Annotated in this window: 51 protein-coding genes and 1 pseudogene (2 of these 52 running past the window's edge); 28 read left to right on the forward strand and 24 right to left on the reverse strand. The window is 64.9% G+C overall.

Annotated elements, in window-relative coordinates; all coding sequences use genetic code 11:
• Positions 1 to 53: the final stretch of a DUF3579 domain-containing protein gene (locus HW466_RS10085; RefSeq protein ID WP_006762342.1), read on the forward strand. Its footprint begins 268 nt before the window's first position; 53 of the gene's 321 nt are visible here — the last part of the coding sequence; the start codon falls outside the window, past its left edge; it ends in the stop codon at positions 51 to 53.
• Between the two features lie 146 nt (positions 54 to 199).
• Here the strand turns inward: HW466_RS10085 and rpsT are convergent, their stop codons facing one another.
• Complete coding sequence (gene rpsT / locus HW466_RS10090; protein ID WP_006482211.1) at positions 200 to 472, reverse strand: 30S ribosomal protein S20; 273 nt, start codon at positions 470 to 472, stop codon at positions 200 to 202.
• 304 nt (positions 473 to 776) lie between these two features.
• Here rpsT and murJ point away from each other — a divergent pair, with 304 nt between their 5' ends.
• Both murJ and HW466_RS10100 read left to right on the forward strand, forming a co-directional pair.
• Positions 777 to 2,327, forward strand: coding sequence for a murein biosynthesis integral membrane protein MurJ (murJ, locus tag HW466_RS10095; RefSeq protein WP_059450048.1), 1,551 nt, complete (start codon positions 777 to 779; stop codon positions 2,325 to 2,327).
• A gap of 8 nt (positions 2,328 to 2,335) precedes the next feature.
• Entirely contained in the window at positions 2,336 to 3,178 is an 843-nt protein-coding gene (locus tag HW466_RS10100; RefSeq protein ID WP_059450137.1) for a SirB1 family protein, read from the forward strand.
• Positions 3,179 to 3,256: 78 nt separating this feature from the next.
• Here HW466_RS10100 and HW466_RS10105 read toward each other — a convergent pair whose 3' ends face one another.
• The 5 genes from HW466_RS10105 to lpxK form a co-directional block, all read right to left on the reverse strand.
• A complete protein-coding gene (locus tag HW466_RS10105; RefSeq protein ID WP_059792158.1) occupies positions 3,257 to 4,015 on the reverse strand; it encodes an SDR family NAD(P)-dependent oxidoreductase in 759 nt (252 codons plus the stop codon).
• Positions 4,016 to 4,235: 220 nt separating this feature from the next.
• Positions 4,236 to 4,898: an adenylate kinase gene (gene adk / locus HW466_RS10110; RefSeq protein WP_059450046.1), complete on the reverse strand. Its 663-nt coding sequence runs from the start codon at positions 4,896 to 4,898 to the stop codon at positions 4,236 to 4,238.
• 209 nt (positions 4,899 to 5,107) lie between these two features.
• Positions 5,108 to 5,899: a 3-deoxy-manno-octulosonate cytidylyltransferase gene (kdsB, locus tag HW466_RS10115; RefSeq protein ID WP_151006871.1), complete on the reverse strand. Its 792-nt coding sequence runs from the start codon at positions 5,897 to 5,899 to the stop codon at positions 5,108 to 5,110.
• 121 nt (positions 5,900 to 6,020) lie between these two features.
• The gene (locus HW466_RS10120) at positions 6,021 to 6,224 is read right to left on the reverse strand and encodes a Trm112 family protein (RefSeq protein ID WP_006750935.1); all 204 of its coding nucleotides are present in this window, start codon (positions 6,222 to 6,224) and stop codon (positions 6,021 to 6,023) included.
• Complete coding sequence (gene lpxK, locus HW466_RS10125) at positions 6,205 to 7,233, reverse strand: tetraacyldisaccharide 4'-kinase (protein ID WP_059450044.1); 1,029 nt, start codon at positions 7,231 to 7,233, stop codon at positions 6,205 to 6,207. Before lpxK ends, HW466_RS10120 begins: the two co-directional genes overlap by 20 nt.
• A gap of 451 nt (positions 7,234 to 7,684) precedes the next feature.
• On the opposite strand from lpxK, the gene xseA reads away from it, so the two are divergent.
• The 7 genes from xseA to HW466_RS10160 all read left to right on the forward strand — a co-directional run bounded on the left by xseA (position 7,685) and on the right by HW466_RS10160 (position 18,907).
• Entirely contained in the window at positions 7,685 to 9,067 is a 1,383-nt protein-coding gene (gene xseA / locus HW466_RS10130; RefSeq protein ID WP_174905675.1) for an exodeoxyribonuclease VII large subunit, read from the forward strand.
• 251 nt (positions 9,068 to 9,318) lie between these two features.
• The gene (gene sodB / locus HW466_RS10135; protein WP_014723511.1) at positions 9,319 to 9,897 is read left to right on the forward strand and encodes a superoxide dismutase [Fe]; all 579 of its coding nucleotides are present in this window, start codon (positions 9,319 to 9,321) and stop codon (positions 9,895 to 9,897) included.
• A 515-nt stretch (positions 9,898 to 10,412) separates the two neighbouring features.
• Positions 10,413 to 11,663, forward strand: a complete 1,251-nt coding sequence (locus HW466_RS10140) for an IS256 family transposase (protein WP_151004247.1) — start codon at positions 10,413 to 10,415, stop codon at positions 11,661 to 11,663.
• 1,166 nt (positions 11,664 to 12,829) lie between these two features.
• A complete protein-coding gene (locus HW466_RS10145) occupies positions 12,830 to 15,610 on the forward strand; it encodes a type VI secretion system Vgr family protein (protein WP_151004249.1) in 2,781 nt (926 codons plus the stop codon).
• 82 nt (positions 15,611 to 15,692) lie between these two features.
• Complete coding sequence (locus HW466_RS10150; RefSeq protein WP_239005965.1) at positions 15,693 to 17,546, forward strand: lipase family alpha/beta hydrolase; 1,854 nt, start codon at positions 15,693 to 15,695, stop codon at positions 17,544 to 17,546.
• Between the two features lie 98 nt (positions 17,547 to 17,644).
• Entirely contained in the window at positions 17,645 to 18,604 is a 960-nt protein-coding gene (locus tag HW466_RS10155; RefSeq protein ID WP_151004251.1) for a T6SS immunity protein Tli4 family protein, read from the forward strand.
• A gap of 15 nt (positions 18,605 to 18,619) precedes the next feature.
• Positions 18,620 to 18,907, forward strand: a complete 288-nt coding sequence (locus HW466_RS10160; protein ID WP_111016273.1) for a PAAR domain-containing protein — start codon at positions 18,620 to 18,622, stop codon at positions 18,905 to 18,907.
• Here the strand turns inward: HW466_RS10160 and HW466_RS10165 are convergent.
• Positions 18,907 to 19,062, reverse strand: a pseudogene (locus tag HW466_RS10165) (IS3-like element ISBvi3 family transposase); the annotation flags it as partial. The gene HW466_RS10160 and the pseudogene HW466_RS10165 overlap by 1 nt on opposite strands.
• 297 nt (positions 19,063 to 19,359) lie before the next feature.
• Between HW466_RS10165 and HW466_RS10170 the strand changes: the two are divergent.
• From HW466_RS10170 to HW466_RS10190, 5 genes are all read left to right on the forward strand, one after another.
• Positions 19,360 to 20,199, forward strand: a complete 840-nt coding sequence (locus tag HW466_RS10170; protein ID WP_170296651.1) for a patatin-like phospholipase family protein — start codon at positions 19,360 to 19,362, stop codon at positions 20,197 to 20,199.
• Positions 20,163 to 20,888 (forward strand): hypothetical protein, encoded by a 726-nt coding sequence (locus tag HW466_RS10175; protein ID WP_174905674.1) that lies wholly within the window; start codon positions 20,163 to 20,165, stop codon positions 20,886 to 20,888. The genes HW466_RS10170 and HW466_RS10175 overlap by 37 nt, the downstream gene beginning before the upstream one ends.
• A 136-nt stretch (positions 20,889 to 21,024) precedes the next feature.
• Positions 21,025 to 21,276 (forward strand): helix-turn-helix domain-containing protein, encoded by a 252-nt coding sequence (locus tag HW466_RS10180; RefSeq protein WP_151004258.1) that lies wholly within the window; start codon positions 21,025 to 21,027, stop codon positions 21,274 to 21,276.
• Between the two features lie 97 nt (positions 21,277 to 21,373).
• On the forward strand, positions 21,374 to 23,101 hold the full coding sequence (locus tag HW466_RS10185; RefSeq protein ID WP_151004260.1) for an ATP-dependent nuclease: 1,728 nt from the start codon (positions 21,374 to 21,376) through the stop codon (positions 23,099 to 23,101).
• A 10-nt stretch (positions 23,102 to 23,111) separates the two neighbouring features.
• Positions 23,112 to 24,488, forward strand: a complete 1,377-nt coding sequence (locus HW466_RS10190; RefSeq protein ID WP_196483825.1) for a UvrD-helicase domain-containing protein — start codon at positions 23,112 to 23,114, stop codon at positions 24,486 to 24,488.
• Positions 24,489 to 24,997: 509 nt separating this feature from the next.
• On the opposite strand, the gene chrA is transcribed toward HW466_RS10190, so the two are convergent.
• Together chrA and HW466_RS10200 are read right to left on the reverse strand one after the other, a co-directional pair.
• Entirely contained in the window at positions 24,998 to 26,209 is a 1,212-nt protein-coding gene (gene chrA / locus HW466_RS10195) for a chromate efflux transporter (protein WP_151004262.1), read from the reverse strand.
• A gap of 86 nt (positions 26,210 to 26,295) precedes the next feature.
• On the reverse strand, positions 26,296 to 27,003 hold the full coding sequence (locus HW466_RS10200; RefSeq protein ID WP_059450042.1) for a Crp/Fnr family transcriptional regulator: 708 nt from the start codon (positions 27,001 to 27,003) through the stop codon (positions 26,296 to 26,298).
• An 81-nt stretch (positions 27,004 to 27,084) separates the two neighbouring features.
• Here HW466_RS10200 and HW466_RS10205 point away from each other — a divergent pair, with 81 nt between their 5' ends.
• Complete coding sequence (locus HW466_RS10205) at positions 27,085 to 27,609, forward strand: Mpo1 family 2-hydroxy fatty acid dioxygenase (RefSeq protein ID WP_059769621.1); 525 nt, start codon at positions 27,085 to 27,087, stop codon at positions 27,607 to 27,609.
• A 222-nt stretch (positions 27,610 to 27,831) separates the two neighbouring features.
• Entirely contained in the window at positions 27,832 to 28,446 is a 615-nt protein-coding gene (locus HW466_RS10210; protein WP_059540635.1) for a methyltransferase domain-containing protein, read from the forward strand.
• A gap of 15 nt (positions 28,447 to 28,461) precedes the next feature.
• Here the strand turns inward: HW466_RS10210 and HW466_RS10215 are convergent, their stop codons facing one another.
• Positions 28,462 to 29,736 (reverse strand): EAL domain-containing protein, encoded by a 1,275-nt coding sequence (locus HW466_RS10215; RefSeq protein WP_059506494.1) that lies wholly within the window; start codon positions 29,734 to 29,736, stop codon positions 28,462 to 28,464.
• A 180-nt stretch (positions 29,737 to 29,916) separates the two neighbouring features.
• On the reverse strand, positions 29,917 to 31,356 hold the full coding sequence (gene mdtD, locus HW466_RS10220; protein WP_059450038.1) for a multidrug transporter subunit MdtD: 1,440 nt from the start codon (positions 31,354 to 31,356) through the stop codon (positions 29,917 to 29,919).
• A gap of 199 nt (positions 31,357 to 31,555) precedes the next feature.
• Between mdtD and HW466_RS10225 the strand changes: the two genes are divergently transcribed.
• On the forward strand, positions 31,556 to 31,879 hold the full coding sequence (locus HW466_RS10225) for a DUF2917 domain-containing protein (RefSeq protein ID WP_151006324.1): 324 nt from the start codon (positions 31,556 to 31,558) through the stop codon (positions 31,877 to 31,879).
• On the opposite strand, the gene HW466_RS10230 is transcribed toward HW466_RS10225, so the two are convergent.
• Positions 31,852 to 33,084, reverse strand: coding sequence for a citrate/2-methylcitrate synthase (locus HW466_RS10230; RefSeq protein WP_060346670.1), 1,233 nt, complete (start codon positions 33,082 to 33,084; stop codon positions 31,852 to 31,854). The genes HW466_RS10225 and HW466_RS10230 overlap by 28 nt on opposite strands.
• Positions 33,085 to 33,221: 137 nt before the next feature.
• On the opposite strand from HW466_RS10230, the gene HW466_RS10235 reads away from it, so the two are divergent.
• Positions 33,222 to 34,613, forward strand: a complete 1,392-nt coding sequence (locus HW466_RS10235) for a CoA transferase (protein ID WP_174905673.1) — start codon at positions 33,222 to 33,224, stop codon at positions 34,611 to 34,613.
• Between the two features lie 21 nt (positions 34,614 to 34,634).
• Here the strand turns inward: HW466_RS10235 and HW466_RS10240 are convergent, their stop codons facing one another.
• Positions 34,635 to 35,381, reverse strand: coding sequence for a GntR family transcriptional regulator (locus tag HW466_RS10240; protein ID WP_059450135.1), 747 nt, complete (start codon positions 35,379 to 35,381; stop codon positions 34,635 to 34,637).
• Positions 35,382 to 35,549: 168 nt separating this feature from the next.
• Between HW466_RS10240 and HW466_RS10245 the strand changes: the two genes are divergently transcribed.
• The gene (locus tag HW466_RS10245; protein ID WP_059798906.1) at positions 35,550 to 36,395 is read left to right on the forward strand and encodes an aldo/keto reductase; all 846 of its coding nucleotides are present in this window, start codon (positions 35,550 to 35,552) and stop codon (positions 36,393 to 36,395) included.
• 25 nt (positions 36,396 to 36,420) lie between these two features.
• On the opposite strand, the gene HW466_RS10250 is transcribed toward HW466_RS10245, so the two are convergent.
• Entirely contained in the window at positions 36,421 to 37,593 is a 1,173-nt protein-coding gene (locus HW466_RS10250; protein WP_481968798.1) for a hypothetical protein, read from the reverse strand.
• A 520-nt stretch (positions 37,594 to 38,113) separates the two neighbouring features.
• Positions 38,114 to 39,124 carry a HoxN/HupN/NixA family nickel/cobalt transporter gene (locus tag HW466_RS10255; RefSeq protein ID WP_239005966.1) on the reverse strand — a complete coding sequence of 337 codons (1,011 nt, stop codon included), beginning with the start codon at positions 39,122 to 39,124 and terminating at the stop codon, positions 38,114 to 38,116.
• Between HW466_RS10255 and HW466_RS10260 the strand changes: the two genes are divergently transcribed.
• The gene (locus HW466_RS10260) at positions 39,114 to 39,320 is read left to right on the forward strand and encodes a hypothetical protein (RefSeq protein WP_170296674.1); all 207 of its coding nucleotides are present in this window, start codon (positions 39,114 to 39,116) and stop codon (positions 39,318 to 39,320) included. The two genes, HW466_RS10255 and HW466_RS10260, sit on opposite strands and share 11 nt — an antisense overlap.
• On the opposite strand, the gene fusA is transcribed toward HW466_RS10260, so the two are convergent.
• From fusA to HW466_RS10280, 4 genes are all read right to left on the reverse strand, one after another.
• The gene (gene fusA, locus HW466_RS10265) at positions 39,301 to 41,412 is read right to left on the reverse strand and encodes an elongation factor G (protein ID WP_059508155.1); all 2,112 of its coding nucleotides are present in this window, start codon (positions 41,410 to 41,412) and stop codon (positions 39,301 to 39,303) included. The genes HW466_RS10260 and fusA overlap by 20 nt on opposite strands.
• Before the next feature lie 229 nt (positions 41,413 to 41,641).
• Positions 41,642 to 42,142 (reverse strand): DUF192 domain-containing protein, encoded by a 501-nt coding sequence (locus HW466_RS10270; protein WP_059465624.1) that lies wholly within the window; start codon positions 42,140 to 42,142, stop codon positions 41,642 to 41,644.
• Positions 42,143 to 42,302: 160 nt separating this feature from the next.
• Positions 42,303 to 42,515 carry a hypothetical protein gene (locus tag HW466_RS10275; RefSeq protein WP_006398520.1) on the reverse strand — a complete coding sequence of 71 codons (213 nt, stop codon included), beginning with the start codon at positions 42,513 to 42,515 and terminating at the stop codon, positions 42,303 to 42,305.
• Positions 42,516 to 42,796: 281 nt separating this feature from the next.
• Positions 42,797 to 43,375, reverse strand: a complete 579-nt coding sequence (locus tag HW466_RS10280) for a pseudouridine synthase (protein WP_170296675.1) — start codon at positions 43,373 to 43,375, stop codon at positions 42,797 to 42,799.
• 275 nt (positions 43,376 to 43,650) lie between these two features.
• On the opposite strand from HW466_RS10280, the gene icd reads away from it, so the two are divergent.
• The gene (gene icd / locus HW466_RS10285; RefSeq protein ID WP_044845581.1) at positions 43,651 to 44,907 is read left to right on the forward strand and encodes an NADP-dependent isocitrate dehydrogenase; all 1,257 of its coding nucleotides are present in this window, start codon (positions 43,651 to 43,653) and stop codon (positions 44,905 to 44,907) included.
• Positions 44,908 to 45,187: 280 nt separating this feature from the next.
• The gene (locus HW466_RS10290) at positions 45,188 to 47,416 is read left to right on the forward strand and encodes an NADP-dependent isocitrate dehydrogenase (protein WP_151004917.1); all 2,229 of its coding nucleotides are present in this window, start codon (positions 45,188 to 45,190) and stop codon (positions 47,414 to 47,416) included.
• A 129-nt stretch (positions 47,417 to 47,545) separates the two neighbouring features.
• Here HW466_RS10290 and HW466_RS10295 read toward each other — a convergent pair whose 3' ends face one another.
• Complete coding sequence (locus HW466_RS10295) at positions 47,546 to 47,770, reverse strand: hypothetical protein (protein WP_059450923.1); 225 nt, start codon at positions 47,768 to 47,770, stop codon at positions 47,546 to 47,548.
• A 723-nt stretch (positions 47,771 to 48,493) separates the two neighbouring features.
• Here HW466_RS10295 and HW466_RS10300 point away from each other — a divergent pair.
• The gene (locus HW466_RS10300) at positions 48,494 to 50,092 is read left to right on the forward strand and encodes a multicopper oxidase family protein (RefSeq protein WP_174905835.1); all 1,599 of its coding nucleotides are present in this window, start codon (positions 48,494 to 48,496) and stop codon (positions 50,090 to 50,092) included.
• A gap of 177 nt (positions 50,093 to 50,269) precedes the next feature.
• On the opposite strand, the gene HW466_RS10305 is transcribed toward HW466_RS10300, so the two are convergent.
• Complete coding sequence (locus tag HW466_RS10305) at positions 50,270 to 50,473, reverse strand: cold-shock protein (protein ID WP_004196460.1); 204 nt, start codon at positions 50,471 to 50,473, stop codon at positions 50,270 to 50,272.
• Positions 50,474 to 50,530: 57 nt separating this feature from the next.
• Complete coding sequence (locus HW466_RS10310; RefSeq protein ID WP_155639296.1) at positions 50,531 to 50,731, reverse strand: hypothetical protein; 201 nt, start codon at positions 50,729 to 50,731, stop codon at positions 50,531 to 50,533.
• A 290-nt stretch (positions 50,732 to 51,021) separates the two neighbouring features.
• On the opposite strand from HW466_RS10310, the gene clpS reads away from it, so the two are divergent.
• The 4 genes from clpS (at position 51,022) to HW466_RS10330 (ending at position 56,027) form a co-directional block, all read left to right on the forward strand.
• Complete coding sequence (gene clpS, locus HW466_RS10315; RefSeq protein ID WP_006398529.1) at positions 51,022 to 51,336, forward strand: ATP-dependent Clp protease adapter ClpS; 315 nt, start codon at positions 51,022 to 51,024, stop codon at positions 51,334 to 51,336.
• Positions 51,333 to 53,633, forward strand: a complete 2,301-nt coding sequence (gene clpA, locus HW466_RS10320; RefSeq protein ID WP_151004811.1) for an ATP-dependent Clp protease ATP-binding subunit ClpA — start codon at positions 51,333 to 51,335, stop codon at positions 53,631 to 53,633. Before clpS ends, clpA begins: the two co-directional genes overlap by 4 nt.
• Positions 53,634 to 53,736: 103 nt before the next feature.
• Complete coding sequence (locus HW466_RS10325) at positions 53,737 to 55,116, forward strand: amino acid permease (RefSeq protein ID WP_151004809.1); 1,380 nt, start codon at positions 53,737 to 53,739, stop codon at positions 55,114 to 55,116.
• A 140-nt stretch (positions 55,117 to 55,256) separates the two neighbouring features.
• Complete coding sequence (locus HW466_RS10330) at positions 55,257 to 56,027, forward strand: COG4705 family protein (protein ID WP_151004807.1); 771 nt, start codon at positions 55,257 to 55,259, stop codon at positions 56,025 to 56,027.
• Between the two features lie 52 nt (positions 56,028 to 56,079).
• Here HW466_RS10330 and dut read toward each other — a convergent pair whose 3' ends face one another.
• Both dut and coaBC read right to left on the reverse strand, forming a co-directional pair.
• Positions 56,080 to 56,526: a dUTP diphosphatase gene (gene dut / locus HW466_RS10335; protein ID WP_059450928.1), complete on the reverse strand. Its 447-nt coding sequence runs from the start codon at positions 56,524 to 56,526 to the stop codon at positions 56,080 to 56,082.
• 55 nt (positions 56,527 to 56,581) lie between these two features.
• Positions 56,582 to 57,671: the 3' portion of a bifunctional phosphopantothenoylcysteine decarboxylase/phosphopantothenate--cysteine ligase CoaBC gene (gene coaBC, locus HW466_RS10340; RefSeq protein WP_059508160.1), read on the reverse strand. Its footprint extends 122 nt past the window's final position; only the last 1,090 of its 1,212 coding nucleotides appear in the window; its start codon lies beyond the right edge, outside the window — the gene reads right to left on this strand; its stop codon occupies positions 56,582 to 56,584.

Below are 57,671 nucleotides of genomic sequence, written 5' to 3' on the forward strand. Positions count from 1 at the left end.
ACCTCGTCGTCACCGAGGCGTGCGAGTTGCCGGACTACAACGAGAAGAAGTGAGTTTGGCGGGCGACGGAGCATTCGGCGCCCGCACGTGATGGTCACCCGGCGCGATGCGCGGGCGACGCGCAACAAAAAGCCCGCCTAGGCGGGCTTTTTTGCGATCGCAGGAAACAGGAACGCCCGCGAGAGCGGGCGCACCGGATTTACGCTGCTGCCTGCAGGCCCTTGACGGCTGCGGCGAGGCGGCTCTTGCTGCGAGCGGCCTTGTTCTTGTGAACGATCTTCTTGTCGGCGATCGTGTCGATCGTCTTCACGGCAGCCTTGAACAGCTCGGCAGCCTTTGCCTGGTCGCCGGCTTCAACAGCCTTGCGGACCGACTTGATCGCGGTACGGAATTTCGAGCGCAGCGCCGAGTTGTGCGAATTTGCCTTCGCGGCTTGGCGGGCGCGCTTGCGTGCTTGTGCGGAGTTAGCCATGACGGTTCCTTATCCTGTCCTGTTTCCAGAGCTTGGAGCCTGACGGCCAAGCGCTGCTTTTCGATCCGTCCCCTGAGAACGATTGCCCAGGGGCGCATAAAAAACGGTGATTTTAACCGAGGCCGAGACATGAAAACGACAGCCGCCGTGCATGTAACAGGCTCAGAAACCGGCGATTATAGCAACAAAATCAAGCGCGTGGCAAGGTCAACGTGACGTCGGCCGGACGGCGGCGCCGGCGGCGCCGGTCCTTTTCGGCATCCGTCCGTGCCGGGACACGCAACGTCCGTATAATAAGCGCCCCATGAATCTATTCCGAGCCCTGCTGACGGTCAGCGGCTTCACGCTGCTGTCGCGCGTGACCGGACTGGCCCGCGAGACGCTGATCGCCCGTGCGTTCGGCGCCAGTCAATACACCGACGCGTTCTACGTCGCCTTCCGCATTCCGAACCTGCTGCGCCGCCTGTCTGCCGAAGGCGCGTTCTCGCAGGCGTTCGTGCCGATCCTCGCCGAGTTCAAGAACCAGCAGGGGCACGATGCGACCAAGGCGCTCGTCGACGCGATGTCGACCGTGCTCGCGTGGGCGCTCGCGCTGCTGTCGGCGCTCGGGATCGCCGGCGCGTCGTGGGTCGTGTTCGCGGTCGCGTCCGGCCTGCATACCGACGGGCAGGCGTTCCCGCTCGCGGTCACGATGACGCGGATCATGTTCCCGTACATCGTGTTCATCTCGCTGACGACGCTCGCATCCGGCGTGCTGAATACGTACAAGAGCTTCTCGCTGCCGGCGTTCGCGCCGGTGCTGCTCAACGTCGCGTTCATCGCCGCGGCCGTGTTCGTCGCGCCGCACCTGAAGGTGCCGGTCTACGCGCTCGCCTGGGCCGTCATCGTGGGCGGCCTGCTGCAGTTCGTCGTGCAGCTGCCGGGGCTGAAGAAGATCGACATGGTGCCGCTGATCGGCCTCAATCCGATGCGCGCGCTGCGTCATCCCGGCGTGAAGCGCGTGCTCGCGAAGATGGTGCCCGCGACGTTCGCGGTGTCGGTCGCGCAACTGTCGCTGATCATCAATACCAACATCGCGTCGCGGCTCGGGCAGGGTGCCGTGTCGTGGATCAATTACGCCGACCGCCTGATGGAGTTCCCGACCGCGCTGCTCGGCGTCGCGCTCGGCACGATCCTGCTGCCGAGCCTGTCGAAGGCGCACGTCGACGCCGATACGCATGAATATTCGGCACTGCTCGACTGGGGGCTGCGCGTCACGTTCCTGCTCGCGGCGCCGAGCGCGCTCGCGCTGTTCTTCTTCGCGACGCCGCTCACCGCGACGCTGTTCAACTACGGGAAGTTCGACGCGCATACGGTCACGATGGTCGCGCGCGCACTCGCGACCTACGGGATCGGCCTCGTCGGCATCATCCTGATCAAGATTCTCGCGCCGGGTTTCTACGCGAAGCAGGACATCAAGACGCCCGTGAAGATCGCGATCGGCGTGCTGATCGTCACGCAGCTTTCGAACTACGTGTTCGTGCCGCTGATCGGCCACGCGGGCCTCACGCTGAGCATCGGCGTCGGCGCATGCCTGAACTCGCTGCTGCTGTTCCTCGGGCTGCGCAAGCGCGGCATCTATCAGCCGTCGCCGGGCTGGCTGCGCTTCTTCGTGCAGATGATCGGCGCGGCGCTCGTGCTCGCGGGCCTGATGCACTGGTGCGCGATCAGCTTCGACTGGACGGGCATGCGCGCGCAGCCGCTCGATCGCATCGCGCTGATGGCCGCATGCCTCGTGCTGTTCGCTGCACTATATTTCGGTATGTTGTGGGTAATGGGCTTCAAATACGCTTACTTCAGAAGGCGCGCCAAGTGACGACCGCAATGACCCGCGTCCTCGACTACTTCAGCACGCTCGTGGCGGACGACGACAGTCTGCCCGTCACGGAAACCGCGCTGTCGCTTGCGCAGGACGCGTATCCCGACCTCGACCTGCAGGGCACGCTGGCCGAAATCGACATGCTGGCCGCGCGGCTGCGCCGCCGGCTCGCCGACGATGCGAACCTGAAGGACCGCGTCGCCGCGCTCAACGAGTTCTTCTTCCGCGAACTCGGCTTCGCGTGCAATCACAACGACTACTACGACCCCGATAACAGCCACCTGAACGCGGTGCTGAAGCGGCGGCGCGGGATTCCGATCTCGCTGTCGGTGCTGTATCTCGAGCTCGCCGAGCAGATCGGCGTGCCGGCGCGCGGCGTGTCGTTCCCCGGCCATTTCCTGCTGCGCGTGACGCTGCCGGACGGCGACCTGATCATCGATCCGACCAACGGGCATTCGTTGTCAGAGGCCGAGATGGTCGAGATGCTCGAACCTTACGTCGCGCGTGCGGCAGGCGCGGTCGACAGCGCGTTGCGCGCGCTGCTGCAGCCGGCCACGAGCCGCGAGATCATCGCGCGGATGCTGCGCAACCTGAAGACGATCTACCTGCAGACGGAACGCTGGCAGCGGCTGCTTGCCGTGCAGCAGCGGCTCGTGATCCTGCTGCCGGAACAGCTCGACGAGGTGCGCGACCGCGGCTTCGCCTATGCGCGGCTCGACTATCTGCGCCCGGCGCTCGAGGATCTCGAGCAGTATCTCGGCGAGCGGCCCGACGCGGACGACGCGACCGTCGTCGAATCGCAGGTCAGCGAGTTGCGGCAGCGGATGCAGCGCGACGGCGAGGACTGAGCCGCACCGGCATCGCTGAAACCCCGAACGTGAAAACGCCCGCATCGCGGGCGTTTTCGTTTGCCGTTGCGTGGCCGCTTACTTCGGCTGCATGCGGATCGCGCCGTCGAGGCGGATCACTTCGCCGTTGAGCATCGGGTTCTCGACGATCTGGCGCACCAGCATCGCGTATTCCTCCGGCTTGCCGAGCCGTGGCGGGAACGGCACCATCGCGCCGAGCGCGTCCTGTACGTCCTTCGGCATGCCGAGCAGCATCGGCGTCTCGAACAGCCCCGGCGCGATCGTCATCACGCGGATGCCGCTGCGCGAAAGGTCGCGTGCGATCGGCAGCGTCATGCCCGCGACGCCGGCTTTCGACGCCGCGTACGCGGCCTGGCCGATCTGTCCGTCGTAGGCCGCGACCGACGCGGTGCTCACGATCACGCCGCGCTCGCCGCCGTCGTTGGGCGTGGTCGCAGCCATCGCGGCGGCCGCGAGCCGGATCATGTTGAAGGTGCCGACGAGGTTCACGTTGATCGTCTTCGCGAACACGTCGAGCGGGTGCGCGCCGTCCTTGCCGACGGTTTTCGCCGCGGGCGCGATGCCCGCGCAGTTCACCAGGCCGCGCAGCGTGCCGGCGCGCGTCGCTGCGTCGACGGCCGCCTGCGCATCGGCCTCGCTCGACACGTCGCAGCGCACGAACAGCCCGCCCAGCTCGCTCGCGAGGGCCGTTCCGGCCGCCTCGTTCAGGTCGGCGAGCACGACCTTGCCGCCGGCGTGCGCGAGCATGCGGGCCGTCCCGGCGCCGAGGCCCGATGCGCCGCCCGTGATCAGAAAGACGTTGCCGCGAATCTCCATCACTGTCTCCTTGGTTGGATCCGATGCCGGCCGCCCGGAGCAAACGCCGGTGCGCCGGTCCACGCGTTCGATCGATTGTACGGGGCGCCGTCGTACGCCGGCCAGTGCGGCCAGGCCGGTGCGAAGCGATGTCCGACGAAACCAGGTCCCACGAAACCGGCCGCAGCGGACGAAAAAAAAGCCGCCCGGAAAGGGCGGCTTGCGGTCCGCGACGCGCTCGTTACTTCAGAGCGTCGAATGCACGCTCGCGGATTTCATCGACGGTGCCGAGGCCCGAGATCTTGCGATACTGCGGGGCCTTCAGGCCGTTTTCCTCGCCGCGCTGCGCCCAGTCGCCGTAGTACTTGATGAGCGGCTTGGTCTGCGCTTCGTACACTTCGAGACGCTTCTTGACGGTTTCTTCCTTGTCGTCGTCGCGCTGGATCAGCGGCTCGCCCGTCACGTCGTCCACGCCCTCGACCTTCGGCGGGTTGAACTTGACGTGGTACGTGCGGCCCGAAGCCGGGTGCGTGCGGCGGCCGCTCATGCGCTCGATGATCTCCGAGAACGGGACGTCGATCTCGAGCACGTAGTCGATCGCGACACCGGCTTCCTTCATTGCGTCGGCCTGCGCGATCGTGCGCGGGAAGCCGTCGAACAGATAGCCGTTCGCACAATCGGCTTCCTTCAGGCGCTCCTTCACGAGACCGATGATCAGGTCGTCCGTCACGAGCTTGCCTTCGTCCATGAAGCGCTTCGCCTCGATGCCGAGCGGCGTGCCGGCCTTGACGGCCGCGCGCAGCATGTCACCCGTCGAAATCTGAGGGATGCCGAATTTTTCCTTGATGAAGTTTGCCTGGGTGCCCTTTCCCGCGCCGGGCGCGCCCAACAGGATCAAACGCATGGTGATATCTCCAGTATGTAGATTCGTGTGGCGAGACGCAAAAGCGTCGGCGACGGCTGGCGCGGGGCTTGCCTTGCATGCGGCGGACCGGTCTGACGCGGCGCGTCGGCGAAGCGCGACGCGCGGCTGCCGGGGGCTGGCCGTTGCAGGGTCAAGCGAGGACGCGCGGGTCGCGGACGGCTCGCACAATCGCCTGATTATGCCACGGGTTATTTTGAACCCGGCCGAAAAAGGGCCTGCACGCGTGCGAGATCGGCCGGCGTGTCGATGCCGGCTTCGGGTGCATGTTCGGTGATCAGCACCGCGATGCGCTCGCCGTGCCACATCGCGCGCAGCTGTTCGAGCTGCTCGGCCTGCTCGATGGGCGCCTGCGCGAGCGACGGATAAGTGCGCAGGAAACGCGCGCGATACGCGTACAGCCCGATGTGGCGATGGACCGGAAAGGCCGGTGCCGGCATGGCCGCGACGTCGGGCCAGTGCGGCTGGTACGCATCGCGGCTCCACGGAATCGGCGCGCGCGAGAAGTACATCGCGACGTTGCGCGCGTCGAGCGCGACCTTCACGATGTTCGGGTTGAACACGTCGGCGGCGGTGTGGATCGGGTGCGCGGCGGTCGCGATCGCGCAGTCCGGATGCGCGGCGAGGTGCGACGCTACGTCGCGCACGAGCGCCGGATCGATCAGCGGCTCGTCGCCCTGCACGTTGACGACGACGGTGTCGTCGCTCCACCCGAACGTCGCGGCGACTTCCGCGAGCCGGTCGGTGCCGGACGGATGGTCGGCGCGCGTGAGCACCGCTTCGAAACCGTGCTCGCGGGCCGCGTCGAGCACGCTCTGCGCGTCGGACGCGACGAGCACCTGCTCCGCGCCCGCTTCGCGCGCACGCTCGGCGACGCGGACGACCATCGGCTTGCCGCCGAGATCGGCGAGCGGCTTGTTCGGCAGACGCGTCGACGCGAGCCGGGCAGGAATGACGGCGATGAAGGGCTGCGGATGAGTCATCGGGGCTGGTCGGTGAGAAGAGCGGGGCGGGCGGCGCATCGAAGGCACGCCGCCCGGGGCAGGGGCCGGCACGCGGGCGCGGCGAACCGCGGCCGGGCGCCGGTGGCAGGGCGGTGCGGCCTCAGCTGCCGGCCGGGCCGGCGGGGTCGACCGGCGTGCCTTCGACGGTCTGGCGCGCTTCGTCGACGAGCATCACGGGGATGCCGTCGCGGATCGGGTAGGCGAGCTTGTCCGCGTTGCAGATCAGCTCCTGCGCGGCGCGGTCATAGTGGAGCGGGCCTTTGCAGATAGGGCACACAAGGATTTCAAGCAGGCGAGCGTCCACGGAGTTTCTCCACAACGAGGGCAATGAGGCGAGGATCGAGCGCGGCTTCGACGGGGACGACCCACAGCCGAGCGTCGCGCCAGGAAGCGCCCAATTTTACTGCATCCTTCTCGGTGATCAGGATCGCATCGACCGCGTCGTCCACGAACGGATTGTCGGCGAACGCGTAGTGATCGGGCAGCGCGCGCGTCGCCGGTGCGAGACCGGCCGCGCGCAGCGTCGCGAAGAAGCGCTCCGGCGCGCCGATGCCGGCCGCGGCGAGCACGCGCTCGTTCGCGAACTGCGACAGCGGACGGCGCAGCGACGGCTGGTCGAGGTGCCACGCGGCGCCCGGCGTGAGCGCGAGCGCATAGGTGTCGGGCCACGGCGGCAGCGCGCCGCTGTACGGATCGTTGACGAGCGTCGCGTCGCGGTGGCGCGACAGCGGCTCGCGCAGCGGCCCGGCCGGCAGCAGGAAGCCGTTGCCGCCGAGCCGGTGGTCGAACACGACGAGCTCGACCGTGCGGGCGAGACGGTAGTGTTGCAGGCCGTCGTCGCTGACGATCACGTCGACGTCCGGGTGCGCGGCGCGCAGCGCCTGCGCGGCCGCGACGCGGTCGGGGCACACCCACACGGGCGCGCCGGTGCGGCGCGCGATCAGCAGCGGCTCGTCGCCCGCCGCGCTCGCGCGCGATGCGGGCGTGACGGCGGTGGGCGTCTTCACGTTCGCGCCGTAGCCGCGCGACACGACACCCGGCGTGAACCCGGCCGCGCGCAGCGCGTCGACCAGCGCGATCACGGTCGGCGTCTTGCCGGTGCCGCCGACGGTCACGTTGCCGACCACGACGACGGGCACGCCGACGTCGACCGGTTGCTTCCAGCCCTGCGCGTAGGCCGTGCGGCGCAGCGCCGCGCACAGGCCGAACACGCACGCGAACGGCGTGAGCGCCCAGGCGAGGGCGCCGCGTCGCTGCCATTCGCGTGTGAGACGCGCTTCGAGCCGCGCGAGCGGGCCGCCGGGCGCGCTCATCGGGCCGGATGCGGCGCGTGGTGCGCCGCGGCGTGGGACGGTTTCGTCAAGTCGGATTCTCCGTTGCGCGGCGCATGCCGCAAGGTCTTCGGAAGGCGGCACTCTAGCGCGCCGCACGCGCACGCGGCAAGCGCGGCCGGGCGACGCATCCGTCGGGGCCGGATCGGAGAGGGTTGTGGATAACTCTGTGAAAAACTCCCCATCCGTTCGCGCCAAACGCAGGCCGGACGGACATCGAATCGATCCCAAACAAAATCGCAAGGTTTAAAAATATATAAAAATCAAAGCGTTACACGGAATTGTCTGGGTTTTTTCGCGGTTTTCAAATCGTTTTGGCGGACGATTTCCAGAGTGTGGACACATTCAGCGCCGGCGCGGCGCACACGGCCGGCGCTGGACGCCGCGCGCGTGTCGGACTATCGTGTCGCCGCCAGCATTCTTCCGATCGCCCATGCTTTCCGACTCTCCTTTTTCCGCTCCCGGCGCGACGCGCGGCGGCGACGAAGTGATTCCCGTTTCGGCGCTCAATCGCGCGATTTCGACGATGCTCGAGCGGTCGTTTCCGCTGCTGTGGATCTCGGGCGAAGTATCGAATTTCACGCGCGCCGCGAGCGGCCACTGGTATTTCTCGATCAAGGACCAGCAGGCGCAGATGCGCTGCGTGATGTTCCGCGGTCGCGCGCAGTACGCGGAATTCACGCCGCGCGAAGGCGACCGGATCGAGGTGCGCGCGGTCGTCACGATGTACGAGCCGCGCGGCGAAGTGCAGCTCAACGTCGAGGCCGTGCGCCGCACGGGCCAGGGGCGTCTGTACGAGGCGTTCCTGCGGCTGAAGGCGCAGCTCGAGGCCGAAGGGCTGTTCGCGCCCGAACGCAAGCGGCCGTTGCCCGCGCACCCGCGCGCGATCGGCATCGTCACGTCGCTGCAGGCCGCCGCGTTGCGCGACGTGCTGACCACGCTCGCGCGCCGCGCGCCGCATATTCCGGTGATCGTCTACCCGGCGCCCGTGCAGGGTGCCGGTTCCGCGGAAAAGCTGGTCGCGGCCGTGCACACGGCGAACGCGCGGCGCGAGGTCGACGTGCTGCTCGTCTGTCGCGGCGGCGGATCGATCGAGGATCTGTGGTCGTTCAACGATGAAGCACTCGCGCGGGCGATCGCGGCGAGCGAACTGCCGGTCGTCAGCGGCGTCGGCCACGAAACCGATTTCACGATCGCGGACTTCGCGGCCGACCTGCGCGCGCCGACGCCGACGGGCGCGGCCGAGCTCGCGAGTCCCCAGCGCGCGTTGCTGCTGCGCGAAGTGGCCGACCGGCAGCGCGCGCTCGCACGCTGCCTGGAACGCGGGCTCGAACAGCGTGCGCAGCAGCTCGACTGGCTCGCGCGCCGGCTCGTGAGTCCGGCCGAACGGCTGCGGCGGCAACGCACCCACGTCGAACAACTGGCGGTGCGGCTCGCGTCGGCGGCGTCGCGGCCGGTGCGCGACGCGCGTGCGCGTTTCGCGCTCGCGCAATTGCGCTGGCAGCGCGCGCGGCCCGACCCGGCGCCCGCGCGCCAGTCGCTCGCCGCACTGTCGCAACGTCTCGCGGCGGCACTGCAGCGCCGTCACGAGCGCGATACAGCGCGCGTGTCGGCCTGCGCGGCGCGGCTCGAGGTGCTGAGCCCGCAGCGCACGCTCGAGCGCGGCTACGCGGCCCTGATCGACGCGCAGACGGGCCGCGCGGTGCGCGCGCCGAGTGCGCTGAAGCCGCAGCGCCGGCTCACCGTGCATCTCGCCGACGGCTCGGCCGACGTGTCGCTTGCCGACGTGCAGCCGCGGCTGACCGACACGATCTGACGACGACGGCGCAGCGCGTAAGCGAAACGAAGGTCGCGCGTCCGGCGCACCGGCGCGCTTCGGCGTGCGCGGGGCGCGGGAACGGATGCTGCGCGTCGCCGTCTCGTCCTGCCGGATGAAGCGCCAGCGGCGATTTTCTGCATACCGCGGATAAATGCCCGTGAGTTTGCGGGGATATTCGGACTCGCCTACAATCGGACGCTCGGCAGCATTCAACACAGCCTCCCTACATACTCAACGAAGGAATCGCCATGGCTCATACGCTCCCGCCGCTCCCGTACGCTGAAGACGCACTCGCGCCGACCATCTCGAAAGAGACGATCGAGTACCACTACGGCAAGCATCACCAGGCATACGTGACGAACCTGAACAATCTGATCCCGGGCACGGAATTCGAAAACCTGCCGCTGGAAGAGATCGTGAAGAAGTCGTCGGGCGGCATCTTCAACAACGCCGCGCAAATCTGGAACCACACGTTCTTCTGGAACAGCCTGTCGCCGAACGGCGGCGGTGCCCCGTCGGGTGCACTGGGCGACGCGATCAACGCGAAGTGGGGTTCGTACGACGCATTCAAGGAAGCCTTCACGAAGGCCGCGGTCGGCACGTTCGGTTCCGGCTGGGCATGGCTCGTGAAGAAGGCCGACGGCTCGCTCGACATCGTGTCGACCAGCAACGCCGCCACGCCGCTGACGACGGCCGACAAGCCGCTGCTGACGATCGACGTGTGGGAACACGCGTACTACATCGACTATCGCAACGCACGTCCGAAGTTCGTCGAAGCGTTCTGGAACATCGTGAACTGGGACTTCGCAGCGAAGAACTTCGCGTAATCCCCGGCATCCCTGTAGCGTGACAATATAGTCTGGAAAGTGCAATAAAGATTGGAAAATCGAGACTGAGCAGTGCAATAAAGTTTTGAAACTGTAGTGAAATTGAAAGCCCTCGGAATGAGGGCTTTCTGCATTTTATGCTCGCTCTTTTGGGTATTCTCGACTTCTAACGGTAGGTGGGTTATCTGCCACAGCGTCAACTGGGGTTCAGTGAGAGTAATCTCAATCGTTCCGCGAGCAGTGGGCGGTGACCGCCTGGATCTGAGCATCGTTGACCTGGTGCGAACGACTCGGGTCGGCGATGTGCGTCGCATCATCGGCCGACGGCAACAAGCGACCCATTTCGGTCGGTCAGCCCAGCGCGACATCAAGGGCGGCTCCCGTGGCACCAATGGACCTTTGATTAGCGCACTGGAAGACGAGATCTTGGCTTTAGCCGCCGCTCGCCGCTCATCCGCCGAGGGGCCTGTCAGGAATTTTGTGTTTAAGGCATAACATGCTCCCAAGGAGAGTTTATGCCTCGCAAACCGAAAGCCCAGCCGGCGGCTCTGCCGGCGATTCCGGCCGAGTTGCTCGAGCAGTTCGGCAACGGTCCGATGACGGCCGAAGCCATCAACGCCGCGACGCTGGCGCTCAAGAAGGCGCTGATCGAACGGGCACTGGGCGGCGAGATGAATCATCATCTCGGCTACCCTCCCGGTGCTGCCAAGCCGGCCAACGCCACGAATCAGCACAACGGCAAAGGGGCCAAGACGGTTCTGACCGAAGACGGTCCGATCCGAATCGAGGTGCCGCGTGACCGCGACGGCAGCTTCGAACCCATCCTGATTCCCAAGCACGAACGGCGCTTCACGGGCTTCGACGACAAGATCGTCGCCATGTATGCCCGAGGCATGACCGTACGCGAGATCCTGGGCTTCCTGCTGGAACAGTACGGTACTGAGGTCTCGCCCGACTTCATCAGCTCAGTGACAGACGAGGTCATGGCCGAAGTAACCGCCTGGCAGGCCCGGCCGCTCGAGCCGATGTATCCGGTCGTGTTTTTCGACGCACTGCGGGTCAAGATTCGCGAAGACGCCGTCGTGCGCAACAAGGCGGTGTACCTGGCGCTGGGCGTGCTGCCCGACGGCACGCGGGAGATCCTGGGCCTGTGGATCGAGAATACCGAGGGGGCCAAATTCTGGATGAAGGTATTCAACGATCTGAAGACGCGCGGCGTTCACGACATCCTGATCGCCGTCACCGACGGTCTGAAGGGCATGCCCGAAGCCTTGGCAGCGGTGTTTCCGGCCACCACACTGCAAACCTGTATCGTCCATCTGATCCGTAACAGCCTCGATTACGCCAGTTGGAAAGACCGCCGGGGGGTGGCTGCCGCGATCAAACCGATCTATGCCGCGCCCGGCGCGGAAGCGGCCCAGGCCGAACTCGATGCGTTTGCGGATGGGCCGTGGGGCCAGAAATTCCCGACCGTCAGCAGCGCGTGGCGCAACGCCTGGGATCGGGTGATCCCGTTCTTTGCGTTTCCGCCGGGTGTGCGCAAGATCATCTACACAACGAACGCGATTGAAAATATCAACTCGCAGCTGCGCAAGGTCATCAAGACCCGTGGTCACTTCCCGAGCGACGAGGCCGCCACCAAGCTCATCTGGCTGGCCTTGCGCAACATCACCGCGAATTGGGGAAGTGCCGCGCATGACTGGAAGACGGCCATGAACCAGTTCGCTATCCTTTACGCAGATCGATTCGTTCGGCCTTCCGTGTAATTACTCAACCTGCCTTGAACACGGAAATCCTGACACCCCCTGCTTGAGGCCGGTGTACTCGGTATCTAGGAACAGTAACATGATGGATACCTTTGTCCTTCATCGCGTCCGTGAGACTGTACTTGCCCCTGTATCTCCGGACACGCGCTAGAACACACTCGTCAATATTGCGAATCAGGTGTTCGACAGATATCCGTAATGATGCCATCTGCGAAGACCTTGCCCTCCCATATCTGAATTTCCTTGCCGACAGCCAGAAGTGGGGCAACTAGGGCGAAAGACAGAAACTTTACCGGTACATCGTGTTCGTGACCAAGTTCGAGAAGTCGACCCTCCAGCAACCAGCGACAATCGAAATGCCGATCGAAATCACTGCGGCATCCGGGAGCCCGGTCGGACCTGCGAGGTCGGGCGCGGTGGCGACACGACCGTTTCTCGCGCACCAGAGCATAAATGTGTGCATGCGTTCGATATCGTTGGCGCTGTCGCACAGCGGGCGCAATTGCCCCCATGGAACCTCTTTGGAAACGCCAGGCGATACGGTTGCATCGAGAATTTCCTGAAGCGGTGAATCAATGTTCGGCTCCCTCGTCGGCCCAGAGCAATCTTAGGAAAAACGCCCGTGCTCCGCTAGACGAAGTGGAGACGTTCGTGTCGGCTGGGGCGCGAGCTGGCGAGTACCATGCGCGGCGGGCGCGAGGACTGAACGTTTGCGCATGCGGAACCCCTTTGAACGGGGACGTCCACTGGACGTCATCACCGCGACACTGCGCCGAAGTCGCAGTGGAACTGGAGACCGACCACGTGGGCGGCGTCGCCCGCGGCGGTGTCGAAGTAGGTCAAGGTGCCGTCAGAAATCCCGCTCGATCAACATTTCATCGTGAAAGACTGCAAAAACGGCGGGCAGAATTCGTTCGGAATTTCGCAAAGACGGTGTGGCGACGTCGCGTTTCTGGGTTCGATCGAGTATGAAATATCGTCAAATGCGTGCGATATCATATTGGTGATTTGATACGATGTTTGGCGTATCAATGGGATGAGCGTCGTTCTCCGTCGCCTACATTTTCCCAACAATGATTTCGATATAGTGAGAGCGACGTGATCACCGGTCCGGACGTTCTTGCCTCCGTGGCCGTGCGGGGTATCTGAGAGGAAGGAAGAACAAAATGGAAGCCAGGGCATCCTCGGTCGGGGAGTTGTCGTCGAGCGGTCTTTTTGACGCTTTTCACCGGGGCATTTTGCAGAATGATCGGCTGCTGAAACTCGATACGCCCCTGGGCGCGAATACCCTCGTTGCATTACGTGCCGAGGGGTATGCAAAAATAGGGCGTGATTATCGGTGGACTATCGATGTAGCGTCAATGCGCACCGATCTTGCGCTTCTGTCGTTGATGCATCAGCCCGTCACGTTGTGGATTCAGCAGGAAACCGCGCCATTCGCTGAGTCGACCTACCTTCCCGTCCACGGCTTTGTACACCGTATCGGGATGCTGGGTGCAGATGGTGGCCTGGCTGTCTACCAGCTGAAGATCTCGTCGGCTTTGCACTTCCTCGGGCATACCCGCGACGATCATTTTTGGCTCGAAAAGGATGCACGGGAGATTCTGGCGAATGTGTTCGACCGATATCCGCAGCTGCAAGGTCTCTATCGATTCGACACCGTCAGCACCCCGCGGGTGCGCTCGTATTGCAGACAGGCAGAGTCCGACCTGAATTTCGTCCATCGGCTGCTCGAGGATGAGGGTTGGTATTTCTACTGGGAGCACGCGACCACCCAGTCAGGGGTGCCACCGAAGACGACCCTGGTCATCGTCGACCGTCTTTCCTCGCTACCCCAGCCAAAGGATGCGACCTATACCCGCGGTAACGCGAGCAATGAAAGCAATGGCGTAGCGCAATGGGCAGCTATCCAGACGCTCCAAAGCGTGCGTTATACAACGCGTTCATTCGACTACAAGCGCCCGAATTACGACTTCGAGGCAGTTAGCGAAATCGAGTCGACGACCTACGAGATCGAGCAGCGTCGACAACGTGAAACGCAAAGCATCCCGACGGTGCCAATGGAGGTCTTCGAATCGACGCCGTATGGGTATCCCACCACGGATGCCGGTGGATCTCGCGCGCAATTGTATACGCAGGCCTGGGATGCACAGGCATTGCGCTACGCGGCAGTCGCCGGATTGCGTTGGATCGACGCTGGGAGGCGTTTCGTGCTGCACGACCACCCCCGGCATTCGAACCCGGACGCCAAGCACCGCGAGTTCGTCGCGATCGAAGCGCGATGGCTCGTCGAAAATAATGTGCCTATCGCTCGCCAGGGAACTGCTTTCCCGCACAGTCTGCAGCGGCGAGTTTCCGACGCAAAAGCAGTTCGCGGGAGCGATTTCCAGTCGCCGCCACACCCGGCCGACGGCGAAACTGGATTCTTCGTCGTGGACGTCGAAGCTCAACCCACGACTATCGAATATCGGAGCCCGTTCGAGCACCGCAAACCAATCATGCATATCGAGCATGCGATCGTGGTGGCGCCAGAGGGGGAAGAAGCTTGGGCCGACGAATCGAATCGAATTCGCGTGCGGCACGCATGGGACCGCCAGAGTCCTGCAGGGGCTTTCAATACATCGCCGTTGCTGTTGTCGTTGCAGTCCGACACTGGGAATTCGTACGGCTCCGTACACGTTCCGCGCGCGGGCGAATGGGTTGCGATTAGCCACTGGGGCGGCGATTGTGATCGCCCGTTCGTGCTTGGACGGCTCAATGGCGGTACGACTCCACCGCCTTGGCATACGAATGTGTTGCTATCGGGTTTTCAGTCGAGTGGGTTCGGCGGTACGGGCGCTTTCAACTCGTTCGTTCACGACGACTCAACCAATCAAGGTGCGACGCGACTGACCTCCTTCACGGGTTCAAGCTACAGCTCGTTCCATCAGGGATATCTGATCAGCCAAGACCGGAACAAGCGTGGGCGTTACCTTGGTGCCGGTTTCCAGATTCACACCGACGACTACGGCGCGGTACGAGCGAACCGCGGCCTTTATTTGAGTACGCATGCCAAAGCGCACGACGCAGAGCAGCTCGACGTCGTTGAGGCGAGGGATCAGCTGACGCGATCGGGCATGCTTGTTGAATCGCTATCAAGCGCCAGCGCGACGGCGCAGGCCGAGTCGCTGGAGGGAAGTCAAGACACTCTGAAAGCCGTAGCCAAGGCCACCGAGCATCCCATTTCAGGACAAACGTCAGGGGGTAGGACCGATGGCGGCGGAACAGGGGAGGCCAACGGATTCGCTACCCCGATGATCATGATGGCCACGCCGGCCGATATCGGATTAACGTCCCGACAGTCGACTAGCATCGCAGCGGATCGACACATCAATCTGACCAGCGGCGAACACACTCACCTTGCCACGGGCAAATCCCTCATCGTTGCGGCCGCAGAAAAGATCAGCCTGTTTGTGCAGAAGGCGGGGATGAAGCTGTTCGCTGCAAAGGGCAAGGTCGAAATCGCTGCGCAAAACGACGCGTTGAGCCTGTTCGCCGATCGCGACGTAACGGTTACTAGCAATCAAGGTAGAGTCGTAATCGAGGCGAAGCAGGAGCTGATTCTGAAGTGTGGTGGCTCGTACATTCGCATCACCGCGGAAGGTATCGAAGACGGCTCGCGAGGACCTCGTACGATCAAATCGGCCTCATTCAGTCGTCAAGGTCCGAGCTCGATCGCTGAACACATGAACAGCTTGCCTAAGACTGCGTTCAACGACCCCTATGTGCTTCGCCACTCGATCACAGGTGAAGTGCTCAAGAATCACCCGTACGAGTTCGTACGGAGTGATGGAACAGTCATCAAGGGCGTGACGGACGAACTCGGTAAGACTTCGGTGCAGAAAAACGTGGACGTCGAGACGATGATTGTGCGTGTGTTGCCTCGCACCCTCAACGACGTCGGCTAGCGGTCCGAATCGTGGATCGCGTCAATCGCCATCAGCACATCTTGAATCTCTCCGATCAACCGCAGTAATCGTAGGTACCGGTATGGGTCCGAACAATTCCGGCAGCAACAACGCAGCGAAGCAATCCGATACGGTCGTCATTCAAGGGCAGCACGAGCCAGGCGGTGGGTCGTCTGCGAAGGTGACGTTAACGCCGGATGCCAACAAATGCACTAAAGAGTTTCATTGCGACCCGCGGCCACCTATCCCGGTGATTTTTATTCCCGGGGTGATGGGCTCCCTGTTAATCAACAGAAATACCGGGCAGGAGATTTGGAATCCGCCGAATGAAACCAACCGCGCTGCGATAGCATTCGGCTGGAATGGATACTTCTCAGATGCGTCGGAGCGCGAAACAAAGTACGACACATCGTCGGCAGTCGTCTCCACGCTCGGCGCGATCGTGACGACGGGTTGCGATCTGACGGCCGACGAAGCGCGAAGGCGAGGCTGGGGATCGGTCCATTCGAAGAGTTACCATGGATCGCTCGCTTGGCTTGAGCGTGAGCTCAATCACCCAATGAAGGCGGGAAAGCTCCTTGGCGCCTGGGCAAGCGGTGATCCGAAAGGTGAAGACTTCACTTTGAATCCGGTCATCGGGACAGCGCCATCGAGCTACGGCGCGAATGGTCCGGGTATCGACCCGCTTAAGGTCGACTCGGATGAATTTAAGAAGTTCTGCCAGTACCGATATCCGGTGTATGCGATCGGCTACAACTGGTTGCAATCGAATCTGCTGTCGGCCGAAGACGCTGTGAAGGGCGTTGACTATGTCGATCAGAAAACCCACAAGAAATACCATTTGATGGGCATCAAGGAGATCTGCGCCGAGAACAAAGTAAAGAAGGCAATCATCATCACCCACTCCATGGGGGGGCTCGTCGCCCGCATGGCTTCAGTGATAGCGGGTTACGACGACTTGATGTACGGCGTGATCCACGGGGCGCAGCCAGCGACTGGCGCACCGTTGGCCGCACGACGGTTTCGCGCCGGCGCTGAAGGGGAGGGGGCAATCCTCAATAAGGTACTCGTGGGGCGAAACGCGCCGGAATTCACGGCAATCACGGTCAACGCACCCGGGCCGTTGGAGCTCCTTCCGATGCCCGACTATCACGACTATGAACCATGGTGGGTTGTTCGCGACATGAAGCGACAGGAAGTACTCGCCCTGCCGAAGAAGAACGACACGCTGAAGTTATTCACGTCACAGGCGTGGTACGGCTTGGTCCCCAACCAGTCCGACGCAATGCTCGATCCTGCTGGAATTGCCAAACAGCGCCTGCAAACGACTCAGCCTGGCATGACGCTGCAGAAGAACTTTCTGACGATAATGCAGGACGTGGTTGACCGGCAGCATCAACTTATAAACAACTATCATCCGAACACCTTTGCTTTCTACGGGAACGGTCCCTTGCGACGGTCGAGCGAGGTTGACCCGACAAAGGGCGGTACAGCCAAGGCTCCTACGAAGCAGGAGACCACCGCACCAGCGGATAAGCTGCTCACCTTCGGCCGAATCTATTGGCGTGGTGACTTCCCAGCAGGTACGACCGAAGAGGACCTGATGAAGGCCGAACTCTTGAGCGACGACCAGAAGGGCCAGGTCCGTATTCGCGTCAAGGGGCTCGTCTGTACACTTTTTGCGGAGATCATGGATCCCAATTTTCCGCAGGAGCGAGGCTTGATCTTTGGGGATGGCACGGTGCCGAGCTGGTCTGGGGAATCCGTCGCACGTGGCTTGAAGGCCGGTGTCCCTGGCGAAAAGGCGAAGGGTGTGCAGATCGCCTTCACGCAGAACGGGTTTGATCACCAAGGCTGCTTCGGTCATCCGTGGGCGAAGTGGGCCACACTCTATAGTATGGTCAAGGTCGCAAAATCGATCGACGTTCCCGTATGACCACATTAAACCAGTTCACAAATCGAATCGCAGTCGCGCTCGTGGCCTTCTCGGTAGGGATGGCCGCGTGCTCGAAGAGTAATCCGTCGGAGTTGCCTATGACCACCCCCGTGATGCATGACACCCGCCCGTGGTGTATTGGCCGTTTCGTTGTCGACCTTCCCCATGATGCAGATGTGTACAACCAAGAATATAAGTACATGGGGTACTCGATCGATGTAGTGAAGAACGTAGGTCAACAGGAATTCGGACGGAGAGTAGAGGCGCGCGAGCACGAGCTGAAGACCAAGCTGCGGGTTGATCCGCATAATTCCTTCTCGCCGACGAAGACACCGTGGCTCCATCAGGCGGTACAGCCCAATGACTACTCGCGTCTCTTTGTTTTCGGGCGATACGACGTCCCGCCCGCCGAGCTCTCATACGACGTGGAAGGGTACGCGTGGTCGCACGACACGCAATTCACCCTGAAGAACAAGTTCGGCGATGGTTATGACCAGAGCGCGGTCCAGAATGCGTCCGAGATCCTGCGAAATATTCGTCCGCGTGATGAAGGGGACGTGCCGAACGATGGCGCATTTTGCTTTAACGGCGGCTTGATCGGCGGCAAGCAACTTCCGGCTTTCGATGCCATCGTCGCGGCCGGTCTTGTTCCGGGGCGACCGTCTAATCTGATCGTGAAGCTGCGCGAATCTGTTGCTGCCGATCAGAAGGCGTCGCTGTTGAGCGGGCTTTCGGAATTTGAGGCTCAGCTGAAGCCGTACGCGGGGCACTATAAGGTATTGCGAAAGGGCAAGCGTCAAGTCGCCGGCATTCAAGCCGAGGAAATTCTCGTCGACATCCATGAAGATGGCGTCCAGAAGTACCAGTTCTATCTGTTGGCGGCCGGGGTAGAGGGAGATCCATCAAAACCGCACACCGCCATTCAATTGTTGTTCGGCGCGGAACCTGACGCGGTGAATCCCGCCTCCGTGACGACGTCACCAGTGAACGAGGAACAGGCCGTCCAGGCGTGGGATGCGGTCCTGAACAGCTTCCACTATCGTGGTGCCGCGAAGTAAGGAGGAGGTGGAGGAATGCCGCGCTATGACATTGTGAAGGGCGATCTGACAACCGTTGGCGGAGTGGTGCAGGGTGGAGATGGGGCTGACCTGATAAACGGTCGCGAGCAAGCCTACGAAGATGATCCCGTCTTTTGTCCAGTCTGCAAAACCGTCGGGAAAATCGCGTGCGATGGCCCGCGGATTTCCACCACCGGTCCCGATGGCCGGCAGGCAGCGCTCAGTGACGATCTTTGCATCTGTCTTTGTTCTCCGCCACCACGTCTGGTCGCCTCGCAGACGACGTCGTGTAGCGACACTTAGCTGCCGCGACTGGCCCGATAGATGGCCGCCGCTTCGACGTCCAGTGCCTCGTTGGCCAGTGCCTTGGCGCTGGGCGGGCGAGCCCGCCACTGGCAGTACCCGCGGCGCGAGACGGCCGGCACCCTGCACAGCCGGCTCACACTGTACTGGTCCCGTCCGCATACGGCTAACATTTCGCCGGCGATGCTTTCGTGCCTCAAGTTTTTGTAGCACGTTGTCGATAAGTTGGGCACATCTCCGAGACCTGTTGACCTATGCTACTAAACGTTCCGTGCGCCACGGTTGTCAAGCCCTTCTTTTTTCGTTTATGTGTTGGCGCGATACTCGTCGCGCTCGTCGGCGCCTGCGCTAGTACTGATCCCGCAGCGAATAACTACGTTAACAAGCCAAACACATGGTCGGTTTCAGAGCGTACGTTTAGCGCTGTCACCCGAACGTCGGCAAGCGCTGACATGAGTGCAGCAATAGAAATTCCAGAATCTGACAAGAAGTATCGCCCGTTTTTGGGGGTGGCGATATCTGGGGGTGGAAGCCGGGCGGCGAATTTTGGCATGTACGTTTTGAAGGAACTGGAAAGGCTTGGTGTTCTGAATCGCATAGACGCTATTTCTTCAGTATCAGGCGGTTCTATCGTCGCCGCCCACTTCGGACTTTACTATCCAAAACTTAGGGGCGATTACTGGGATTTTGCTGAAAAAGATCTACGTCAGGATTTCCGAGATGATTGGCTTGCGAGACATGCCAATCCTGCTAATTGGCGAACGTTGAGCGGTAAAGGGTTTAATGCAAGTACCATACTGGCCAAAACGTACGATGACATGCTTTTTCATGGTGCGGTTTTCCGGCAAATGAGTTTTCCGGGGCCAGGGAGTCCGCACATTTTGATAAATTCCACCGTTGTTGGTGGTCCAGAGCTGCTGAGCAATTGTTTGGCACAGGGAAGAAATGCTTTCAGTCAGCGACTGAGTACGTTTGTCTTTTCTGACGACGCGTTCAAATTTTGTCTTGGCTCCGACTTAGGCACTTATTCAATCGCCCAAGCTGTTGCGGCTTCGTCAGCATACCCACTTGTATTTTCACCTGTGGTATTGACAAGCTACCCGCGTGTCATGATGGGGATAAAGGAAATGAACCTCTTCAATATCTGCATCTCATGGACGGTGGTGTATCTGACAACCTCGGGGTTGACGCGCTGGTATCGGCGGCCAACGGGCGATGGCATCATGGACTTGCAGAAGAAAGTCTCAACACATCGTTGGCAGTTTCATCCGACAAGGTCCCTTGTTTCTTAATTGTGGTGGATGCGTTCATCGACGATGGAGAAAAACTCGAAGAAGAGTACCCGGACCTAAGACATTCATTGTTGGACAGAATCATTGACCCGTCATGGCACTACGCCTTCGACGCGCTGCTCCAACGGCGGCGCTCGGATTCATTGCTAAATCTTGGAATCGATCTCGAAGCAAGAACACCGTCCGGTGACTACACAAGAGCCGTTTCAGGTCATGCGATTCCGCTGAGGGGTGAGCGCGGAATGGTTCAGAGGCGCTATGGAGACCTCATTGTTTTGGAGCCGAATACGGGCGACTTGACATGTGGGGTTTGGCATATCTCGCTTCGTGACGTCTTTGAGCTTGGCGCCGGTACCCCCGGGTTTTTTTCCAATTTCGATAACGTAATGCTGCGCGGAACTACATATGCGCTGATCACAAATACAAAAACTGATCTTAAATTCACTGGAGCGGAATCCTGCAGGCCAGAGGTATATCAACGCGCGTTGGCTGATGCTGCGAAAATTCTTGTCCGAGAAGATGCCGAAGGATTGAGTGTTCTGCATAAGTGGATGATCGATCATTCGATCGATACCAATACGAGTTGGGCGCCCGACCCACCGGGAACGAACGGTGAACGATTCAATGTGACGGCGGTAAAGAAAGGACCTTCTGGAAAGCCTTCTGGATTAGTGAGATGCTTGAACTAGCGGACGATGGTTCGCGAGTAGTAGATTGTCTACTTGTGACGCCAACGTCGTCAGCCGGCGGACAGTGCTTTACGAATGGCAACGTTGAAATGAGCTTAAATCCGAAGCGGTTCGTAGCAACCACGCCTATTTTTCGATGGCATCGTACGAAACCATCTCCGAGCGGACCGGCATCTCCGAGCGGGACATCCGCAAGGCGATCAGTCTGTTGATCGGCACCGGGCTGCTGCTCGGAGTCAACCGCGACCACAACCACGTCTCGACCGTGAATGAGCCAAACAAGTACTACCTGACGGGCTACCAGGCGCTGGTGCAGCAGAAGAGCGGCACCCCCGACGGAGGGACCGCCGCCACGCCGGCATCGACGGTCGTAGCTGCCATTACCTAGCGCGAGTGGTTGCCCCGAGGAGGATTCCTGCGGCAGCTTCGTTCTGCCGACAGAAGAGGGAAACGTGGAGTGCATGGCGGACAGGACGGAGTATGGGATGCAGGTAAGACAACTGAAGATCGGCAACTTTCGTGGGATCGGTGCACTCGACTGGAAACCGCAGTCTCCGCTGTGCTGTCTCATCGGCGTGGGCGATACCGGTAAATCCACGGTCCTCGACGCCATCGAGGCAGCCCTGTCCTCACGCTGGCTCACCTTCAGCGAAGTTGATTTCCTCGATGGAGATACGGCGACGCCAATCTGCGTCGAGGTCACGGTCGGAGAATTGTCGAAGGCACTGAAGTCAGACGAGCGCTTTGGCCTGTACATCGGCGGCTGGTCGGTAACTGGGACGCTGAACGACGAGCCGGAAGACGGCGATGAACCGGTGCTCACCGTGCGACTAACTGTCGACGCCACGATGGAACCAATATGGGAGCTAGTGCGCGACTCTGCCACCCACCCGCGCACACTCTCGAACAGGGACCGAGCGTTGTTCGGCCTGGTGCGGCTGGCAGGTGACGACGCCCGACACCTGACTTGGGGCCAAGGCTCGGTGCTTGCCAAGCTGACGGGTGATGCCGACGACGCCGCTCGCAACCTTGCCGATGCCTACCACACGGCGCGCAGCAGCGCGAAGCTCGACAAGGTGACGGCACTTGCGGATGCCGCGAAAGTGGCGCAGGCGCAGGCCTCCTCCCTCGGCGCTTACATGCAGGATGAGTATGGCCCCGGCCTTGAGCTGCTGCGGGGTGGGTTCTCCACCAGTTCGATCGCACTCCATGACGGCAGCGTCCCCTTGCGGCTCGCGGGCCTAGGAACCCGGCGGCTGGCGACGCTGGCAATTCAGCGTTCCGCCATCACGGAAGGTGCCATCGTCCTAATCGACGAAATCGAACATGGCCTTGAACCGCACCGTGTGATCGGCGCGATTGCACGCCTCAAGGAGGCACAGGCGGCCGCCGCGACGGAGAAGAGGGCGGTGGGACAGCTTCTCATGACCACGCATTCCGATGTCGCTATCGGTGAGATCGAGGCGCGCAACCTCTATGTCGGGCATCGCGACAGGGCCAGCAAGTGCGTCGAATTCCACGCACCTTCGATGCTCTCATCCTTTGCGAAGTTGATGAAGAAAACGCCGCGAGCCCTGTTCGCGCGCCGCATCGTCATATGCGAGGGCGTGACAGAGGTGGGTCTGTTGCTTGGCTTCCGCGATCCTTTCTGCGCAAGCAATAGGGGTGTCCCCGTCGAACAGCGCGGCGTCGCTTTTGCAGATGGCGAAGGAGCGCAAGCCCCGCAACTGGCAATAGCGCTTGCGGCGCTCGGCTACCCCGTCGCCTTGTATCGGGACTCCGACCGCCCGCTGACACCCGACGAGACGCGCGACGTTGTCGCCGCCGGCGTCGTGATTTTCCAGTACGACGGCGCGATGGATACGGAGACGGCGCTGTTCACAGCAGCCAGTGATGCGCAGGTGCAGGCACTGCTAGACTACGCTCGCGCGGAGAAGACCGAAGAATCGGTCGCGGCGACCCTGAAGGGCAGGGACGCCGAGCTGACGCCTGAGATGACGAGCCTTGCCTTCAACACGTGGGAACTGTTTGTTACCGCAGACGGGGCTGCTCTTCGCGCGACTCTGGCGGAAGTCGCGTCAAAGAAAAACTGGTTCAAGGAACTGCATTCGGGGCGCGCCATCGCGCCCATCGCATGGGAGATTGTCGAGCAAGCGCCCGCGTCGGCTTTCTCGAGGTGCGTACGAGCACTGGGGGCTTGGCTCTATGCCTGAGGCCCGCATCTTGGCCGAGCTTCCCGTCGGCTCTCTGATCGCACCGGCGGGCCACGGAAAGACCGAGGCTATCGCGAAGACGGCGGCGCTAGGTATCCGGACGCTTGTCCTCACGCATACACATGCGGGCGTAAACGCGTTGCGCAGCAGGCTGAAGCGTCTCGGCGTACCAGCAGCTGCGGCGAACGTAGACACCATCGACGGATGGTGCATGCGCTATGTGCGCGCCTTCCCCAAGCGCGGCCACCCGCCAGCGGGCATGCCCAGCGGAGCCGAATGGAGCGCGCTTCGGCAGAACGCCCTCAACGTGCTGAAGATCTCGGCGGTCCGCGACGTGGTGCGATCCTCGTATGACCGTATCCTGATTGACGAGTATCAGGATTGCGATCCCGGCCAGCATGCGCTTGCCATCGCGCTCTCCGAGATTGTTCCTACGATCGTATTCGGCGATCCGATGCAGGGCATCTTCGAATTCGCGAACGCCCGGCTGCGCTGGCAGCGCGATGTTTATCCGATCTTCCCGCTCGCGCTCGAACTGGAAGAGCCGCGCCGCTGGCAGAAGAAAAACCCGGCCCTTGGTGCTTGGATCGCCGAGACGCGCCAGCGCCTCATCCGCGGCGAGCGCATCGATCTGGACTCCGGTCCGGTCACGTTTCGGTACACCGACGAAGCCTTCGACATGGGCGCGTTTTTCGAAGGCATCGGGGATCGCGAGGGAACATCCGCTGCGATCCATTGCCGCCGGGGCATGTGTGACAACCTGGCCCGCGCAACGCGAGGCATGTACCAGTCCATCGAGGAGGTTGCTGCTAGGCGGCTGACGAGATTCGCTTCCGACTGGGATGGCAGCGCAGACGCACAACAGCGTCTGGACACCGTCTTGGCCCTGAGCAAAGATTGCTTCCATAAGCGCGAGAAGCAACCCAACGAGGAGTTGTCGCCCGACCAAACGCAGGTCATCGACGAAATGAAGACTGCGGCGCGACAACTGGGAGGCGCTGACTGTGCCGAAGCGGCTCGCGAGTTCATGCGGCTCGCGCGGCGTCACCCGCGCTGGCGGTTATTCCGGGGGGAACTATGGCGCGACGCCGAGCGTGCACTGGGCGAGCTGGCTGCCGATCGAGCGGCTACCCTCGTCGAAGCCGTGCTGAAGATCCGACTGCGTGTGAGTGCTGCGGGCCGCTCTCTGCAGCGACGGACGATCTCGACGCCCCTGCTGCTCAAGGGCCTGGAGTTCGATCACGTGCTGATTCCCGACGCCTCGCACTTCGGCAACGAGGACTACGCGCAGGCGAAGCTCTTCTACGTCGCAATCTCTCGAGCGACGCAGAGCCTGACTATCACAGCACCGGGTCGGTATGTTCAATTTCCACGGCCCGATCTATGAGGGGGATGCTCTTTAGGTGGGTCAATCGGGACACCGCGCGCACGACCTTGATGGCTGCTGTTCGTGCCTCGAAGGCTGGATTCTTGTACGGCGGCGGTGGAAGTCGTCAACAACCCAGAGTCTTCCGCAATGTAACGCTGGCGGTGTGATCGTCTTTACCCGCCCACTGCGATTGCGCAGATGAACAAAAAAGCCAGGAAATACGCTTTCAATGAAATTTCATGCCGGGCTGAAAACGCAGATGACATAGGGAACATACGCGATTGTTTATGAATGAATGGAATTTAATGCGAAATTTGATATAAAGAGCCGATGATTTCCTGATCCAACTGCGCATGCGCGAGGTTGGTGCGTTCCAAACTTGATTGCGAAACATTCCAGACTTTATTGTCACGGGACAGGCATCCCGCACGCCTGCGCGGCGTGCGGCACGCCCCGAAAAAAGCCCTCGTCACGAGGGCTTTTTCATTTTCTCGTCGGGCATGACGCGGTGCGCGCCATTCGCCCGATCACACGATCATCGCCGACCACCAGCCGAGCGCCGCGCTCGCGATCACGACGGCCCACGGCGGCACGCGCCAGAACACGAGCGCGACGAACGCGACGAGCGCGGCCGCGAAGTCGCGCGGCGACACGATCGTGTCGCTCCACACCGGGTGATAGAGCGCGGCCAGCAGCAGCCCGACGACCGCCGCGTTCACGCCCGCGAGCGCGGCCTGCATGCGCGTGCTGCGGCGCAGGCGCTCCCAGAACGGCGCGGTGCCCGCGACGAGCAGGAACGACGGCGCGAAGATCGACATAAGCGCGATCGTCCCGCCGAGCCAGCCATTCGGCGCGTCGCGCAGCGACGCACCGAGGAACGCCGCGAACGTGAAAAGCGGCCCGGGCACGGCCTGCGCGACACCGTAGCCGGCGAGGAACGCCGAGTCGCCGATCCAGCCGGGCGCGACGACGGCCGCCTGCAGCAGCGGCAGCACGACGTGGCCGCCGCCGAACACCAGCGCGCCGGTGCGGAAGAACGCGTCGACGACGGCGAGCGTGTTCGAGTGGAGCGCGCTCGCCGCGACCGGCAGCACGACGATCAGTGCGGCAAACACGACGAGCCACAGCACGCCCGCGCGGTGCGACACGTGCAACGGCAACGGATCATGGGCGCCGCGTTCGGGCTGCGGCAGCAGCACGAGACCGGCTGCGCCTGCCGCGACGATCACGACCACCTGCAGCCACGCGGCCGGGACGAGCAGCGCGATGCAGGCCGCGATCGCCATCAGCGTCACGCGGCGCGCATCCGGGCACAGCGTGCGCGCCATGCCCCACACCGCCTGCGCGACCACCGCGACCGACACGATGCGCAACCCGTGCAGCGCGCCGGCCGAGACCGGCATGCCCGTCGCATGGACGCCGAGCGCGAACAGCATCATCAGCAGCGCGGACGGCAGCGTGAAGCCGAGCCATGCGGCGAACATCCCAGCATAGCCCGCGCGCGACAGGCCGATCGCCATCCCGACCTGGCTGCTCGCCGGCCCCGGCAGGAACTGACACAGGCCGACGAGATCCGCATAGGCGCGCTCTGTCAGCCAGCCGCGCCGCGTGACGAACGCGTCGCGAAAGTAGCCGAGATGCGCGACCGGCCCGCCGAACGACGTCAGGCCGAGCCGCAGGAAGGCGACGAATACGGGCCACGCATGGCGGGACGGAGCAGTGAGGGTCGACGTGTTCAAGAGCGGATGCGGGACGGGCGAACGATCCGCCACGATAGCGCAACGCCGTGACGGCGGGAATGCGTCGTTGCGGCGTCGGCGCGCGGTCAGTGCGTTGCGTCGGGCAGGCCGCTCGCGCGGCGCAGCGCGTCGACGTCGACGAGTTCGATTTCGCCGACGTGAAGCCGTACGACACCGTCGGCCTGCAGCGCCTTCAGCAACTGGTTGGTAGTCTGCCGCGTGAGCGACAGCATCGCCGCGAGCTTTTCCTGCGACAGGCGGATGCGCGTGCGGCCGGCGCTGATTCCGCCGTAGCCGTCCGCGATCATCAACAGCCGCGCGGCAAGCCGCTGCGCGGCCGGCATCACGCTCATCGATTCGACGGTCAGGAAGCTCAGCCGGAGCTTTTGCGCCATCAGCAGCGCGAACTGCCGCCAGTATTGCGGCGTCGCGTCGAGCATCGCGAGCAGCGCGGCCTGCGGGACGTGCAGCAGCAGCGTGTCGTCGAGCGCGATCGCATCGTGCGTGCGCGGCTGGCCGTCGAACAGCGCGATCTCGCCGAACCACGTGACGGGTTCGGCGACCGTCAGCAGCGCTTCCTTGCCCTGCGGATCGACCGCGCCTATGGTGAGGGAACCGCTCAGCACCGCGTACAGCCCGCACGGCGGATCGCCGCGGCGGAACAGCGCCTGGCCGGCAGGCAGCTGCCGCAACGCGGCGCGGGCGAGCAGCGCGTCGCGCAACGCGCGCGGCAGCGCGGCGAACCACGGGTGCGCTTCGATCTGCGGCAGGTACGGGGCGAGCGGCGAGGGCATGGGTGCGCGATGTCGGGTAGCCGACAGAGGTTGTCGGGCGTGACGCGCATCATAGCGCTCAATGATCGTTCAGGAGACACCATGAAGACGCTCGAGGATCACCTTTCGCAGTATGCGGCCTACCATCGCGACGCGCGCAATATCGCAACGCACCTGGTCGGCATTCCGATGATCGTGTTCGCGGTCGAGGTGCTGCTGTCGCGGCCCGCGATCGGCGTGCTGGCGGGCGTCGCGCTGTCGCCGGCGCTGCTGCTCGCGGTGGCGTTCGCGGCGTTCTACCTTCGTCTGGACCTGCGCTTCGGGCTCGCGATGACCGCGCTGTTCGCGCTCGGCCTGTGGGCCGCGCAGACGCTCGCGCTGCTGCCGACCGCGCAATGGCTGGGAATCGGCGTCGGCGCATTCGTGGTCGGCTGGATCGTGCAGTTCGTCGGGCACTGGTTCGAAGGGCGCAAGCCGGCGTTCGTCGACGACCTGGTCGGCCTGATGGTCGGGCCGCTGTTCGTCGTCGCGGAAGTCGCGTTCTTCGCGGGCCTGCGTGGCGACGTGCGCCGCGAAGTCGAGCGGCGCGCGGGCCCGGTCCACGGCGGCGCGCACTCGCATGTCTGACCGGTCGCCGCACCGGTCCGCGTGCGCGGCGCGGGGGCGCTCGGCGGCTGTTCCGGCGGCCTGCTCGCGGCGGCGATGCGCCGCGGGTCGAGCTGCCCGCGCACGCGTATCGCGCGGGCAACGCGAGCGCGGCCTGGAACCGCACGCCACGCCACGCGCGATGCGCAACGGCTAAGATGCGGGATGCGTCGCACGACAGGACGCGTACGCGGAGCAATCGCCATGGTGGATCGTCCGACTCTCGATGCCTACGAAGCCCATGCCGCGCAATACGCGCAGGACTGGCTCGACCAGGCCGCCCCCGACGACATGTATGCGCTGCTCGAGCAGTATTTTTCGCGTGGGCCGACCGCCGACGTCGGCTGCGGCGCGGGGCGCGATACCGCATGGCTCGCGTCGCAAGGATTCGACGTGCGCGGCTACGACGCGAGCGCGGCGCTGCTCGCCGAGGCACGCTTGCGCCACCCGTCGCTGACGTTCGAACTGGCCGCGCTGCCGGCGCTCGCGGGCGTGCCGTCCGGTGCGTTTCGAAACGTGTTGTGCGAGACGGTCATCATGCATCTCGACGCGGCGGACGCCGCCGCCGCGGCGGCGCGGCTGGCCGACCTGCTGATGCCCGGCGGCACGTTGTACCTGAGCTGGCGGGTGGCGGGCAGCGGCGCATTGCGCGACGAGCGCGGCCGCTTGTACACACCGCTCGATTCGGCGCGCATGCATGCGGCGCTCGGCGCGGGCATGCATGTGATCGACGAGCACGAGGTGGTCAGCGCATCGTCCGGCAAGCGCGTGCATCGGCTGATCGCGCGGCGGGCCGCCGACGCCGATGGCGCCGCATGAGCGCGGCGCGCGACGTCACTCGCCGTTGAGCGCGGCTTCCCAGTTGATGTCGACGCACAGCACCTGCATGCCGGTCGCGGCCGGCGCGGCGATCGACGCCGTCACGCACAGGTGCGCTTCGTTGATCGACAGGTACGGCGGTGTCAGGTGCACGCGGCCCGGCGCGCGCATCGCGTGGATGAAGTAGGGGCGGCGCTCCCAGCTCGCGCCTTCCGAATGCAGCAGCGGCCGGAAGCGTTTCGCCCGCTGCGATACGCTGCCGCGCGCGAGCACGTTGTCGCCGATCTGGCGGCCCGATGCATCGAGCAGGAAGCAGCGCGCGGTTTCCGGCAATCCGAGCACGGCGCCGGCCGCGTCGATCAGCGTTTCGCCCGCGACGAGCTTGCGGCTCGCTTCCTCCAGCGCGGCGACGTACGGCGCGAGACGTTCGGCCTGGGTGCGCTCGCGTTGCGCGACGCGCAGCCGCAACGCGGCCGACAGCGTATCCATGCAGCCGGCAGCGGCCTGCGGTTGCACGGGGTCGACGCTCGGCCCCGCGAAGTATTGCCCCTGCACGAAATCGACGTCGCATTCGAGCGCGATCAGCGCGTCGCGCTCGGTCGAGAGCCCGCCCATCAGCACGAGCTGGCCGGATTCGTGCAGCAGCGACACGAGCCCCGGCAGCACGCGCTCGAGATGCGAGTGTTCGCTCGCCTGCGCGAGGATCCCGCGATCGAGCGTGACGATGTCGGGGTGCAGGTGCCACACGCGATCGATGTTCGAGTGTTTCGCGCCGAAGCCGCCGAGCGCGATCAGGAAGCCGGCCTTGCGCAGGCCGTCGACGATCGCCGCATAGCGCGGCGTCTCGCCGCCTGCCTGCTCGGGCACTTCGAGCACCACGCGATGCGGCGGCAGTCCGAGCGCCTTCAGGTTCGCGAGCAGCGCGTCGCCGTAGACGGTGTCCATCAGCGCAGCCGGATGCAGGCTCAGGAAGAGCCATTCGTCGTGACTGTCGAACGCGTGGAAATTGCCGAGATGCAGCGATTCGGCGAGCCGGCCGAGCTCGAGCAGGTCGCCGCGCCGCGCCGCCTGCGTGAACACCTCGTGCGACGCGACCTGGCGGCTGTCCTCGTCGTGCGCGCGCAGCGACGCGTGGTAGCCGATCGCGCGACGGTGCGACACCGAGAAAACGGGCTGGAACACGCTGAACACGGTGTACGCGCCGTACAGCACGGTGCGCCGCTTTCCGTCGTCGCCTGCGACGGGGCGGGGCGGCTGAAAGCCGGGTGGATCGATGTCGATCATGCTCATGATGTCGGCCGAAGGAAGACTGCCAGTTTACCTACAGAATAGGCGAGCAAGAAGCATGCACGGCATCGCGCCCCGTGCGGCGCCCCGTCGCGCATGCCGGCTGTCGCGCGATGCAGCGGCGCTGCACCGATATGGTGCGCGGTGCGCCGTCGTGGGTTCCCGGCGCGGCGCACGCGCGCGTCACGCGCGCTCGGACGGATCGGTCTTGTGCTGATCGCGGCCGCGGATCTCGGGCGCGAGCTGCGCGAAGATCCATGCGGACGCGGCCGTGATGATCCCGACGCAGATGAACGTCGCATGGAACGCGGGCAGCGTGTTGCTCGGCGTCACCGTGCGCAGCATCCCGGTGAAGGTGGCCAGCAGCGCGCCCGCGACCGTGACGCCGAGGCTCATCGACAGCATCTGCACGAGCGAGAACAGGCTGTTGCCGCTGCTTGCGCCGCCGGTGCCGAGATCCTTCAGCGTCAGCGTGTTCATCGCGGTGAACTGCATCGAATTGAAACCGCCGAACAGCGCGAGATGCACGACCTTCACCCACACGGGCACCGTGTCGCGCATCAGCGCGAAGCTCGCCATCATCACGCCGACCATGATCGTGTTCGCGAGCAGCACCTTGCGGTAGCCGTGCTGCGTGATCAGACGGGTGATGATCCGCTTCGAGAACATCCCGGCCGCCGCGACGGGCAGCATCATCAACCCCGCCTCGAATGCCGAATAACCGAGGCTCACCTGCAGCAGCAGCGGAATCAGGTACGGCATCGCGCCGCTGCCGATCCGCGCGAACAGGTTGCCGAGCAGGCCCACGCTGAACGTGTGGATCTTGAACAGTTCGAGCGAGAAGATCGGCTGCGGCGCGCGCACCGCGTACAGCCCGTACGCGACGAAGCATGCGAGGCTCAGGATCAGCAGCACGAGCACGGCCGCGTGCTGCATGCCGAGATCGGCGAGCCCGTCGAGCGACAGCGAGATCGCGACCATCCCGATCGTCAGCAGCAGATAGCCCTTCACGTCGAAGCGGCCGACCGCCGGATTGCGCGCGTCGGGCATCGAGTAGAAGGTCGCGACGCAGCCGGCGACGCCGACCGGCACGTTGATCAGGAAAATCCAGTGCCACGACGCGATCTTCACGAGCCAGCCGCCGAGCGTCGGCCCGATCAGCGGGCCGATCAGCCCTGGAATCGCGACGAACGACAGCGCGGCCAGGTAGCGCTCGGCCGGGAACGTGCGCAGCACGGCGAGCCGCCCGACCGGCAGCAGCATCGCGCCGCCCACCCCCTGCACGACGCGGAACACGACGAGCTGCGACAGCGTATGTGCGTTCGCGCACAGCAACGAACCGAGCGAGAACACCAGGATCGCGCTGAAGAACACGCGCCGTGTGCCGAACGTGTCGGCGAGCCAGCCCGAGACGGGGATCATCACCGCCATCGTCAGCGAGTATGCGATCACGACGGACTGCATCCGCAACGGCGACTCGCCGAGGCTCGCGGCCATCGACGGCAGCGCCGTGTTGACGATCGTCGCGTCGAGCGTCTGCATGAAGAAGCCCGTTGCAACGAGCCAGAGCATCACGGTGAGGTTCTTTTCGCCGGGAGCGGCGGCGGGCGGACGTTGGAACATGGGGACGGACCGGTGGCGCGGGACAGCCGCCATTGTAGGCAAAGCCGCCGTGCCGCGCAGGATCGGCGCAGGTGCGCCGGACGCCCGTCCGTCAGCCGACCGGTACAGTTCAGCCGAAAGTGTCCGCAGGCGTATCTGTCCGTGTGTGGACGCCGTCCGAAATACTGGCGTCATCGAACCACGCGACCCGGAGGCGGCCATGCGAGAACTGCGACTCTACGAGATGGACGGCAACGAGCCGGCCGGGCGGTGGCGGATCGTCGATCGCACCGCGCTGCACGTGGCGCACGGCGATCTGTGGGTGACGATCGAGGGCCGGCCCGACGATCACTGGCTGCGCGCCGGCGAGACGCTGGCGTTGCTGCCGGGCATGCGCGTATGGATCAGCGCGGCGGCGGGCGGGGCGGTGTTCGCGTTCGGCCAGCAGGCGGCGCCGGCCGTCCGGGCTGCGCCAATTGTGTGGCAACGGTTCGCCGCATGGCGCGGCGGCCATGGTCAGGCAGCTGCGTCGCTGCCGACGTAGCGTGCGCGGGGCCGGATCAGCTTGCCGTCCGCATATTGTTCGAGCGCGTGTGCGATCCAGCCGGCGGTGCGGCCGGCGGCGAATACCGTGAACGCGGCGCCGTCGGGCAGCGCAAGCGTGCGTTCCAGCACCGCCAGCGCGAAATCGATCGCCGGCCGCAGGCCGGTCGCCGCTTCGACGCGCGCGGCGAGGGCACGGGCCAGGCGTAGCGGCGTCCGGTCCGGCAGCGTCGCGTGCAATGCGTCGAGCAACGCGCGTGCGCGCGGGTCGCCGTCGGGATAGAGCGGGTGCGCGAAACCGGACAACACCGTGCGTGCGCCGTCCGCCCGTTCGTCATGCGCGACGCGCAGCGCGAGGTAGCGGTCAAGATCGGGCGCACGCGCCGCTTCGTCGAGCAGCGCGCCCGCGCGGAACGTCTCGCCGCCGTGGCGCGGGCCCGACAGCGCCGCGAGCCCGCCCGCGATCGCGCCGAACAGGTGGGTGCCGGTCGACGCGATGCAGCGCACCGCAAAGGTCGACGGGTTCAGTTCATGGTCGGCGCACAGCACGAGCGCGCGACGCAGCAGGTCGGCTTCGCCGCGTCGTCGCAGCCGCCACGCGGCGGCGAGCTGCAGATGCACGGGCGCGTCGCCCGGCGCGATGCCGGCCAGCGCCGCCGTCGTCACGCGCAGCAGCAGCGTGGCCGCGTCGAACTGCGCGTCGCGCCCCTGCGCCCAGACGCGCGGCAGCGAGGCGGCCGCGGCCGGCAGCAGCACCAGCGTGCGCTCGAGCGGCGCGACATGCGCCCAGCGGCGGGCCCAGTCGTCCCACTGCCCGGCATCGAAACCGGTCGACGCGAGCGATGCCGCACCGAGCCGCGCGGGCGGACAATCCCACAGCAGTGCGGCGGTCTCCTCGAGCGTCGCGTCGTTCGCGAGCGCGATCGCATCGGCGCCGCGATAGTGCAGGCGCCCGCCGGCGATCTGCGTGATCCGCGATTCGAGCACGGGCACGCCCCAGTCGAGCGAGCGTTCGGCGACGCCGCCCGCGCGTTTCGCATCGGCGCGACGGCGCGCGAGCAGGCGCACTTCGTTGGCGTCGTAGCGGCGGCGCTTGCTCGCGCCGTCGGGCAGCGAACGTAGCAGGCCGCGGCTCACATACGCGTAAAGGGTGCTCACGCTCACGCCGAGAATGCCGGCGGCTTCGGGCGCGCTGAGAGACGTCATGCCGATCGCTCCTGCGGGGCGCATGAAGTGCGGCCCGGCTACAACTATTCGTTATGCATTGATTTGCGCAATCAAGATTGATCGCGCCCGTCACGAATTCTAGACTCGAATCCGTCTCCTCAACGGCTCGCTTCCACATGACTCCCGAACTCGCATTGACCCGCTTGTGGCAACTCGCGCACGGCGAACCCGGTGCGCTTGCGCGCGCGGCCGTGGCGGGGCAGGACCCGCTGCTGCCGTCGACGTTCCGCGTCGGCACGCTCGCCGCGGCGACGATCGCGGCAGCCGGGCTCGCGGCGGCGGAATGCCATCGGCTGCGCACGGGCATCGCGCAGCGCGTCGACGTGTCGATGCGCGACGCGCTCGCCGCCTTCCGCAGCGAACGCTACCTGCGCGTCGATGGCGGCCTGCCGCCCGAGCCGCGCCATCCGGTGACGGGTTTCTACGACACGCGCGACGGACGCTGGATCCAGCTGCATGCGAACTTTCCGCATCATCTGCACGGGATACTCGACGTGCTCGGATGCGGCCCGGCGCGTGACGACGTTGCCGCGGCGATCCGCACGTGGGACGGGGCGGCGCTCGACACCGCGCTGGCAGACGCCGGCCTGTGCGCCGCATTGATCAGAACTCCAGACGAATGGGCGGCGCACGAGCAGGCACGCGCGCTCGCGTCGTTGCCATTGTTCGAGATCGAGCGGATCGGCGACGCGCCCGTCGAGCCGATCGGCCGTGGTGAGCCCGACCAGCCGCTCACGGGCGTGCGCGTGCTCGATCTCACGCGCATCATCGCGGGGCCGGTTGCCGGCCGCACGCTGGCCTCGCACGGTGCCGAAACGCTGCTCGTCAACGGTCCGCACCTGCCGAACATCGCATCGCTCGTGATCGACAACGGGCGCGGCAAGCGCTCGACATGGATCGACCTGCGCGAGGCGGCCGGCGTTGCCGCGCTGCGTGCGCTCGCACGCGATGCCGACGTGTTCCTGCAGGCCTATCGTCCCGGCGCGCTGGCGGCACGCGGGTTCTCGCCGCAGGCGCTGGCCGAGCTTCGGCCCGGCATCGTGTGCGTGTCGGTGTCCGCGTACGGGCACGCGGGGCCGTGGTCGACGCGGCGCGGATTCGACAGTCTCGTGCAGTCGGCGAGCGGTATCGCATGGCACGAGCAGCACGCCGCGCACGCGGACGGCCCGCGCCATCTGCCGTGCCAGGCGCTCGATCATGCGACGGGTTATCTCGCGGCGTTCGGCGCGATGATCGCGCTCGCGCGCCGCGCAACGGACGGGGGAAGCTGGCACGTGCGGGTCTCGCTCGCACAGACGGGGCGCTGGCTGCAATCGTTCGGGACGGTGCCGGACGGCCTGCATGCGCCGGATGTCACGTTCGACGACGTGCTCGACCGGATCGACCGGGCCGCGTCGCCGTTCGGCACGATCGATGCCGTGCGTCCGGCCGAACGCCTGTCGGCGACGCCGCCGCGGTTCACGCTGCCGCCCGTGCCGCTCGGCACGGACGAGGCGCGCTGGCGATGAGCGCCGGCGGCGCTACGCGCGCTACTTGCGCAGTTCGACGACGAAGTCGTAGTAGTCGTTGCGGCAGTAGGTATCGGTGAGCTCGATCGCGCGCTGGTCGGCCGTGTAGCCGATCCGCGTGATCAGCAGCAGCGCGTCGTGCGGCGCGATGCCCATCTGTTGGGCGATCTCGTCGGTCGCATTGACTGCGCGGAAATGCTGCAGCGCGCGCACGATCGGCGTGCCGCGCGCTTCGAGATAGCTGTACAGCGAACCGCCGATCGCCTGCGGATCCGGAATCAGCGTGGCGGGGAAGGTCGAGTTCTCGACCGCCATCACGATGCCGTCGGCCAGACGCAGACGTTTCAGTCGTGTAACGGATGCGGCCGGCGACAGGCCGAGCTGGATGACTTCGTCGCGATTTGCCGGCTGAATCTCGCGTTCGAGCCACTGCGAGCTCGGCTTGAAGCCTCGGCGCTCGAGCATTTCGCTGAAGCTCGACAGCCGCGACAGCGGATCCTCGTAGCGTGGCTGGATGAAATTGCCGGCGCCCTGCGTGCGACGGATCAGGCCCTGCTCGACGAGCAGCGCGATCGCCTTGCGCGCGGTGATGCGCGACACGCCGAGCGCGTCGGACAGCACGCGTTCGGACGGCAGTGCCTCGCCGGCCGCCCAGCGATTGTCGTGGATCGCGTCGCCGAGCTTGCGGGCGAGCTGCAGGTAGAGCGGCGTATCGTTCTCTGGGTCGGGGCGCAGGTCCTGCCAGCGGTCGTCCGTGGGTGCCTTCATGGAATGGGTATCGATCAGATTGCCGGCCATTCTAAGTCATCATGCGGCGCCGTTATATCCGGTTTTTGCCGCGCAACAGGTGGACGCCGCACCGATTGACTACACTGATGCGTCGTATTCGATGCCACGGCCGCGGGTGCGCGGCCACCAATCCGCAGCGAGGAGCGCATGACAGACACGATTGCCACGGTCGTCCTGCCGGACGGCGAGACGATTCCGAAGCTCGGCATGGGCACTTGGGAAATGGGCGAGCGGGCCGGGCGTCGCGACGAGGAGATCGCCGCGTTGCGCGAGGGTATCGCGCTCGGGATGACGCTGGTCGACACCGCCGAGATGTACGGCGACGGCGCGACCGAGTCGCTCGTCGGCGAAGCGCTGACCGGGCTGCGCGACGACGTGTTTCTCGTCAGCAAGGTCTATCCGCATCATGCGAGCCGGCGTGGCGTCGTCGCCGCATGCGACGCGAGTCTCAAGCGATTGCGTACCGACCGTCTCGACCTGTACTTGCTGCACTGGCGCGGTTCGGTGCCGCTCGAGGAGACGGTCGAAGGATTCGAGGCGCTGAGGCGCGCGGGCAAGATTCGCCACTGGGGTGTCAGCAATTTCGATACGGCGGATATGGCGGAACTCGTCGACGACGCGGGCGGCGGCGCGTGCGCGACCAACCAGATCCTGTACAACATCGCGCGGCGCGGCCCGGAATTCGACCTGCTGCCATGGCTCGCCTCGCACCGGATGCCGGCGATGGCCTACAGCCCGGTCGATCACGGGCGCCTGCCGAAGCGTTCGCCGCTCGACGAGATCGCGCGGCAACGCGGGGTGTCGGTGATGCGCGTCGCGCTTGCCTGGGTGCTCTCGCGGCCGGGTGTATTCGCGATTCCGAAGGCGTCGCGGATCGAACACGTCCGCGACAATCGCGCGGCGCTCGATCTCGTGTTGAGCGATGACGAGCGCGCGCAACTCGACGGTTACTTCCACCCGCCGCGCAGCAAGCGCGCGCTCGAAATGCTCTGACCGCACCGGTCAGGCGATGTGCCGGTCAGTGGCCATGGCCACCGGCCGAGCCGCCGTTGCCGCCGGCACCGCCATTGCCGTTGCCGTTGCCGACACCGTTGGCGCCGCCATTGCCCGCGCCGCCGCTTCCGTTGCCATTACCGTTGCCGCCGCCGTTGCCGTGGCCACCGGTGCCGCCGCCATTGCCGCCGCCGTTGCCGTTACCGTGGCCGCCGTTGCCACCGCCGTTGCCACCGCCGTTGCCGCCGCCGTTGCCGCCGCCGTTGCCGCCGCCGTTGCCGCCGCCGTTGCCGCCGCCGTTGCCGCCGCCATTGCCACCGCCATTGCCACCGCCATTGCCGCCGCCGTTGCCGCCGCCGTTGCCACCGCCATTGCCACCGCCGTTGCCGCCGCCGTTGCCACCGCCGTTGCCACCGCCGTTGCCACCGCCGTTGCCGCCACCGTTGCCGTGACCGCCGTTGCCGCCGCCGTTGCCGCCGCCGTTGCCGCCACCGTTGCCGTGACCGCCGTTGCCGCCGCCGTTGCCGCCACCGTTGCCGTGACCGCCGTTGCCGCCGCCATCGCCACCACCGTTACCGTGACCGCCGTTGCCGCCGCCATCGCCGCCACCGTTGCCGTGACCGCCGTTGCCGCCGCCATCGCCGCCACCGTTACCGTGACCGCCGTTGCCGCCGCCATCGCCACCACCGTTGCCGTGACCGCCGTCACCGCCACCATTGCCGCCGCCGTGGCCACCATGGCCACCCGAGGTACCGCCACCCGAGGTACCGCCACCCGAGGTACCGCCACCCGAAGTACCGCCACCCGAAGTACCGCCACCCGAAGTACCGCCACCCGAAGTACCGCCACCCGAAGTACCGCCACCCGAGGTACCGCCACCCGAAGTACCGCCACCCGAAGTACCGCCACCCGAAGTACCGCCACCCGAGGTGCCGCCACCCGAAGTACCGCCACCCGAAGTACCGCCACCCGAAGTACCGCCACCCGAAGTGCCGCCACCCGAAGTACCGTTACCCGCAGTACCGCCACCTTTACCGTCGTTGCCCGATGCCCCGCCGCTACGACCGGTTCCGCTCGTACCACCGGATGTCGCCCCGGTCGATCCACCGACGCCTGCGGGCCCGACGGCGCCGCTTCCACCGTTCGCGCCGTTACCCGGACTGCTACCGCCGGAGGTACTGCCGGCACCGCTTCCCACAGCGCCTCGGCCGGCATAGATGTGTAGCGCGCAAGCAGCGGAAGCGCAGGACGCCGTGTCCTCGGCGAGCATCATGACGGGGTCTGCGCTGGCAGTCGGGATGGACGCGACGTCGGGAATCGAGTCCTGAGCAATCGCGCAGGAACAGCAGCACGCAAACGCAGCTGCGGCCAGCAGGGTCGTGCGACGGCATCGTCCCGCCGTACGGGATGGTTGATTCGTTCTGCTCATTATTGATCTCCCCGATGCGCGCGATGCCTCGTCACGCGCGACCATCAACGTGTGATGCAGGGGACCAGCAACGATGCATTGTCGTATCGACGGCCGATGGGTGTCGGACCGGCGCCAGAGGCCAGCCGGAACACGAATCGGCACGCGGGCCCGCCGTGCGAATCCCTAACTGCGAGATTCGTGCCACCGGCCGGTCATGCCCGTGGCGCAAGGCGCGTACGAATCGCCCGTCAGCGCGTGATACGCCGTCGTGAGCTTTTTGTTTCCGAAATGAAACGTCTGACTACGTCTATCGCGCCGCCGTGTTGGCAGCGCGCGGCCAGCGATGGCAGAGGATCGACGCGATCCAGGCGACGAGAAACAGCGCGACGATGCCGTAACCGATCGTGCCGAAACGCGCGCCAAGTGCATCGAGCGCATCGCGTACGGGGCCCGTCAGCGACAGCTTGTCGGCGAGCAGGCCGGCGGCTTCGATCCCGCCCACCGCCAGCGCGACGGCCGCCGACAGCAGCGTGATGCTCGCGTTATAGAGCAGCTTGCGCCGCGGATCGTCCATCGCCCAGCCGTACGCATGGATCATCAGCACGTTGTCGGTCGAGTCGATCAGCGTCATGCCGGCGGCGAACAGCGCGGGAAACAGCATGACCGAATGGAGCGGCAGCGCGTGGCTCGCCTGCGCGGCCGCGATCGCGAGCAACGCGATTTCTGTTGCAGTATCGAAACCCAGGCCAAACAGCACGCCGACCGGATACATGTGCCAGCTTTTCGACACGAACCGGAACAGCGGACGCAGCAGCCGCGACACGAGGCCGCTCGCGCGATGCGTGTGCGCGGCGCCGTGAGCCGCGTCCGGCGCGCGGCGATAGCGCCGCCACACGTCGCGCAGGATCACCAGGTTCATGCACGCGAGCACGAGCAGGAAGGTGGCGGACACCGCCGTGCCGATCGTGCCGCCGATCTCGCGGAATGCGTCGAAGCGCTCGCGCAGCGCGAACGCGCTCAGCGCGATGCCAAGCGTCGCGGCGACCACGATCGTCGAGTGGCCGAGCGAGAAGAACAGGCCCACCGTCACCGGACGGTGGCCATCCTGCATCAGCTTGCGCGTCGCGACGTCGATCGCGGCGATGTGATCGGCGTCGACCGCATGACGCAGGCCGAGCCCGTACGCGATCGCCGCGGTGCCGAGCAGCAGCGGATGGTCGCGCAGCACCGCGAGCGCCCACAGCCAGACGGCGACGTTCGCGGCGATCAGGCCGGCATACAGCATCAGCAGGCGGCGCAGGGCAGGGGTGGACGGCATCGGAGTGGTTCCATCGGACGAATCGCAACGCATTGTGGCACGCGCAAAAATGGCCCGGGGTGCCGATCAAAAAGCGGCGTCGGTCACCCGCATCGCCGCGTTCGACGGACGAAAAAAAGCCCGTCCGGAACCGGACGGGCTTGCGGTCGGCGCGCAGCAGCGCGCGCGCGTCGCGCTTACTTCGCTTTCGCGTTGATCACGGCTTCCGACACGTTCGCCGGCGTTTCCGCGTAGTGCTTGAACTCCATCGTGTACGTCGCCCGACCTTGCGTGGCCGAGCGCAGCGACGTCGAATAGCCGAACATCTCCGCAAGCGGCACTTCGGCGCGCACCAGCTTGCCGCCGCCGCCCGCGATGTCCTCCATCCCCTGCACGATGCCGCGCCGGCTCGACAGGTCGCCCATCACGTTGCCCATGAAGTCCTCGGGCGTCTCGACCTCGACGGCCATCATCGGCTCGAGCAGAACCGGCTTCGCACGGCGCATCGCTTCCTTGAACGCCATCGAGCCGGCCATCCGGAACGCGTTTTCGTTAGAGTCGACGTCGTGGTACGAGCCGAACGTCAGGTGCACCTTGACGTCGACGACCGGGTAGCCCGCGAGCACGCCGCTCTTCAGCGTGTCGATGATGCCCTTGTCGACGGCCGGAATGAATTCGCGCGGAATCACGCCGCCCTTGATCTCGTCGAGGAACTCGTAGCCCTTGCCGGGGTTCGGCTCCAGCGTGATCACCGCGTGCCCGTACTGGCCGCGCCCGCCCGACTGCTTGACGAACTTGCCTTCGACATCGGTCGCCGTCGTGCGCACCGTTTCGCGATACGCGACCTGCGGCTTGCCGACGGTCGCCTCCACGCCGAATTCGCGCTTCATCCGGTCGACCAGGATTTCGAGGTGGAGCTCGCCCATCCCCGAGATGATCGTCTGGCCGGATTCCTCGTCGGTCTGCACGCGGAACGACGGATCTTCCTGGGCGAGACGGTTCAGCGCCAGGCCCATCTTTTCCTGGTCGGCCTTCGTCTTCGGCTCGACGGCCTGCGAGATCACCGGCTCCGGGAATTCCATCTTCTCGAGGATGATCGGCTTGGCCGGATCGCACAGCGTGTCGCCCGTCGTCGCTTCCTTCAGGCCGACCGCCGCCGCGATGTCGCCCGCGCGCACTTCCTTGATTTCCTTGCGCTCGTTCGCGTGCATCTGCAGGATCCGGCCGAGCCGCTCCTTCTTGTCCTTCGTCGCGTTCAGCACCGTGTCGCCCGATTCGACGACGCCCGAATACACGCGGAAGAAGATCAGCTGGCCGACGAACGGGTCGGTCATGATCTTGAACGCGAGCGACGAGAACGGCTCGTCGTCGCTCGGGTGGCGTTCCGCCGGCTTCTCCGGATCGGCGAAGTCGTGGCCGAGGATCGCGGGCACGTCGACCGGCGACGGCAGGTAGTCGATCACCGCGTCGAGCATCGCCTGCACGCCCTTGTTCTTGAATGCGCTGCCGCACAGCATCGGCACGATCTCGTTGGCGATCGTGCGCTGGCGCAACGCGGCCTTGATCTCGTCCTCGGTCAGCGATTCATGGTCGTGCAGATACTTCTCGAGCAGTTCCTCGCTCGCTTCGGCCGCGGCCTCGACCATCTTCTCGCGCCACTCGTGCGCGAGCTCGACGAGATTCGCGGGAATGTCCTCGTACGTGAACTTCACGCCCTGGCTTTCGTCGTCCCAGACGATCGCCTTCATCTTCACGAGATCGACGACGCCCTGGAAATGCTCTTCCGCGCCGATCGGAATCTGGATCGGCACGGCGACGCCCTTCAGGCGCTCGCCGATCTGCTTCTGCACGCGGAAGAAGTCCGCGCCGATGCGGTCCATCTTGTTGACGAACGCGATGCGCGGCACCTTGTACTTGTTTGCCTGACGCCACACCGTTTCGGACTGCGGCTGCACGCCGCCGACCGAGTCGTAGACCATGCACGCACCGTCGAGCACGCGCATCGAGCGCTCGACCTCGATCGTGAAGTCGACGTGCCCGGGGGTGTCGATGATGTTGATCCGGTGTTCCGGATAGTTGCCGGCCATGCCCTTCCAGAAGGCCGTGGTCGCCGCCGACGTGATCGTGATGCCGCGTTCCTGCTCCTGCTCCATCCAGTCCATCGTGGCCGCGCCGTCGTGCACTTCGCCGATCTTGTGGCTCACGCCGGTGTAAAACAGGATGCGCTCGGTCGTCGTGGTCTTGCCGGCATCGATGTGAGCGCTGATCCCGATATTGCGATAGCGCTCGATGGGGGTTTTGCGGGGCACGTGAACCTCCTGGTGGTTCGGATCGTAAGCGGGCCGGCTGCACCGGCCCGGGCTGGAACAAGCGAGATTTAAAGGATAGCGCTTGTCCGTGGCTTTTGCAGATACGGGCAACGATGGCCGAATCAAGGTGGTCGCTGCCGTCGGCTGGCAAAAAAAGAAGCCGGCGCCCCGCTGGAGAGAGCGGGCGGCCGGCTTCGGTCGACGTGCGGCGGTGCCGCGGCAATGGCTGTTACTGGGCCTTGGGCAGGCCTTCGAGTTTCATGCCCGGCTTGATGCCCTTCGCCGCGAACCAGCCCTTGCTCATTTCGAGCGCGTAGACGCCGTTGTTGCGCGGGCAGTGGTTGTCGGTCGTCTCGGCCTTCATTTCGTCGATGTCGGTGATCGTGCCGTCCGCGCGGATGAACGCGATCGACAGCGGAATCAGCGTGTTCTTCATCCAGAAGCAGTGCACGGCGTTCTCGTTGAACACGAACAGCATGCCTTCGTTCGGCGCGAGCTGCGACCGGTACATCAGCCCCTGTTCGCGGTCGGCGTCGTTCGCGGCGACGGCCGCGTCGATCACGTACATGCCGGCGCGCAGCTTCGCGCGCGGGAACTCGCTCGGCTGCTTGGCGCCGGGCGGCATCTGCGCGTGGGCGGTCTGCATGCCGAGTGCGAGGACGGCAAGCGCGGCGGGAAACACGGCGGCGCGCGCAAGGCGGCCGAGCGACGAGCGCAGGGAGAATCGCACAGCAGGGCTCCTATCGGGAAAACGAGACCCGCATGGTACGCGAAGCGCGCCGGCGGGCACAAAAAAGAAAAAGGCAGATCGCCTTGCGGTGATCTGCCTTTCAACGCCGTAAGAACGGCAAGACTGCGTGTTCTTGACTGCGTTATTACAGCTTGCTTACTTAGTTCGAAGCAGCTGCCGGTGCTTCGGCTTCGCTAGCTGCCTTCTTTGCTGCGTGGTGCTTCTTTGCGTGGTGCTTCTTGGCAGCCTTGTGCTTTGCCGGTGCCGAAGCAGCTGCCGGAGCAGCAGCCGAAGCAGCTTCCGGAGCCGAAGCTTGTGCGAAAGCAGCCGTTGCGAAGAGGCCAGCGACCAGAGCGGCGATCAGTTTGTTCATGTTGTGTTCCTCAGCTTTAGTTAATTAACCAAATGACCCGGCAATAGGAGTCATGTCGTCTAACGGTGCCATCCACCTTTCGGTTGACAGACGCTTCGAGAAATTTCTCATTGCGCTGCGGGCGCCGAATCGTATTCGATAAAAACGTCGCTTTCGTGACGCAAACACGGGTTCGGCTGCCAATGCCGGATAGCTAAGGTTGGCATCTGCGTGGTTTAACGCGCGATCTTCGCAGGCGGTTGACGAAAAAGACGACGAAAAATTCGCGCGCCCGGAACGCGTCATTCGGCGTGTGCGAAACCGTCCCACGGCGCGCGCGGCGGCAGTGCGATTGTTTCGCCGGGTGCAATGCCGAGCGCGAATATGTCGAGCGCGCCGATGCCGACGCGCACGAGACGCAACGTCGGGAAGCCGATCGCGGCAGTCATCCGCCGCACCTGCCGATTCTTGCCCTCGGTGATCGCGAGTTCGATCCACGTGGTCGGAATCGCGGCGCGATAGCGGATCGGCGGATTGCGCGGCCACAGCGCATCGGGCGGTTCGATGAATTCGGCGCGGCACGGGCGCGTCACGTAGTCGCCGAGATCGACGCCGCGCGCGAGCGCCTTCAGGTCGGCCGGGCCGGGCGCGCCGTCGACCTGCGCCCAGTAGCGCTTGACGAGCTTGTGACGCGGCTCGGCGATGCGCGCCTGCAGCGCACCGTCGTCGGTGAGCAGCAGCAGGCCCTCGCTGTCCGCGTCGAGCCGGCCGGCCGGGTAGACGCCGGGTGTTTTTACCCAGTCGCCGAGCGACGGCCGCGTCTCGTGCGCGGAAAACTGGCAAATCGTGCCGAACGGCTTGTTGAGGGCGATCAGGGTCATGGCGGGCACCCGCCCGGCATGCCCGCGGGGAAGCGGGACGGGGCGGTCTATGGCAAATGGCGGAATCTTAATGCATAATACGGAACGGCAAGTCCTCTGTCTTATATAAGACATAAGGGAAGACTTGATACGCAGCGTCGCGCTTCGTGCCGCCGGCCCCGGTTGGGGCGCTAGAATAGCGCTCGCTGTTGCCGTCACGAGGGTGGCAGGGCCACCTCGCCGCGCGCGCAGTTTCGACCAGCATCACCTGCTCAGCCACGTCACTGGAGTCGATCATGCCGTATCAGCACATCAAGGTTCCGGAGGGCGGTGACAAGATCACCGTCAACAAGGACTTCTCGCTCAACGTATCCGATCAGCCGATCATTCCCTATATCGAAGGCGACGGCACGGGCTTCGATATCACGCCGGTGATGATCAAGGTCGTCGACGCGGCGGTCGCGCATGCGTACAAGGGCAAGCGCAAGATCCACTGGATGGAAATCTTCGCGGGCGAGAAGGCGACGAAAGTGTACGGCCCGGACGTGTGGCTGCCGGACGAAACGCTGCAGGTGCTGAAGGAATACGTGGTGTCGATCAAGGGGCCGCTCACGACCCCGGTCGGCGGCGGCATCCGTTCGCTGAACGTCGCGCTGCGCCAGGAGCTCGACCTCTACGTGTGCCTGCGCCCGGTCCAGTATTTCAAGGGCGTGCCGTCGCCGGTGCGCGAGCCGCAGAAGATCGACATGGTCATCTTCCGCGAGAACTCGGAAGACATCTACGCGGGCATCGAATGGGCCGCGGGCTCCGAGCAGGCGAAGAAGGTCATCAAGTTCCTGCAGGAAGAAATGGGCGTGAAGAAGATCCGCTTCCCGGAAACCTCGGGGATCGGCGTCAAGCCCGTGTCGACGGAAGGTACCGAGCGTCTCGTGCGCAAGGCGATCCAGTATGCGATCGACAACGATCGCAAGTCGGTCACGCTGGTGCACAAGGGCAACATCATGAAGTTCACGGAAGGCCTGTTCCGTGACGCCGGCTATGCGCTCGCGCAGAAGGAGTTCGGCGGCGAGCTGATCGACGGCGGCCCGTGGATGCGCGTGAAGAACCCGAAGACGGGCAACGAGATCGTCATCAAGGATTCGATCGCCGACGCATTCCTGCAGCAGATCCTGCTGCGTCCGGCCGAATACGACGTGATCGCGACGCTGAACCTGAACGGCGACTACATCTCCGACGCGCTGGCCGCGCAGGTCGGCGGCATCGGGATCGCGCCGGGCGCGAACCTGTCGGATTCGGTCGCGATGTTCGAGGCGACCCACGGCACGGCACCGAAGTACGCGGGCAAGGATTACGTGAACCCCGGTTCCGAGATCCTGTCGGCGGAAATGATGCTGCGCCACCTCGGCTGGACGGAAGCGGCCGACACGATCATCGCCGCGATGGAGAAGTCGATCCTGCAGAAGCGCGTCACGTACGACTTCGCGCGCCTGATGGAAGGCGCGACGCAGGTGTCGTGCTCCGGCTTCGGCGAAGTGCTGATCGAGAACATGTAAGTCCCGTTCCGGGGCAGGCCGGCGAACCGCCGGCGGCCCCGGCGCCTACTGCCGGCGCCGGGGCATTTCATGAACGGCAGGTTTGTTGGCAGGGCGGCCCGGCATGCGGGCCGCGGCGCCGCGAAGCGGCCCGCATGCCCTGCAAGGTAGAACATGACGGCCTTCGCAACACCACCGCCCGGCTAGCCGGCGCGCCCCTTTCGCGATCGACCCGGTCGCTCCCCGCCGATTACCGTCGGCGCCCCTCAGTCCCAAATTTTCACGTAGCAACGCATCGACCATGTCCACTTCGCCCAAGATCATCTACACCCTCACCGACGAAGCGCCGGCGCTCGCGACCTATTCGCTGCTGCCGATCGTCAAGGCCTTCACGCGCTCGTCGGGCGTCGCCGTCGAAACGCGCGACATCTCGCTCGCCGGCCGCATCATCGCGGCATTCGCCGATGTCCTGCCGCCGGAGCAGAAGGGTTCCGACGATCTGGCCGAACTGGGCCAGCTCACGCTGAAGCCGGAAGCGAACATCATCAAGCTGCCGAACATCAGCGCATCGGTGCCGCAGCTCAAGGCCGCGATCGCCGAACTGCAGGCGCAGGGCTACAAGCTGCCGGCCTATCCGGAAGAGCCGTCGACCGACGAAGAAAAGGCGATCAAGGCCCGCTACGACAAGATCAAGGGCAGCGCGGTGAACCCGGTGCTGCGCGAAGGCAACTCCGACCGTCGCGCGCCGCTGTCGGTCAAGAACTACGCACGCAAGCATCCGCACAAGATGGGCGCATGGAAGCCGACGTCGAAGGCGCATGTTGCGCACATGAGCGAAGGCGACTTCTACGGCAGCGAGAAGTCGGCGCTGATCGCGGATGCCGGCAGCGTGAAGATCGAACTCACGACGGCCGACGGCGTGAAGAAGGTGCTGAAGGAACAGACGGCCGTGAAGGCCGGTGAAGTCATCGATGCATCGGTGATGAGCCGCAAGGCGCTGCGCAGCTTCATCGAAGCGCAGATCGCCGACGCCAAGGCGCAGGACGTGCTGTTCTCGGTGCACCTGAAGGCGACCATGATGAAGGTCTCGGACCCGATCCTGTTCGGCCACTTCGTGTCGGTGTTCTATCGCGACGCGCTCGCGAAGCACGCGGACGTGCTGGCGCAGGCCGGCTTCAACCCGAACAACGGGATCGGCGACCTGTACGCGCGCCTGAAGGACCTGCCGGCCGACACGCGCGAAGCGATCGAAGCCGACGTCAAGGCCGAATACGCGGTGCGTCCGCGCCTCGCGATGGTCAACTCGGACAAGGGCATCACGAACCTGCACGTGCCGAGCGACGTGATCGTCGACGCGTCGATGCCGGCGATGATCCGCGAGTCGGGCTGCATGTGGGGGCCGGACGGCGAACTGTACGACGCGAAGGCCGTGATTCCGGACCGCTGCTACGCGGGCGTCTACCAGGCCGTGATCGAGGACTGCAAGCAGCACGGCGCATTCGACCCGGTCACGATGGGCAGCGTGCCGAACGTCGGCCTGATGGCGCAGGCAGCCGAGGAATACGGTTCGCACGACAAGACGTTCCAGATCCCGGCCGACGGCGTCGTGCGCGTCATCGACCAAGCGGGCAACGTGCTGCTCGAGCACGCGGTCGAGTCGGGCGACATCTGGCGCATGTGCCAGACGAAGGACGCGCCGGTGCAGGACTGGGTCAAGCTCGCGGTGAACCGCGCGCGCGCGACGGGTGCGCCGGCCGTGTTCTGGCTCGATCCGGCACGTGCGCACGACGCGCAGATCATCGCGAAGGTCGAACGCTACCTGAAGGATCACGACACGAACGGCCTCGACATCCGCATCATGACGCCGGTCGAAGCGACGCGCTTCTCGCTCGAGCGCATCCGCGCGGGCAAGGACACGATCTCGGTCACGGGCAACGTGCTGCGCGACTACCTGACCGACCTGTTCCCGATCATGGAACTGGGCACCAGCGCGAAGATGCTGTCGATCGTGCCGTTGATGGCCGGCGGCGGGATGTTCGAAACGGGCGCGGGCGGCTCGGCACCGAAGCACGTGCAGCAGTTCGTCGAGGAAGGTTTCCTGCGCTGGGATTCGCTCGGCGAATTCCTCGCGCTGGCCGCGTCGCTCGAACACCTCGGCAACGCGTACCAGAACCCGAAGGCGCTCGTGCTCGCGAAGACGCTCGACCAGGCGACCGGCAAGTTCCTGGACGAGAACAAGTCGCCCGCGCGCAAGGTCGGCGGCCTCGACAACCGCGGCAGCCACTTCTACCTGTGCCTGTACTGGGCGCAGGCGCTGGCCGAGCAGACCGAGGATGCCGCGCTGAAGGCGCAGTTCGAAGGTGTCGCGAAGTCGTTGTCCGACAACGAAGCGCGCATCCTGGAAGAACTGTCGGCCGCGCAGGGCAGCGCGCAGGCGATCGGCGGCTACTACCGCCCGAACGTCGACCTGACGAGCCGGGCGATGCGCCCGAGCGCGACGCTGAACGGCATCATCGACGCGGTCGCCTGAAGCAGGTAGCGCTCGCGCGCTCGCCACGGCAGCGGCAGTAGCCGATGCGGCGGGCCTGGCGGCTCGCCGCAGCGCCGAACATGAAAACGCCCCGGTCGCCCGGGGCGTTTTGCGTTGCCGGCGTGCCATTCAGACGTGAACGATTTCCCACTCGGCGATTTCGTGCGGCACTTCGAGCGTGGCCGTATCGAGGTCGGACAGTTGCTCGCAGTCGCCGCGGGAGATGTGGTCGGCCGCCACTTCCGGGCACGAAAACGCGCCGAGCACGGCGTTGCCGAACGTTGCTTCCCAGCCGCCGTTGCCCGGCAGGATATAGAACGACCCGAGCGCTGAACCAAAGCGAAATCCCTTCATTTCCGTTCTCCCTTTCTGATCACAAGCGATTCTGTTGTGCCGTTCGCCGGCTCGGCCGGCTGTGGCCCGACTGGCTGCTTGCGCCGGATTCCGTATCGAACGTCGTGGCGAAGCGTCAGTGCATGGAACAAAGTCTACGTCCGGGGCAGCGCGTGATGGTGCGCGTAGAGCGCTTTCTCGAAACAAAAATACATCAGAAAAAACAAAGGCTTATTTCGATCATTTTGTATTGCGGAACGTTTTTCGGCATCGCGAAACAGCGAATTTGTGCCATGCACCACGAATTTTTATAACGCAGGGGCTTGTTCCGCATCGTGAAAAATTGGCCGGTTCGCGCATCGGCGGTGCGCGGCGCGCCGAGCGGTGAAGCGAGCGGCGGGAGCGACGTGCGTCGGCCGCGCGTGACGAAAGCGGATTGCGGAGGCCGTCGGCCGTCCGATTGCAGCGATTGCAGCGAGTGTGGCGAGTGTGGCGAGTGTGGCGAGGCGCCGCGATGCCCGGTAACGCGCGACGGCGCTCGGCGATCGCATCTGATTCGTTGGTCCGACGGGCCGCCGTGCGTCGCATCGACGCGCGTCGGCCGTTGCCGCGCTTCGGCCCGGGGGCTGCGGTTATGATGACGCCGGCATCTGGATTCGCGTCGCGCACGAGCGCTTTTGCTTGCGAGCCAGCGCGAGTGTCGCGAAGGCCGCGCGACGCTGCATGAATAACGAGGAACGATTGATGATACGGAGAACCTTCCTGTCGCATGCCATCGGCGTCGCGGCGGCATCGCTGTTTGCGCGCACCGCATGGGCGCAGCACACCGGTCATGCGGGCATGGCGGGCATGGACCAGATGGACGACATGCCGGGGATGTCGGGGATGGCGGAGCACGCGCAGCACGCGAAAGCGGCACCGGCCGCGCTCGCGGCGGCCGATGCGCTGCCGGCCGGCGCGCCGCTCGCGCCGCTGCGCACGCTTGCGAACGAGAGCCGTGAACCCGGTACGTTCCGCGCGACGCTGATCGCGCAGCCGGTCGCGCGTCCGATGCTGCACGGCGCGCGTCCGACGACGTTCTGGCAGTTCGGTGCGGGCACGCACGGGCCGGTGGTCGGCCCGCTGATCGACGTGCGCGAGGGCGACACGGTCGAGATCCGCTTCGTGAACAAGCTGCCGCAGCCGTCGACGATCCACTGGCACGGCCTGCCGGTGCCGCCCGACCAGGACGGTAACCCGTCCGATCCCGTCGCGCCGGGCGCGTCTCGCGTGTATCGCTTCACGCTGCCGAAGGGCAGTGCCGGCACATACTGGTATCACCCGCATCCGCACATGATGACCGCCGAGCAGGTGTTTCGCGGGCTGGCCGGCCCGTTCGTCGTGCGGGCCGCCGACGATCCGCTCGCCGGCTGGCCCGAGCGCAACCTGTTCGTGTCCGACCTGAAGCTCGCGCGCGACGGCACGATTGCGCAGAACGACATGATGGACTGGATGAATGGCCGCGAAGGCCAGTTCGTGCTGGTCAACGGTGCGCGCCGTCCGCGGATCGACGTCGCGAGCGACGAGCGCTGGCGCGTGTGGAACGCGTGCAGCGCACGCTATCTGCTCGTTGCGTTCGACGACGGCCGTGCGTTCGAGCAGGTCGGCACCGACGGCGGGTTGTTCGATGCGCCGCGCCGCGTGACGTCGCTGCTGCTCGCGCCGGGCGAGCGCGCGGAACTGCTGGTGCGCGCCGGCGATCGCGCGTCACGGGCGGTGCTGCTGGCGGCCGAGTACGACCGCCGCAAGATGGCGATGTCGCATGACGGCGGCCATGGCAGCCTGCCTGCCGATCCTGCATTGCCGCTTGCCGACGTCGCCTTCACGCCGGCCGCCGCACGTGCGCTGCCGGCCACGCTGCGCGCCGTGTCCGCACTCGGCGAGCCGGTTGCGCACAAGGAAGTCGCATTCGGCGAGGAGATGGACATGGATGCGATGATGAACGGCCCCGCGCACGGCCGGCCGGCCGGAATGCGCTTCACGATCAACGGTGCGACCTACGCGCCGCACCATGCAACGCTGACGAGCCGCCGCGGCGACGTCGAACGCTGGACGATTCGCAATGCGACCGACATGGACCATCCGTTCCATGTGCATGGCACGCAATTCCAGGTGATCGAGCGCGCATCGGACGGCACGCGCACGAGCGAACCGTTCCGCGCGTGGCGCGATACCGTGAACGTGCGCAGCGGGGAGACCGTGACGATCCTCGTGATGCAGGACATGCCCGGCGAGCGCATGTTTCACTGCCATATTCTCGAACACGAGGATCTCGGCATGATGGGCACGCTGAAGGTCGTGTAGCGAGTATCGATACGTTTCACGCGTATGACGGAATTCCATCTGCGCGTGTGACAAGACAATACGTGTCCAATTATCGGGATTGAACGAAAAGGCCGGCCAATCGAATTAACGTGTGGCCGGCCTGAAAAAAAGAAACCCGGCGCGATGCCGGGTTTCTTCGTCTGATATCCGGTGCCTTTACGCGGCCTGGATGTTCGACGCTTGCTTGCCCTTCGGCCCTTGAACGACCTCGAAGCTCACCTTCTGGCCTTCCTTCAGGGTCTTGAAGCCCTGCATGTTGATGGCCGAGAAGTGCGCAAACAGATCTTCACCGCCCTCGTCGGGAGTGATGAAACCGAAGCCCTTCGCGTCGTTGAACCACTTAACGATACCAGTTGCCATTTTCCTACTTCCCCTGTCACACAGTCGCTGCTACTTACCACGAGCACGCTCGAAAAGCTAAACGACCGGAAAATACAGCCGTTCCCCCCTCACAAGCTCACCTTCGGCCTCTTTCAATTCGCCAACCGACGAGTTGAAAAAAGTGCCAGCTTGATTGTTGGCGCTCTTTATTTGAGTGTCAAGCGGAATTTTTAGACGTTTAGAGGGACGTTGTAAAGAACCCATTTTCAGGGTTTCTCCGGCTTTGCTGTGCAGCATGCCCCCAAGCGCGCCGACTTGAAAAGTCGCATAATCGGCTCATATACCAGGCTCGAATGACACGCGATCGAGTCGTCCCGGCTTGTGGGATACTGGATGCGGATGCGACGGTCCGGTGCGGTTTCCCCCAGACGGTTCGTGTTCCGCGCCACGCGTGAAAGCCGGCACCGCAGCCGGCTTTCGTATGGCGCGAAGGCGATCGCGAGTCGTCGGGAACCAGGGAGGGCGCCGGCCGGTCGGTCGGGTAATGGCAGGATTGCGGGCCTGTCCGAGTTGTTTAGAATGGGTGTATGGCGATTATCCCGGACAAGCAGGACAGCACCGTCCTGGAACGCAAGCAGCAGAAGCTCAAGCCGCCTTCGATGTACAAGGTGGTGCTGCTGAACGACGACTTCACGCCGATGGAGTTCGTCGTGATGGTCGTACAGGAGTATTTCAAGAAGGATCGCGAGACGGCCACGCAGATCATGCTGAAGGTCCATCGCGAAGGGCGAGGGGTATGTGGGGTCTATACGCGGGACATCGCGTCGACCAAGGTTGAGCAAGTCGTTACCCATGCGCGGCAGGCCGGGCATCCGCTGCAGTGCGTGATGGAGGAAGCATGATTGCCCAGGAATTGGAAGTCAGCCTGCACATGGCGTTCATGGAAGCACGCCAGGCGCGCCATGAGTTCATTACGGTCGAGCATCTGCTACTGGCCCTGCTGGATAATCCAACGGCAGCCGAGGTGTTGCGCGCGTGTGCGGCCAACATCGAGGACTTGCGTCAGAACCTGCGCAATTTCATCCACGACAACACACCTACCGTCCCGGGCACCGACGATGTCGATACCCAGCCGACGCTCGGTTTCCAGCGCGTGATCCAGCGCGCGATCATGCACGTCCAGTCGACGTCGAACGGCAAGAAGGAAGTCACCGGCGCGAACGTGCTGGTCGCGATCTTCGGCGAGAAGGATTCGCACGCGGTGTATTACCTGCAGCAGCAGGGCGTCACGCGCCTGGACGTCGTGAACTTCATTTCGCACGGCATCGCGAAGACGAACGGCGGCGAAGCCGCGAAGTCGTCCGACGCGAACGCGGAAAGCGAAGACTCGAACGCGCAGAAGGAAACCCCGCTCGCGCAGTTCACGCAGAACCTGAACCAGATGGCGAAGGATGGCCGCATCGATCCGCTGATCGGCCGCGAGCCGGAGGTGGAGCGTGTCGTGCAGGTGCTGTGCCGCCGCCGCAAGAACAATCCGCTGCTCGTCGGCGAGGCGGGCGTCGGCAAGACCGCAATCGCCGAAGGGCTCGCCTATCGCATCATGCGCGGCGAAGTGCCGGACATCCTCGCGAACGCGCAGGTGTATTCGCTCGACATGGGCGCGCTGCTCGCGGGCACCAAGTATCGCGGCGACTTCGAGCAGCGTCTGAAGACGGTGCTCAAGGAGCTGAAGGAGCGGCCGCACGCGATCCTGTTCATCGACGAGATCCACACGCTGATCGGCGCGGGCGCCGCGTCGGGCGGCACGCTCGACGCATCGAACCTGCTGAAGCCGGCATTGTCGTCGGGCACGCTCAAGTGCATCGGCGCGACTACGTTCACCGAGTATCGCGGCATCTTCGAAAAGGACGCGGCGCTGTCGCGGCGCTTCCAGAAGGTCGACGTGACGGAGCCGACCGTCGAGCAGACGGTTGCGATCCTGCGCGGGCTGAAGTCGCGCTTCGAGGAGCATCACGGCGTCAAGTATTCGTCGGGTGCGTTGTCGGCCGCGGCCGAGCTGTCGGCTCGCTTCATCACCGACCGCCACCTGCCGGACAAGGCGATCGACGTGATCGACGAGGCAGGTGCCGCGCAGCGCATCCTGCCGAAGTCCAAGCAGAAGAAGACGATCGGCAAGAGCGAGATCGAGGAAATCATCTCGAAGATCGCGCGCGTGCCGGCGCAGAGCGTGTCGCAGGACGATCGCAGCAAGCTGCAGACGCTCGATCGCGACCTGAAGAGCGTCGTGTTCGGCCAGGATCCGGCGATCGATGCACTCGCGGCATCGATCAAGATGGCGCGCGCGGGCCTCGGCAAGATGGACAAGCCGATCGGTGCGTTCCTGTTCTCCGGCCCGACGGGCGTCGGCAAGACCGAAGTGGCGCGCCAGCTCGCGTTCACGCTCGGCATCGAGCTGATCCGCTTCGACATGTCGGAATACATGGAGCGTCACGCGGTGAGCCGGTTGATCGGCGCGCCGCCGGGGTACGTCGGGTTCGACCAGGGCGGCCTGCTGACCGAGGCCGTCACGAAGAAGCCGCATTGCGTGCTGCTGCTCGATGAAATCGAGAAGGCGCATCCGGACATCTTCAACGTGCTGCTGCAGGTGATGGACCACGGCACGCTGACGGACAACAACGGCCGCAAGGCGGATTTCCGCAACGTCATCATCATCATGACGACGAACGCGGGCGCCGAGTCGATGCAGAAGGCGACGATCGGTTTCACGACGCGCCGCGAGACGGGTGACGAGATGACCGACATCAAGCGCCTGTTCACGCCGGAGTTCCGCAACCGTCTGGACGCGATCATCAGCTTCCGCTCGCTCGATGAGGAAATCATCATGCGCGTGGTCGACAAGTTCCTGATCCAGCTCGAGGAGCAATTGCACGAGAAGAAGGTCGACGCGCTCTTCACCGACGCGTTGCGCAAGCATCTCGCAAAGCACGGCTTCGATCCGCTGATGGGCGCGCGGCCGATGCAGCGGCTGATCCAGGACACGATCCGCCGCGCGCTGGCCGACGAGCTGCTGTTCGGCAAGCTGGTGAACGGCGGCCATGTGACGGTCGACGTCGACGAAGGCGACAAGGTGCAGTTGTCGTTCGACAAGCTGGCGAATCCGCCGCACAAGCCGAACGAAGAGACGGTCGAAGTCGAGTAAGCGATAATTCGTTGTTCATGCGAACGGCGCGGGAAGTTTTCCGCGCCGTTTCGTTTTATCTGGCGCCGGTGGCGCGTTGGTGGTGCAGGGGAGTGGCAACGCAGTGACACAACAACAACGATCGTTCGACAACATCGTCGCGCGCGAACAAGGGTTGCGCCATGCGCTGACGTCGGGGCAGATGGCGATGATCGCGATCGGCGGCGCGATCGGCACGGGGCTCTTCCTCGGCAGCGGGTTCGCGATCGGGCTCGCGGGCCCGAGCGTGCTGGTTTCGTACGCGATCGGCGCGCTGATCGCGCTGCTGCTGATGGGCGCGCTCGCGGAAATGACCGTCGCGCATCCGACGGCCGGCTCCTTCGGCGCGTACGCCGAGCACTACGTCGGCCCGCTCGCGGGCTTTCTCGTGCGCTATGCGTACTGGTTCGCGGTGGTGTTCGCGATCGGCACCGAGATCAGCGCGATCGCCGTCTTCATGAAGTACTGGTTCCCGGCCGTGCCCGGCTGGTACTGGGTGATCGGATTCTCCGCGCTGCTGATCGCGGTGAACCTCGCGAGCGTCACGCTGTACGGGTCGGTCGAGTACGCGTTTTCGTTGCTGAAGATCGCGGCGATCGTCGTGTTCATCGTGCTCGGCGCGTATCTCGTGTGGTCGGCGCCGGCGGCGTCGGGCATCGGCTTTGCGAACTACACCGCGCACGACGGCTTCATGCCGAAGGGGCCGTGGGGCACCTGGGTCGCGGTGATCGTCGCGATCTTCAGCTACATGAGCATCGAGGCGGTCGCGATCGCGGCCGGCGAGGCGCGCGATCCGCAGCATGCGGTCACGCGCGCGTTCCGCTCGACGGTGTTCCGGCTGGTGCTGTTCTACCTGCTCACGCTGTCGCTGATGCTCGCGATCGTGCCCTGGAAGCAGGCCGGCACCGACGAAAGCCCGTTCGTGAAGGTGATGGCCGCGACGCACGTGCCGTATGCGGCCGGCGTGATCAACTTCGTGTTGCTGATCGCGGCGCTGTCGGCGATGAACAGCCAGCTCTACGTGACGACGCGGATGATGTTCAGCCTGTCGCGCGCGCGGCTCGCGCCTGCGGTGTTCGGCCGGCTCGGCAACAACGGCGTGCCGCGTGCGGCGTTGTGGATCTCGACCAGCGGCGTCGCGGTCGCGGCCGTGCTCGTCGCGCTGTCGCCGGATACGGCGTTCACCGTGATGATGGCGATCGCGATGTTCGGCGCGCTGTTCACGTGGCTGATGATCTTCGTCACGCACCTGCGTTTTCGCGCGCGATATCGCGGCCCGGCGCTTGCGTTCCGGATGTGGGGGCATCCGTTCGGCAGCCTGCTCGGTGCCGGCCTCGTCGGCGCGATCCTGCTGACGACGGCTTTTACGCGGGAATTCCGGATGACGATGGTGGTCGGCGTCGTATTCGTCGTGCTGCTGACGCTCGCATACGCGCTGCACTACCGGCACCAGCACGCGCGTTGACGCGTGGCTTCGCTCGGCGCGGGCTGCGCGGCGCTGTCGCGCCGCTAAGGTTGCGTTAAGGCGGCGGGGATTACATTCGAACCTGTCCGCGATCCGGGCTGGCGCATGCCGGCCCGTCGCCCTCCGTAAAAAGGGTTCGAATGAACAAACTCCCCGAAATCACGCTCGCATTCTGGATCATGAAGATCTGCGCGACGACGCTCGGCGAGACCGGCGGCGATTTGCTGTCGATGACGCTGAACGTCGGCTATGCACTGAGCTCGATCCTGCTGTTCGGTTTCTTTCTCGTGACGCTGGGCGCACAGCTCAAAACGACGCAGTATCGGCCGGCGATCTACTGGGCGGTGATCGTCGCGACGAGCACCGCCGGCACGACGATGTCCGATTTCATGGACCGCACGCTCGGCCTCGGCTACGCGGCCGGCTCGTCGATTCTCGTCGCGATCCTGCTGGCGATCTTCGCGGTGTGGCGTCTGAGCGGCGAATCGCTGTCGGTCGACCTGATCCGCACGCGCAAGGTCGAACTCCTGTACTGGATCGCGATCCTGTTCTCGAACACGCTGGGCACCGCGCTCGGCGATTTTCTCGCGGACAGCTCGGGTCTCGGCTTCGGCGGCGGCGCATTGCTGATCGGCGGGCTGCTCGCATTGATCGTTCTGGCCCACTATTTCACGCGCATTTCGGGCGTGCTGCTGTTTTGGGCCGCGTTCGTGCTCACGCGGCCGTTCGGAGCGACGGTCGGCGACCTGCTGACGAAACCCGTTGCCAAGGGCGGGCTCGCGCTCGGCACGGTCGGATCGTCGGCGGTGCTGCTCGGCGTGCTCGTCGCGATGGTCATCTACGCGAGCATCGCGCTGGCCCGGCGCCGCGGGCTCGAGCCCGCGCGGATCGCGCAGACGGCCGATCGTTGATCGGTCACGGAAAAGGAAAGGGGCCGTGAGGCCCCTGCTTGCATGGTGCCGCTCAGTGACGGCCGGTGCTGCCGAAGCCACCCTCGCCGCGATCGCTTTGCGCGAAGTCGTCGACGATGTTGAATTGCGCCTGCACGACCGGCACGATCACGAGCTGCGCAAGCCGCTCGAACGGGTTCAGCACGAATTCGGTCTGGCCGCGGTTCCACGTCGAGATCATCAACTGGCCCTGGTAGTCCGAATCGATCAGGCCAACGAGGTTGCCGAGCACGATGCCGTGCTTGTGGCCGAGGCCCGAGCGCGGCAGGATCATTGCCGCGTAGCCGGGATCCGCGAGGTGGATCGCGAGGCCGGTCGGCACGAGCGTCGTTTCGCCCGGCTGCAGTGTGACGGGCGCGTCGAGACACGCGCGCAGGTCGAGGCCCGCGCTGCCGGTGGTCGCGTAGGCGGGCAGGTAGTCGCGCATGCGCGCGTCGAGAATCTTCAGATCGAGTTTCATGCGGTCGTCGAATCGGTCGGAAAAGGCGCGGCGGCACGGGCCACCGCGCGGGTGATCAGATCAGGCGGTTGTCCGGCAGGCGCTTCGCGATTTCCGCGACGAGCACGTGCGCCAGTTCGTCCTTCGGTGCGCGCGGCAGGCGTGTGAGGCCGGCCGCCTCGAACAGCACGACTTCGTTGTCGTCGCGGCCGAACGTCAGCGGGCCGAGATTGCCGACCAGCAGCGGCACGTTCTTGCGCTTGCGCTTCTCGTCGCCATGCACGTCGAGATCGCCGCTTTCGGCCGCGAAGCCGACGCAGAACGGCGGATCGGGCAGTGCCGCGACAGACGCGAGGATGTCCGGGTTCTCGACGAAGGCGAGCGCCGGCATCTTGCGATCGGCCGTCTTCTTCATCTTGTGCTCGGCTGGCTGGGCGACGCGCCAGTCGGCAACCGCGGCCACCGCGATGAAGATGTCGGCGTCGGACACCGCGTGCATCACCGCGTCGTACATCTGCTGCGCGGTCTGGACGTCCTGGCGGTACACGCCCCACGGCGTGTCGAGCGCGACCGGCCCGGCGACGAGATGCACGTCGGCGCCGGCCTGCTGCGCGGCGCGCGCGAGCGCGAAGCCCATCTTGCCGCTCGAGCGGTTCGTGAGGCCGCGCACCGGATCGAGCGGCTCGAACGTCGGGCCGGCCGTGATCAGCACGCGACGGTGCGCGAGCACCTTCGGCGCGAAGTGCGCGACGATCGCTTCGTAAATCGCTTCGGGTTCGAGCATGCGGCCGTCGCCGACTTCGCCGCATGCCTGCGCGCCGGAATCGGGGCCGAGCACCGACACGCCGTCGGCGCGCAGTTGCGCGGCATTGCGCTGCGTGGCCGGGTTCTGCCACATCTGGCGGTTCATCGCGGGCACGACGAGCAGCGGACAGTCGCGCGCGACGCACAGCGTCGACAGCAAGTCGTCGGCGAACCCGTGCGCGAGCTTCGCGAGGAAGTCCGTCGACGCGGGCGCGATCACGATCGCGTCGGCTTCGCGCGACAGGTCGATGTGCGCCATGTTGTTGTCGATGCGCGCGTCCCACTGGCTCGTGTAGACGGGCCGGCCGGACAGCGCCTGCATCGTGACGGGCGTGATGAACTGCGTGGCGGCGTCGGTCATC

It is taken from the genome of Burkholderia territorii, assembly GCF_902833055.1.
Taxonomy (GTDB): Bacteria; Pseudomonadota; Gammaproteobacteria; order Burkholderiales; family Burkholderiaceae; genus Burkholderia; species Burkholderia territorii.

Coding starts and splice junctions, on each gene's coding strand:
- HW466_RS10160 (WP_111016273.1), top strand. CDS start 18,620: ATGCCGCGCTATGACATTGTGAAGGGCGATCTGACAACCGTTGGCGGA.
- HW466_RS10100 (WP_059450137.1), top strand. CDS start 2,336: ATGACCCGCGTCCTCGACTACTTCAGCACGCTCGTGGCGGACGACGAC.
- HW466_RS10150 (WP_239005965.1), top strand. CDS start 15,693: ATGGGTCCGAACAATTCCGGCAGCAACAACGCAGCGAAGCAATCCGAT.
- HW466_RS10240 (WP_059450135.1), bottom strand. CDS start 35,381: ATGAAGGCACCCACGGACGACCGCTGGCAGGACCTGCGCCCCGACCCA.
- adk (WP_059450046.1), bottom strand. CDS start 4,898: ATGCGTTTGATCCTGTTGGGCGCGCCCGGCGCGGGAAAGGGCACCCAG.
- HW466_RS10295 (WP_059450923.1), bottom strand. CDS start 47,770: ATGAAGGGATTTCGCTTTGGTTCAGCGCTCGGGTCGTTCTATATCCTG.
- HW466_RS10290 (WP_151004917.1), top strand. CDS start 45,188: ATGTCCACTTCGCCCAAGATCATCTACACCCTCACCGACGAAGCGCCG.
- sodB (WP_014723511.1), top strand. CDS start 9,319: ATGGCTCATACGCTCCCGCCGCTCCCGTACGCTGAAGACGCACTCGCG.
- HW466_RS10210 (WP_059540635.1), top strand. CDS start 27,832: ATGGTGGATCGTCCGACTCTCGATGCCTACGAAGCCCATGCCGCGCAA.
- dut (WP_059450928.1), bottom strand. CDS start 56,526: ATGAAACTCGATCTGAAGATTCTCGACGCGCGCATGCGCGACTACCTG.
- rpsT (WP_006482211.1), bottom strand. CDS start 472: ATGGCTAACTCCGCACAAGCACGCAAGCGCGCCCGCCAAGCCGCGAAG.
- HW466_RS10230 (WP_060346670.1), bottom strand. CDS start 33,084: ATGACGTCTCTCAGCGCGCCCGAAGCCGCCGGCATTCTCGGCGTGAGC.
- murJ (WP_059450048.1), top strand. CDS start 777: ATGAATCTATTCCGAGCCCTGCTGACGGTCAGCGGCTTCACGCTGCTG.
- HW466_RS10155 (WP_151004251.1), top strand. CDS start 17,645: ATGACCACCCCCGTGATGCATGACACCCGCCCGTGGTGTATTGGCCGT.
- HW466_RS10180 (WP_151004258.1), top strand. CDS start 21,025: ATGGCATCGTACGAAACCATCTCCGAGCGGACCGGCATCTCCGAGCGG.
- HW466_RS10200 (WP_059450042.1), bottom strand. CDS start 27,003: ATGCCCTCGCCGCTCGCCCCGTACCTGCCGCAGATCGAAGCGCACCCG.
- HW466_RS10205 (WP_059769621.1), top strand. CDS start 27,085: ATGAAGACGCTCGAGGATCACCTTTCGCAGTATGCGGCCTACCATCGC.
- HW466_RS10305 (WP_004196460.1), bottom strand. CDS start 50,473: ATGGCAACTGGTATCGTTAAGTGGTTCAACGACGCGAAGGGCTTCGGT.
- clpS (WP_006398529.1), top strand. CDS start 51,022: ATGGCGATTATCCCGGACAAGCAGGACAGCACCGTCCTGGAACGCAAG.
- HW466_RS10280 (WP_170296675.1), bottom strand. CDS start 43,375: ATGACCCTGATCGCCCTCAACAAGCCGTTCGGCACGATTTGCCAGTTT.
- HW466_RS10310 (WP_155639296.1), bottom strand. CDS start 50,731: ATGCTGCACAGCAAAGCCGGAGAAACCCTGAAAATGGGTTCTTTACAA.
- HW466_RS10235 (WP_174905673.1), top strand. CDS start 33,222: ATGACTCCCGAACTCGCATTGACCCGCTTGTGGCAACTCGCGCACGGC.
- HW466_RS10255 (WP_239005966.1), bottom strand. CDS start 39,124: ATGCCGTCCACCCCTGCCCTGCGCCGCCTGCTGATGCTGTATGCCGGC.
- HW466_RS10300 (WP_174905835.1), top strand. CDS start 48,494: ATGATACGGAGAACCTTCCTGTCGCATGCCATCGGCGTCGCGGCGGCA.
- mdtD (WP_059450038.1), bottom strand. CDS start 31,356: ATGTTCCAACGTCCGCCCGCCGCCGCTCCCGGCGAAAAGAACCTCACC.
- HW466_RS10330 (WP_151004807.1), top strand. CDS start 55,257: ATGAACAAACTCCCCGAAATCACGCTCGCATTCTGGATCATGAAGATC.
- HW466_RS10275 (WP_006398520.1), bottom strand. CDS start 42,515: ATGAACAAACTGATCGCCGCTCTGGTCGCTGGCCTCTTCGCAACGGCT.
- clpA (WP_151004811.1), top strand. CDS start 51,333: ATGATTGCCCAGGAATTGGAAGTCAGCCTGCACATGGCGTTCATGGAA.
- HW466_RS10170 (WP_170296651.1), top strand. CDS start 19,360: ATGAGTGCAGCAATAGAAATTCCAGAATCTGACAAGAAGTATCGCCCG.
- kdsB (WP_151006871.1), bottom strand. CDS start 5,899: ATGACTCATCCGCAGCCCTTCATCGCCGTCATTCCTGCCCGGCTCGCG.
- HW466_RS10245 (WP_059798906.1), top strand. CDS start 35,550: ATGACAGACACGATTGCCACGGTCGTCCTGCCGGACGGCGAGACGATT.
- HW466_RS10145 (WP_151004249.1), top strand. CDS start 12,830: ATGGAAGCCAGGGCATCCTCGGTCGGGGAGTTGTCGTCGAGCGGTCTT.
- lpxK (WP_059450044.1), bottom strand. CDS start 7,233: ATGAGCGCGCCCGGCGGCCCGCTCGCGCGGCTCGAAGCGCGTCTCACA.
- HW466_RS10215 (WP_059506494.1), bottom strand. CDS start 29,736: ATGAGCATGATCGACATCGATCCACCCGGCTTTCAGCCGCCCCGCCCC.
- HW466_RS10185 (WP_151004260.1), top strand. CDS start 21,374: ATGCAGGTAAGACAACTGAAGATCGGCAACTTTCGTGGGATCGGTGCA.
- icd (WP_044845581.1), top strand. CDS start 43,651: ATGCCGTATCAGCACATCAAGGTTCCGGAGGGCGGTGACAAGATCACC.
- HW466_RS10105 (WP_059792158.1), bottom strand. CDS start 4,015: ATGGAGATTCGCGGCAACGTCTTTCTGATCACGGGCGGCGCATCGGGC.
- xseA (WP_174905675.1), top strand. CDS start 7,685: ATGCTTTCCGACTCTCCTTTTTCCGCTCCCGGCGCGACGCGCGGCGGC.
- HW466_RS10225 (WP_151006324.1), top strand. CDS start 31,556: ATGCGAGAACTGCGACTCTACGAGATGGACGGCAACGAGCCGGCCGGG.
- HW466_RS10140 (WP_151004247.1), top strand. CDS start 10,413: ATGCCTCGCAAACCGAAAGCCCAGCCGGCGGCTCTGCCGGCGATTCCG.